This is a genomic window from Aquitalea sp. FG25 (assembly GCF_057809375.1).
This window is the reverse complement of record NZ_JBMDJV010000009.1, coordinates 1-57222: the sequence shown is the minus strand read 5'-3', so window position 1 is coordinate 57222 and position 57222 is coordinate 1. Positions and strand designations below refer to the sequence as shown.

The 57222-nt window shown below is 60.1% G+C and carries 55 protein-coding genes and 1 other RNA gene (1 of these 56 only partly in view); 16 read left to right on the top strand and 40 right to left on the bottom strand.

Annotation, left to right across the window (positions count from 1 at the left end; all coding sequences use genetic code 11):
• Positions 1-368, top strand: partial view of a bifunctional diguanylate cyclase/phosphodiesterase gene (locus ACODR9_RS09875; RefSeq protein ID WP_488809091.1) — the final stretch only. The gene continues 2803 nt to the left of window position 1, outside the view; the window shows 368 of its 3171 coding nt (coding positions 2804-3171); the start codon falls outside the window, past its left edge; the stop codon is at positions 366-368.
• A gap of 47 nt (positions 369-415) precedes the next feature.
• Here the strand turns inward: ACODR9_RS09875 and uriT are convergent, their stop codons facing one another.
• The 13 genes from uriT to ACODR9_RS09810 form a co-directional block, all read right to left on the bottom strand.
• Positions 416-1756: a uridine transporter UriT gene (gene uriT, locus ACODR9_RS09870; RefSeq protein ID WP_488809090.1), complete on the bottom strand. Its 1341-nt coding sequence runs from the start codon at positions 1754-1756 to the stop codon at positions 416-418.
• The gene (uriH, locus tag ACODR9_RS09865) at positions 1753-2697 is read right to left on the bottom strand and encodes a uridine-preferring nucleoside hydrolase UriH (protein ID WP_488809089.1); all 945 of its coding nucleotides are present in this window, start codon (positions 2695-2697) and stop codon (positions 1753-1755) included. The genes uriT and uriH overlap by 4 nt, the downstream gene beginning before the upstream one ends.
• A gap of 65 nt (positions 2698-2762) precedes the next feature.
• Entirely contained in the window at positions 2763-3965 is a 1203-nt protein-coding gene (locus ACODR9_RS09860) for a M20 aminoacylase family protein (protein ID WP_488809088.1), read from the bottom strand.
• A gap of 152 nt (positions 3966-4117) precedes the next feature.
• On the bottom strand, positions 4118-7933 hold the full coding sequence (locus ACODR9_RS09855; RefSeq protein ID WP_488809087.1) for a translocation/assembly module TamB domain-containing protein: 3816 nt from the start codon (positions 7931-7933) through the stop codon (positions 4118-4120).
• Entirely contained in the window at positions 7933-9681 is a 1749-nt protein-coding gene (locus tag ACODR9_RS09850) for an autotransporter assembly complex protein TamA (RefSeq protein ID WP_488809086.1), read from the bottom strand. The genes ACODR9_RS09855 and ACODR9_RS09850 overlap by 1 nt, the downstream gene beginning before the upstream one ends.
• A gap of 202 nt (positions 9682-9883) precedes the next feature.
• Positions 9884-11683: a dihydrolipoyl dehydrogenase gene (gene lpdA, locus ACODR9_RS09845; RefSeq protein ID WP_488809085.1), complete on the bottom strand. Its 1800-nt coding sequence runs from the start codon at positions 11681-11683 to the stop codon at positions 9884-9886.
• Positions 11684-11775: 92 nt separating this feature from the next.
• Positions 11776-13419: a dihydrolipoyllysine-residue acetyltransferase gene (gene aceF, locus ACODR9_RS09840; RefSeq protein WP_488809084.1), complete on the bottom strand. Its 1644-nt coding sequence runs from the start codon at positions 13417-13419 to the stop codon at positions 11776-11778.
• Positions 13420-13542: 123 nt separating this feature from the next.
• A complete protein-coding gene (aceE, locus tag ACODR9_RS09835) occupies positions 13543-16206 on the bottom strand; it encodes a pyruvate dehydrogenase (acetyl-transferring), homodimeric type (protein WP_488809083.1) in 2664 nt (887 codons plus the stop codon).
• Between the two features lie 303 nt (positions 16207-16509).
• Positions 16510-17949: a M48 family metalloprotease gene (locus ACODR9_RS09830; protein WP_488809082.1), complete on the bottom strand. Its 1440-nt coding sequence runs from the start codon at positions 17947-17949 to the stop codon at positions 16510-16512.
• Positions 17950-18098: 149 nt separating this feature from the next.
• Entirely contained in the window at positions 18099-19805 is a 1707-nt protein-coding gene (locus tag ACODR9_RS09825) for a SulP family inorganic anion transporter (protein WP_488809081.1), read from the bottom strand.
• Positions 19793-20212 (bottom strand): DUF6691 family protein, encoded by a 420-nt coding sequence (locus ACODR9_RS09820; RefSeq protein ID WP_488809080.1) that lies wholly within the window; start codon positions 20210-20212, stop codon positions 19793-19795. Before ACODR9_RS09820 ends, ACODR9_RS09825 begins: the two co-directional genes overlap by 13 nt.
• Before the next feature lie 3 nt (positions 20213-20215).
• Entirely contained in the window at positions 20216-20653 is a 438-nt protein-coding gene (locus ACODR9_RS09815; protein ID WP_488809079.1) for a YeeE/YedE family protein, read from the bottom strand.
• A gap of 10 nt (positions 20654-20663) precedes the next feature.
• Complete coding sequence (locus ACODR9_RS09810) at positions 20664-20981, bottom strand: ArsR/SmtB family transcription factor (RefSeq protein WP_488809078.1); 318 nt, start codon at positions 20979-20981, stop codon at positions 20664-20666.
• 153 nt (positions 20982-21134) lie between these two features.
• On the opposite strand from ACODR9_RS09810, the gene ACODR9_RS09805 reads away from it, so the two are divergent.
• The 7 genes from ACODR9_RS09805 to rlmH all read left to right on the top strand — a co-directional run bounded on the left by ACODR9_RS09805 (position 21135) and on the right by rlmH (position 26042).
• The gene (locus ACODR9_RS09805) at positions 21135-21998 is read left to right on the top strand and encodes an MBL fold metallo-hydrolase (protein ID WP_488809077.1); all 864 of its coding nucleotides are present in this window, start codon (positions 21135-21137) and stop codon (positions 21996-21998) included.
• A 35-nt stretch (positions 21999-22033) separates the two neighbouring features.
• The gene (locus tag ACODR9_RS09800) at positions 22034-23032 is read left to right on the top strand and encodes a DUF2804 domain-containing protein (RefSeq protein WP_488809076.1); all 999 of its coding nucleotides are present in this window, start codon (positions 22034-22036) and stop codon (positions 23030-23032) included.
• Positions 23029-23475 (top strand): GNAT family N-acetyltransferase, encoded by a 447-nt coding sequence (locus tag ACODR9_RS09795; protein ID WP_488809075.1) that lies wholly within the window; start codon positions 23029-23031, stop codon positions 23473-23475. Before ACODR9_RS09800 ends, ACODR9_RS09795 begins: the two co-directional genes overlap by 4 nt.
• A gap of 193 nt (positions 23476-23668) precedes the next feature.
• Complete coding sequence (locus tag ACODR9_RS09790; protein WP_488809074.1) at positions 23669-24250, top strand: beta-class carbonic anhydrase; 582 nt, start codon at positions 23669-23671, stop codon at positions 24248-24250.
• Positions 24247-24891, top strand: a complete 645-nt coding sequence (gene nadD, locus ACODR9_RS09785; RefSeq protein WP_488809073.1) for a nicotinate-nucleotide adenylyltransferase — start codon at positions 24247-24249, stop codon at positions 24889-24891. Before ACODR9_RS09790 ends, nadD begins: the two co-directional genes overlap by 4 nt.
• 206 nt (positions 24892-25097) lie before the next feature.
• A complete protein-coding gene (gene rsfS / locus ACODR9_RS09780) occupies positions 25098-25469 on the top strand; it encodes a ribosome silencing factor (protein ID WP_488809072.1) in 372 nt (123 codons plus the stop codon).
• A gap of 102 nt (positions 25470-25571) precedes the next feature.
• Entirely contained in the window at positions 25572-26042 is a 471-nt protein-coding gene (gene rlmH, locus ACODR9_RS09775) for a 23S rRNA (pseudouridine(1915)-N(3))-methyltransferase RlmH (RefSeq protein WP_488809071.1), read from the top strand.
• A 97-nt stretch (positions 26043-26139) separates the two neighbouring features.
• On the opposite strand, the gene ACODR9_RS09770 is transcribed toward rlmH, so the two are convergent.
• Positions 26140-26589 (bottom strand): YiiD C-terminal domain-containing protein, encoded by a 450-nt coding sequence (locus tag ACODR9_RS09770; protein WP_488809070.1) that lies wholly within the window; start codon positions 26587-26589, stop codon positions 26140-26142.
• A gap of 145 nt (positions 26590-26734) precedes the next feature.
• Here ACODR9_RS09770 and ACODR9_RS09765 point away from each other — a divergent pair, with 145 nt between their 5' ends.
• Positions 26735-27244: a YcnI family copper-binding membrane protein gene (locus ACODR9_RS09765; RefSeq protein WP_488809069.1), complete on the top strand. Its 510-nt coding sequence runs from the start codon at positions 26735-26737 to the stop codon at positions 27242-27244.
• An 87-nt stretch (positions 27245-27331) separates the two neighbouring features.
• Here ACODR9_RS09765 and ahpF read toward each other — a convergent pair whose 3' ends face one another.
• From ahpF to ACODR9_RS09750, 3 genes are all read right to left on the bottom strand, one after another.
• Positions 27332-28882: an alkyl hydroperoxide reductase subunit F gene (gene ahpF, locus ACODR9_RS09760; RefSeq protein ID WP_488809068.1), complete on the bottom strand. Its 1551-nt coding sequence runs from the start codon at positions 28880-28882 to the stop codon at positions 27332-27334.
• A 146-nt stretch (positions 28883-29028) separates the two neighbouring features.
• Entirely contained in the window at positions 29029-29598 is a 570-nt protein-coding gene (gene ahpC / locus ACODR9_RS09755; RefSeq protein ID WP_045845828.1) for an alkyl hydroperoxide reductase subunit C, read from the bottom strand.
• Between the two features lie 278 nt (positions 29599-29876).
• On the bottom strand, positions 29877-30269 hold the full coding sequence (locus ACODR9_RS09750; protein WP_488809067.1) for a YidB family protein: 393 nt from the start codon (positions 30267-30269) through the stop codon (positions 29877-29879).
• A gap of 123 nt (positions 30270-30392) precedes the next feature.
• Here ACODR9_RS09750 and ACODR9_RS09745 point away from each other — a divergent pair, with 123 nt between their 5' ends.
• Positions 30393-31169: a lytic transglycosylase domain-containing protein gene (locus ACODR9_RS09745; protein WP_488809066.1), complete on the top strand. Its 777-nt coding sequence runs from the start codon at positions 30393-30395 to the stop codon at positions 31167-31169.
• Between the two features lie 66 nt (positions 31170-31235).
• On the opposite strand, the gene ACODR9_RS09740 is transcribed toward ACODR9_RS09745, so the two are convergent.
• The 6 genes from ACODR9_RS09740 to ACODR9_RS09715 all read right to left on the bottom strand — a co-directional run bounded on the left by ACODR9_RS09740 (position 31236) and on the right by ACODR9_RS09715 (position 37730).
• Positions 31236-31535 carry a hypothetical protein gene (locus ACODR9_RS09740; protein WP_488809065.1) on the bottom strand — a complete coding sequence of 100 codons (300 nt, stop codon included), beginning with the start codon at positions 31533-31535 and terminating at the stop codon, positions 31236-31238.
• 179 nt (positions 31536-31714) lie between these two features.
• Positions 31715-32719, bottom strand: coding sequence for a DNA polymerase III subunit delta (gene holA / locus ACODR9_RS09735; RefSeq protein ID WP_488809064.1), 1005 nt, complete (start codon positions 32717-32719; stop codon positions 31715-31717).
• Positions 32700-33260, bottom strand: a complete 561-nt coding sequence (locus ACODR9_RS09730; protein ID WP_488809063.1) for an LPS-assembly lipoprotein LptE — start codon at positions 33258-33260, stop codon at positions 32700-32702. Before ACODR9_RS09730 ends, holA begins: the two co-directional genes overlap by 20 nt.
• A gap of 107 nt (positions 33261-33367) precedes the next feature.
• The gene (gene leuS / locus ACODR9_RS09725) at positions 33368-35986 is read right to left on the bottom strand and encodes a leucine--tRNA ligase (protein WP_488809062.1); all 2619 of its coding nucleotides are present in this window, start codon (positions 35984-35986) and stop codon (positions 33368-33370) included.
• Positions 35987-36278: 292 nt separating this feature from the next.
• A complete protein-coding gene (pip, locus tag ACODR9_RS09720) occupies positions 36279-37220 on the bottom strand; it encodes a prolyl aminopeptidase (RefSeq protein ID WP_488809061.1) in 942 nt (313 codons plus the stop codon).
• A gap of 51 nt (positions 37221-37271) precedes the next feature.
• Entirely contained in the window at positions 37272-37730 is a 459-nt protein-coding gene (locus tag ACODR9_RS09715; protein ID WP_488809060.1) for an EVE domain-containing protein, read from the bottom strand.
• Between the two features lie 129 nt (positions 37731-37859).
• On the opposite strand from ACODR9_RS09715, the gene ACODR9_RS09710 reads away from it, so the two are divergent.
• On the top strand, positions 37860-38009 hold the full coding sequence (locus tag ACODR9_RS09710; RefSeq protein WP_159874574.1) for a hypothetical protein: 150 nt from the start codon (positions 37860-37862) through the stop codon (positions 38007-38009).
• Here ACODR9_RS09710 and ACODR9_RS09705 read toward each other — a convergent pair.
• The 5 genes from ACODR9_RS09705 to cobU all read right to left on the bottom strand — a co-directional run bounded on the left by ACODR9_RS09705 (position 38006) and on the right by cobU (position 40081).
• Entirely contained in the window at positions 38006-38623 is a 618-nt protein-coding gene (locus tag ACODR9_RS09705) for a 5-formyltetrahydrofolate cyclo-ligase (RefSeq protein ID WP_488809059.1), read from the bottom strand. The two genes, ACODR9_RS09710 and ACODR9_RS09705, sit on opposite strands and share 4 nt — an antisense overlap.
• Positions 38624-38690: 67 nt before the next feature.
• Positions 38691-38873: non-coding RNA, 6S RNA (gene ssrS / locus ACODR9_RS09700), on the bottom strand.
• A 43-nt stretch (positions 38874-38916) separates the two neighbouring features.
• On the bottom strand, positions 38917-39228 hold the full coding sequence (locus tag ACODR9_RS09695; RefSeq protein ID WP_488809058.1) for a cell division protein ZapA: 312 nt from the start codon (positions 39226-39228) through the stop codon (positions 38917-38919).
• Positions 39225-39488 (bottom strand): hypothetical protein, encoded by a 264-nt coding sequence (locus ACODR9_RS09690; protein WP_488809057.1) that lies wholly within the window; start codon positions 39486-39488, stop codon positions 39225-39227. The genes ACODR9_RS09695 and ACODR9_RS09690 overlap by 4 nt, the downstream gene beginning before the upstream one ends.
• A gap of 68 nt (positions 39489-39556) precedes the next feature.
• On the bottom strand, positions 39557-40081 hold the full coding sequence (cobU, locus tag ACODR9_RS09685; RefSeq protein WP_488809056.1) for a bifunctional adenosylcobinamide kinase/adenosylcobinamide-phosphate guanylyltransferase: 525 nt from the start codon (positions 40079-40081) through the stop codon (positions 39557-39559).
• 251 nt (positions 40082-40332) lie between these two features.
• Here cobU and cobT point away from each other — a divergent pair, with 251 nt between their 5' ends.
• From cobT to ACODR9_RS09665, 4 genes are all read left to right on the top strand, one after another.
• Entirely contained in the window at positions 40333-41367 is a 1035-nt protein-coding gene (gene cobT / locus ACODR9_RS09680; protein WP_488809055.1) for a nicotinate-nucleotide--dimethylbenzimidazole phosphoribosyltransferase, read from the top strand.
• Between the two features lie 6 nt (positions 41368-41373).
• Positions 41374-41976 (top strand): histidine phosphatase family protein, encoded by a 603-nt coding sequence (locus tag ACODR9_RS09675; RefSeq protein WP_488809054.1) that lies wholly within the window; start codon positions 41374-41376, stop codon positions 41974-41976.
• On the top strand, positions 41973-42734 hold the full coding sequence (gene cobS, locus ACODR9_RS09670; RefSeq protein WP_488809053.1) for an adenosylcobinamide-GDP ribazoletransferase: 762 nt from the start codon (positions 41973-41975) through the stop codon (positions 42732-42734). The genes ACODR9_RS09675 and cobS overlap by 4 nt, the downstream gene beginning before the upstream one ends.
• Positions 42735-42823: 89 nt before the next feature.
• Positions 42824-43303 carry a GNAT family N-acetyltransferase gene (locus ACODR9_RS09665; protein ID WP_488809052.1) on the top strand — a complete coding sequence of 160 codons (480 nt, stop codon included), beginning with the start codon at positions 42824-42826 and terminating at the stop codon, positions 43301-43303.
• Here ACODR9_RS09665 and ACODR9_RS09660 read toward each other — a convergent pair whose 3' ends face one another.
• Positions 43304-44437, bottom strand: a complete 1134-nt coding sequence (locus tag ACODR9_RS09660) for a hypothetical protein (RefSeq protein ID WP_488809051.1) — start codon at positions 44435-44437, stop codon at positions 43304-43306. It abuts the gene before it with no gap.
• A gap of 296 nt (positions 44438-44733) precedes the next feature.
• Here ACODR9_RS09660 and ACODR9_RS09655 point away from each other — a divergent pair, with 296 nt between their 5' ends.
• Complete coding sequence (locus ACODR9_RS09655; protein ID WP_488809050.1) at positions 44734-45735, top strand: M48 family metallopeptidase; 1002 nt, start codon at positions 44734-44736, stop codon at positions 45733-45735.
• On the opposite strand, the gene ACODR9_RS09650 is transcribed toward ACODR9_RS09655, so the two are convergent.
• The 11 genes from ACODR9_RS09650 to ACODR9_RS09600 all read right to left on the bottom strand — a co-directional run bounded on the left by ACODR9_RS09650 (position 45732) and on the right by ACODR9_RS09600 (position 57006).
• Positions 45732-46514 carry a YoaK family protein gene (locus tag ACODR9_RS09650; protein WP_488809049.1) on the bottom strand — a complete coding sequence of 261 codons (783 nt, stop codon included), beginning with the start codon at positions 46512-46514 and terminating at the stop codon, positions 45732-45734. The two genes, ACODR9_RS09655 and ACODR9_RS09650, sit on opposite strands and share 4 nt — an antisense overlap.
• A 115-nt stretch (positions 46515-46629) precedes the next feature.
• On the bottom strand, positions 46630-47493 hold the full coding sequence (locus tag ACODR9_RS09645; protein ID WP_488809048.1) for an SPOR domain-containing protein: 864 nt from the start codon (positions 47491-47493) through the stop codon (positions 46630-46632).
• On the bottom strand, positions 47490-48206 hold the full coding sequence (locus ACODR9_RS09640; RefSeq protein WP_488809047.1) for a type III pantothenate kinase: 717 nt from the start codon (positions 48204-48206) through the stop codon (positions 47490-47492). The genes ACODR9_RS09645 and ACODR9_RS09640 overlap by 4 nt, the downstream gene beginning before the upstream one ends.
• Positions 48203-49168, bottom strand: coding sequence for a biotin--[acetyl-CoA-carboxylase] ligase (locus ACODR9_RS09635; protein ID WP_488809046.1), 966 nt, complete (start codon positions 49166-49168; stop codon positions 48203-48205). Before ACODR9_RS09635 ends, ACODR9_RS09640 begins: the two co-directional genes overlap by 4 nt.
• Complete coding sequence (gene rfaE2, locus ACODR9_RS09630; RefSeq protein ID WP_488809045.1) at positions 49165-49665, bottom strand: D-glycero-beta-D-manno-heptose 1-phosphate adenylyltransferase; 501 nt, start codon at positions 49663-49665, stop codon at positions 49165-49167. The genes ACODR9_RS09635 and rfaE2 overlap by 4 nt, the downstream gene beginning before the upstream one ends.
• Before the next feature lie 103 nt (positions 49666-49768).
• The gene (locus ACODR9_RS09625; protein WP_488809044.1) at positions 49769-50179 is read right to left on the bottom strand and encodes a type IV pilin protein; all 411 of its coding nucleotides are present in this window, start codon (positions 50177-50179) and stop codon (positions 49769-49771) included.
• 8 nt (positions 50180-50187) lie between these two features.
• Positions 50188-54318 carry a pilus assembly protein gene (locus ACODR9_RS09620; RefSeq protein WP_488809043.1) on the bottom strand — a complete coding sequence of 1377 codons (4131 nt, stop codon included), beginning with the start codon at positions 54316-54318 and terminating at the stop codon, positions 50188-50190.
• A 12-nt stretch (positions 54319-54330) separates the two neighbouring features.
• Positions 54331-54882, bottom strand: coding sequence for a pilus assembly PilX family protein (locus ACODR9_RS09615; RefSeq protein WP_488809042.1), 552 nt, complete (start codon positions 54880-54882; stop codon positions 54331-54333).
• Positions 54882-55910 carry a PilW family protein gene (locus ACODR9_RS09610; protein WP_488809041.1) on the bottom strand — a complete coding sequence of 343 codons (1029 nt, stop codon included), beginning with the start codon at positions 55908-55910 and terminating at the stop codon, positions 54882-54884. The genes ACODR9_RS09615 and ACODR9_RS09610 overlap by 1 nt, the downstream gene beginning before the upstream one ends.
• A 32-nt stretch (positions 55911-55942) precedes the next feature.
• A complete protein-coding gene (pilV, locus tag ACODR9_RS09605; protein WP_488809040.1) occupies positions 55943-56434 on the bottom strand; it encodes a type IV pilus modification protein PilV in 492 nt (163 codons plus the stop codon).
• Positions 56431-57006 carry a GspH/FimT family pseudopilin gene (locus ACODR9_RS09600; RefSeq protein ID WP_488809039.1) on the bottom strand — a complete coding sequence of 192 codons (576 nt, stop codon included), beginning with the start codon at positions 57004-57006 and terminating at the stop codon, positions 56431-56433. Before ACODR9_RS09600 ends, pilV begins: the two co-directional genes overlap by 4 nt.
• Positions 57007-57222: the final 216 nt, after the last annotated feature.

Here is a 57222-nt window from a genome sequence, read left to right as displayed (position 1 = left end):
AAGATGCCGACCTGGCAGCCCGCCAGTTGGCCATCATCAAGGCGATGGGGGTGAGGTTGTCAGTAGACGACTTTGGTACCGGCTATTCCAGCCTGGCCTATCTCAAGCGTTTTGCCCCGGACACCATCAAGATCGACCGCTCCTTTGTCTGCGAGCTGCCCGGTGACAGCGAGGATGCCGCCATTGTTTCCGCCATCATTCATCTGGCCCGTGCGCTGGGAATGAGCACCCTGGCCGAAGGCGTGGAAACCGAGGCGCAGCATCACTATTTGCGCGAACTCGGTTGCGGTGGCATTCAAGGTTATCTGCTGGGCAGACCACAGACTGCGGACAGCCTGGCTTCCCAGCTAGACGAAGCCATCCTGTGACACCTCGCGGGCCGACGCCACGCGTTCGGCCTGCCCTGGACGTGGAATCAACAAGGAACAAGCGCCAGCCAGCACCACGATGCCAAGGCCAAGCAACATGCCATCAGACGGGCTGCCTCGCAGCGACTGCACCGCTGGCAACAAGGCAAAATGAGGCCGGCACCCAGATTGAAAGCGCCTGCATTAAGGCCCGGCAACAGCCCAGGGCTGCCTGCTGGTGACAGCACAACACCCAGTCCATTAAGCATGATGTTGGCAGTACCGGCATAAGCCACACCGGCCAGCACCGTGGCGGCCATCATCCACCCCAGGCTGGACAAGCCCTGTGTCAGCATCAGCACAATCGCCAGCAGGCTGCCTGCCAACCCCAGCCGCAACACCCGGCCATATCCCCAGCGTGGGGCCAGTTGACCAGCCAGCGGCCCCACCAGCCATCCCACCAGGGCATAAGGCGTAAGCAATAACCAGGCTGCCTGCTCTGCTGACAGGCCAAAGCCGCCAACAGCCTGCTGGGCATGCGTCATCACCAGCCCGTTGATGATGGCGAACACCCCCGTCATCGTCAGTACCGTAGTCAGCAGCAAGGGCCAGATGCAGCGCTGCCGCAGCAGGGACAAGGCAAGCAACGGCTGACTGCTACGCTGTTCGGTATACAGAAACAGGCCCAGCCCCGGCATCCCCGCCAGGGCCATGCCTGCGCTGAGCAACCCGTCGTTATCACGGCCAGCGGCCAGCAGATGTAGTGCCCACAACAGGCTGCCCAATGACAACACCAGCCAGCCAACACCGGGCCAATCCATACGCGCCTGCGCAGACGGCCTGGACTCCGGGGCGAGCCAGGCAACCAGCGCACAAGCCAGTGCAGCAAACAGTGCAATGCACCAGAACACCGCCCGGAAGCCAAAGGCAGTTGCCAGCCAGCCACCGGCAATTGCGTCGATACCCGCAATGCCGCCGTTGACGGCGGTGATAACCCCCATCAGCAGGCCATAACGCTGTGGATCGTCCACCTCGTGGTACAGCATCAGCAGACAAACCGGCACCACCGGCCCGGACACCCCCTGTATCAAGCGGGCCAGTTGCAGCACGGCAACCGATGGTGCCAGCGCAGCCAGCACACTGCCCGCCAGCATAACCAGCAACATGCCCAGCAACACCCGCTTGCGCCCCACCATATCGCCCAGACGAGGCAGAAACAGTGAAAACAGGGCCGCTGCGGTAAAGAATGCTGTTTGCGACATCCCCACCGCCGCATCGCTGGCCTGCAGCTCCCCAGCCATCGTCACCAGTACCGGACTGAGCATGCTGGCATTGAGCTGAAAGGCAATGCAGGCGGCCAGCAGTGCCGTCATCAGGCTGGCAAGACCGGGCTGACTGGCACGACTCATGTCCGTCCCTCCCCGATCACGCGCAAAGCGTCTTCAATCATCTGCCAGAAATAGTGCTGATCCAGTTGCACCGCCACCTGGGTATGGCAATCCTCGGCGGGTGGCTGACGGAAATCGGCCACCGTCATGCCCAGCGTCAGGGTGCCGTGCAGCTCCACATCCAGCGGTACTTTGCGTACCGTCATCACCTGCGGATCGATCACATAAGCCACCGCACAGGGGTCGTGTACCGGTGGGCTGGCAAAGCCCTGTTCACGGCGGTAGGTGTCGCCAAAGAACCGCAGCAGTTCCTGCACGAAGCGGGCCGGGCGGGTTGCCAGGGCGGCAATGCGCGCCTGTACTTCAGGGGTGGCCAGCGCCTGATGGGTGAGATCCAGTCCCACCATGGTGAGTGGCCAGGGGGTATTGAATACGATATGGGCAGCTTCCGGGTCGATCTTGATATTGAACTCGGCGACCGCACTCCAGTTGCCGGTGTGATAGCCCCCACCCATCAGCACCACTTCGCGCACCCGGCTGGCAATGCGCGGCTCCTTGCGCACGGCCAGGGCAATATTGGTGAGGGCACCGGTTGGCACCAGGGTGATCTCGCCCGGCGGATGGGCCATGATCAGTTCGATGATCAGGTCCACCGCATGCCGGGGGTCGGCCTGGCGAGTGGGAGGCGGTAGCACCGGCCCATCCATGCCGCTGTCGCCATGAATGGAAGGTGCCACTTCGATTTCCCGCACCAGCGGGCGCGCGCAGCCAGCGGCAATCGGCACATCCATGCCGGCAAGTTCGGCCACGGCCAGCGCATTGCGGGTCACCTTTTCCAGGGTCTGATTGCCGGCAACCGTCGTCACCGCCAACAGTTCGATTACCGGGCTGCCATGCGCCAGCAGCATGGCGATGGCATCATCGTGACCCGGATCGCAATCGAGAATTATTTTTCTGCGCATGGTACATCCCCTGCATTCTGGGAGGGAAACAGCCGGGAGCGACGCCCCCGTGCCATTAAAGGACTTCAGCCATTGATATCGGCAGATGCACTGTCCGTTGCCAGCCAGTACTCCACCAGCCGGACCCAAAAACTGGCGGCCAGTGGCAGAGCCTCGTCGTTGAAGTCGTAGCCAGGGTTATGCACCATGCAGCTGCCTTCACCATCGCCATTACCAACAATGAAGTAACAGCCCGGCACCTGCTCCAGCCAATAGGCAAAATCCTCGCTGCCGGTGAGCGGGGGAAGGTCTTCCAGCACATTGCTCGCGCCCAGGCACTCGCGCGCCAACAGGCTGGCTTGATGGGTGATGATGTCGTCGTTGATCAGCACCGGATAGCCATGTTCGAAAATGATTTCTGCGTGCGCACCATAGGCAGCTGCATGCTGCTCGGCCAGTTGGCGAATGCGCAGATGCAGCAGTTCGCGGATATCGGCTTTCAATGCGCGTACCGTCAGGCGCAATTCGGCACTGGCGGGAATCACATTGGCTGCATCACCGGCTAGCAAGGCACCGACTGTCACCACTGCGGTATCCAGTGGTGACACATTGCGCGACACGATGGTTTGCAGTGCCATCACGAGTGCTGCCGCCACCACAACCGGGTCGATGGCACTCTGCGGCATGGCACCATGGCCGCCGGTGCCATGCAAGTGAATGGTGATGGTATCGGTGGATGCCATGAAAGCCCCGGCACGAAAACCCAGTTTGCCCAAGGGGATGCCCGGCATATTGTGCAGGGCAAAAATGGCATCGCAGGGAAAGCGCTGGAACAAGCCTTCATCCAGCATGCGTTTGGCACCGGAGCCACCATGTCCTTCTTCGGCAGGCTGGAAAAACAGGTGCAAGGTACCGGCAAAGCGCCGGCTGCGCGCCAGTTCACAGGCAGCCGCCAGCAAGATGGCGGTGTGGCCATCATGACCACAGGCATGCATCTTGCCGTCGATCTGGCTGATCCAGGGGCGAGTACCGCTTTCCTGGATGGGCAGGGCATCCATGTCGGCGCGCAAACCGATGCTTGGCCCCTTGCCACACTGCAGGGTGGCCACCACCCCGGTACCACCGATGCCGGTGCAAACCTGATAGCCCCAGGCTTGCAGTTTTTCCTGGATCAGCCGACTGGTATTGAACTCCTCGAAACCGAGTTCGGGATGTGCATGCAACTGGCGACGCAAGGCGATCATTTCGTCGGCGATGTTCTGGATGCCTGGCAGGATGGCGCTGAACATGATGGGGGTCTCCGCAAGTGCTGGTGCAAAAGTGCAGAGACTGAAAGAAAACCGGGCTAGTGCGATACCGGAACAAAGAGCAGTTTCACCAGCAAGCCAGCAGGGGCAGCGCTGGGCTGCCGTGAATTCTGCGGCAATACGGGCGCAAGGAATCAATCAAAACGCAGGGTGTAGCGAGACTCCACCGATGTATTGGTACCCGCGCGCAACACCATGGACCATCCCTTGCTCAACTGGTACGCCAGCTTGACGGCCTGATCGGCACTGGTCACACCGTATTCGTAACCAAGATACAGTTCACGGGTGAGCTGCCGCCCTACCGTGACCACCTGCTCAGCCGGGCTCACGGTACCATTTGCCAGGGTTCTTTCCTTGCGGCTGGCCATGCCCAGTTCATCGAACAGGCCGACGTGGTCGTTAATCGAGCCGGCCAACATCATGCCGGCAGATGCGGCAAGCGCGGAGTCATCCCGGTCACCACTGGCCGCATGGCCGAGCACCAGCCAGGCCAGTTTGTCCTTTTCCGACATCGATTCATCCGCCACCAGGCGGATGCGCGGTGCAGATACACTGCCAGACACCTCCACCCCGGCCCCGACAGGCGACAGGTGGCGCTTGGCCACGACATTGAGTGCCGGATTATCTAGCGGCCCTACAAAACTGATGATGCCCTGCTCAATATCCAGATCCTGGCCATAAGCCTTGTAGCGGCCTTTCACTACCCTGACCTGACCACGTGCACCCGGCGGTAGGCCGGGATTGGCCGTTACCTTGACCACCCCGGTCAACTCCACATCCAGACCCTGGCCGACAAAGCGGAAGCGGTCTCCCAGATCCAGATCCAGCGCCACGGTCAACGGTAGGCTGGCAAAAGCTGACGGCTCGGCCGCGCTACGGCCCTTGACCACCACATCGTCGCTCAGCGTGGGCGCTCCGCCCTTGGGCAGGTCTATTCGCCCCTGATCCGCCCGAATACGGCCAGTCAGGGCAATCTTGTGCTCCACCATGCTCAGTTCGGCGTTGCCGGAAACCACCAGCTTGCGGCTGGGCTTGTCAAAGACGCTGAACTTGTTGAGCACCACCCTGACCACCGCATCCGGCCCGGCGTCCTTCAAATCCAGACTGCCGCTGGCCACCACATCTCCCTGTCCACTGGCAAAGCGCAAGCGGTCCAGCACCAGGCTGCGGCCATTCAGGTGTGCCTGCAGCACGCCATCTCCCAGGCGGATGCCGGTTCGGTGATCGGACAATAGCAACTGGCTGCCCTGGATATTGCCTTGTCCTTGCAATTGACCTAACGGGCCAGTCAACGCCAGATTGGCAGACAATTGGCCACCCAGCTCCAGTGCCGGGGAAGACAGCTGCGCCAGTGCTGCCAGTGATGGCAAGGACACCGTAGCGGTGGCGGCAAGCGGCGTCCGGGCGTCGATATGGCCACCATTCCACGGCAGGCTGCCTTTGCCGGTCAGCTGGGCATACTGGCTGTCGATGGTGGTATCGAACCGCAGGCTGCCGCCATCAAACCGCATATTGACTTGCGCCGATCTCAAGCCTAGCGGCGCAGGCCGCCCTGCCTCAGCAGGCAGACGGATATCACCGGCCACCCGCTTTAGCCAAAGCTGCCCTTGTGGCTGCTTGCCATTGAGATTCAAAGCCCAGGCACTATCCAGCACCAGATTCTGTTCCACCTGCAATGGCAACAGCGGGGCCAGGTCGGCCAGGTGCAGCCCTTCGGCATGTCCACGGGTAGACAGAACCCCGTTGCTGCTATCCAGCTCGGCCAGCGACACGCTCCCGCCCAGCACATTCAGACGTGCAGCACCCAGGCGTATTCGGGCGGCACCCGCCTCCAGCGCCAGCGGCGATTGCAGGCTGAGTCCAGGCTTGCCAGATAGCTCCAGCCGCTCCAGCACACCCTGCCATTGCCCGCTGTTAACGGGTAAACCACCACTGGCAGCCAGTTGCAGTTGATAGGCCTGTCCGGCCAGACGCAAGCGGCCATCCAGCTGAACATGGTGGCGCGTACGCGTGCCATTGCCTTGAGCTCGCAACTGCTCAGCACTGAAGCTGCCGGCCTGCAGCTTGTCTGCAACCAGTTGCAATCGGAAGGGGCTGCCAGGGTCAGCCTTGATGTCACCATCCAGACTCAGACTCTGTACAGACAAGTCACCAGGCAGATGCAGCCGCTCAGCGCGCAGACTTGTGCTGAGCAATGGCGCTTTGGGCGTGCCTGCCAGTTCGGCCTGCCCCTTGACGGTGCCGGAAAAACCACGCCCCAGCAGGGAGAGATTGGGGGCATCAATCAGCAGTTTGAGCTTGTCTCCAACCGCACCATACGCACCACTGGCTTGCAGGCGGTTGTTGGCCAGCGTGAGATCGGCCAGTAACTGGCGCAAGCGCTGGCCCTGCCAATCCGCCGTCAGTTGGCCGCCCAGCGGAGCACCGGACAAGCGGCTGGGGGCAAACTGCACAGCCACCTTGCCGGCTAATGGCTGGGTCAACTGACCGCTGGCCTTGATGGCCGCATTCAACTCACCCGCAGGCAGGCCGGTTTGCAGCCGGGATGGATCAGCCTTCAGCAGCTTGCCTTCCAGCTGGTATAGCTGTTTTCCTTCCAGCCCCAGTTTGCCGGACACGTTCATTTTGCCTGCACCGGCGGTCAGATCCAGCTGGCGCAACAGCAATGTCCGGCCCGCAGCATCCTGTTCGAAACCCAGCGCGGTTTCCAGCTGCAGGGCCTTGCCGTACAGGCTGGCCCGGATATCTGGCCCCACCAAAGGGCCGGCGATGCGTGCAGTTCCCCTGATGATGTCGTCAGGGGCTGCCGCATGCAGCGATTTAAGGCTGATATTGTGAATGAGCGCCACGATGTCGAGTGAGCGCGGCTCCACCTTGCCCGTCAGATTGAGCTGACCAGCACCCAGCTGGGCCATCAGCTTGTCCAGATACAACACCTTGTCATCTGCACGGAACTCCCCCACGAGCAGCGACAAGGGAAGCTGGCTGGCAGATACCGGACCCGGCTGGCTGTTGAGCAGGGACAAGCCACCCTTGATGCGCACACCGCCATCCGGCTCCGCATGCACGGCAAAGCCCAGCCGCGCCTTGGGCCAGGCCGGGAAAACAGACTGGGGATTGATGCCGCCCACCCTGACATCCAGTCGCCCGAACCGGTTGTAAGGGTTAAAGGCAAAGGGCCGTAAGGTACCGTGGGCTTCGGCCAGCATGCCCTTGCCGCTACCTGTCGCATCCAGCTGCAACGCCAGCAGGTTACCTGCCAGCTTCAGATCGGCCTGTACGGGAATCTGCTCCAGCTCTCCCTGGGCCTTAAGCTGGCCATGCGTGGCAAACGGTGTGGTATCGGCAATGTTCAGCCCGGCGCTGGCACTGCCCCACGGGGTTTGCAGGCGTTTTAGCTGTAACTGATGCTGTTGATGCTGATAGGCATAGCTGGCCTGCAAACCATAAAACCGGACATCGGCAGGCAGCAGGGTCAGGCTGGCCAGTTGCAACTGCTCCACCCGGATGTCCAGCGGCAGGGAGAGTGAGGCCGGCGCACCTGCCGGTGGCGTGGCCGGGGCGGGACGACTGCTCAGCCGTACATGGCCGATATCAAGCAGCTGCACCTGCAGACGGCCCTGCCACAGGTCTGCGGGCTGCCATTGCAATTGCAAGCGGTCGATATCGACATCTTGGTAGCGTGAACGCCAGCGGATGTCATGCAAGGTAAAACCGGACCACAAGCTTCCCTCACTGCGGGCAATGCTCAACTGTTGATTGCTCAATGCCGGTAACTGCTGACACAGCCAGGCAAAACCCTGGGCATTGCCAGTCAGCCATGTGAGCGCGGCCAGCAGCATGCTCAGCAGTAGCAAGCACAGGCCAAGCTTCCAACGGCGACGGGGCCGTCGGGGCGGCTGCGGCGCTTCCGGCGGCAGCGCCGGATCTGGCAATGCTTGCCCCGGCATCAGAACGCCAGCCCCAGGCTCATGTTCCAGCGCAGCTTGCCGTCTTTTTCCGCCTTGGCAATATCCATGGACAGCGGTGCCACCGGGCTCATCCAGCGCACACCGATACCATTGGAGTGCTCCAGCTTGAAGCTTTGCCAGCTTTGCGCGGCATTACCGGCATCGTGGAACAGGGCAATGGCCCAATCCTTGGCAACGGGAATCTGGTATTCCAGGGTGGCGGTTGCCACCACCCGTCCGCCCACCACGGCACCGTCGGCACCGGGCAAACCCAGGCTCTGGTAGGCGTAACCGCGCACACTATTGGAGCCACCGGCACGAAACAGCTGAGAAGACGGTACTTCATCACTGTCCTTGGCCCACACCTGGCCGATTTCCAAGCGGGTCAGCAAGGTGCCGTATTTGGGCCAGGGGCTCCAGTAGCTCACGCCACGCGCATAGCCGCGCACAAAGCTGGTGGTGGACAGTACGCCGCCTAGCGTGCTGGAAAGCGAAGCATCCAGCAGGGTGCCGGAACGGGGCCGCAGGCTGTCGTCCACATCACGCCGTGTCCAGCCAAACACCCCGAGCAGGGCGCGGGTGTTATTGCTGGGGGTATTACCGATGGTTTCCTTTTCCTGGATGAATTCCACTCCGAAACGGGCATTGATTTTTTCATGCGAGCGGATACGCCAGGCCCCGGCATCAATGGTGGTGGTTTTCACCCCCTGGATATCGGTCTCTTTGAATGAAGACGTGATGGAGTGCGAGTAATTGTCTGCCTGACGCGGAAAGCCCAGACCAAAACTGAGGTTGCGGTCGCTGTTTTTCCAGTCCAGCAAGGCTGAACCGGTCCAACCCTTGCCAAACAGATTGTAGTAGTCATAGCCAATACGGGTACCCGGGCCGTCTTCCGAGTCATAGGTCAGGCCCAGCTCCAGCTTCTGCTTGGGAAACTCGGTCAGGCTTACCTCTACCGGAACCTGGTTATTGTCGATGCGTGCCATGTCGGCATTGACTACCACGCCGGAATACTGGGCTGCCTGTTCCAGCGCTGCCTGGTAGTCCAGCAGCTTCTTTTGCTGGTAGGGATCACCCTGCTGGAAGTCGGCAAGGCCAGTTGCCACGCTGACTGGGTAGCGCTTGTTACCGCTGATATGGGTAGGACCAAAACGGATCAGCGGACCGCTGTCCAGCTGTACCAGCAGTTGGCTGCGATGCGTTTGTGGGTCGATATCCGCCTGGCTCTTGACGATGCGGGCCAGCGGGAAACGATCAACAGAGAGCAAGCGCAGGATGGCCCGCTTGCTACTGCTCCAGTCTTCCTGCCGGTAAGGTGCACCAATGGGAAGCGACCAGGCCTCCAGCACTGCCGCCAGCCGTTGCTGGTAATCGGCTTGCTGACGGATGTCGCCGCCAAGTTGCAGGGTAACGTCGTCGATGATGACCGGCTCGCCGGGTTCGACCCTGATGACATACTGATGCTCGCCCTGCTCTTCCACGCGGATGGTTGACGTGAAATAGCCTTCGGTCTCCAGCAATGCCTGCGCTGCGCCCGGTGTTTCCTTGATGATGGCCTGTAGCTGGAATTCATCCAGATCCGGGTCGCTGCGCGCAGCAACCAGCTCAAGATGATCACTCAGCAGGCTGGCCAGTGTCGACGGCGCATCCACACTGACGGTGTAATCCACCTTGGCCCACACTGGTGTAGCACACAGTGTCAGGGCAAGAGCGGATGACAAAGTAAGGGGAGAGGTTCGTGGCAGCATGTCGGCATTCATCTGGAATCCGACTGATGGTAGCGAAACTGGTTCAGTCTGGCGAGGGCTGTCGACATGTACGACAAAACGTCCTGCCATAAAAAATGGCGGAATCATCCGCCATAAGACTTGAGAGAGATAATATGCGACTCGCCAGTGGCGGGCCGGGACTGCAGGCAGTTCTGCCCGGCCTTCCGACCGGGCTGGCTGCTTACTTCTTGCGCTGCGGCGGCAAATCCGTGCAGCTACCCTCGAATACTTCGGCGGCCATGCCAATGGATTCGCCCATGGTGGGGTGCGGGTGAATGGTCTTGGCGATGTCTTCAGCATCGCAGCCCATTTCAATCGCCAGGCAGATTTCACCAATCATGTCGCCAGCGTGCGGGCCGACAATGCCACCACCAATCACCTGATGGGTAGCCGGATCGAAAATCAGCTTGGTGAAGCCTTCATCACGACCGTTGGCGATGGCGCGACCGGACGCAGCCCACGGGAAGACGGATTTCTCCACCTTGATGCCCTGCTTCTTGGCTTCGTCTTCGGTCATGCCCACCCAGGCCACTTCCGGATCGGTATACGCCACGCCCGGAATCACGCGGGCGTCGAAGAAGGCTTTGTGCTCAGCGCAGTTTTCTGCTGCCACATGGCCTTCATGCACGCCCTTGTGTGCCAGCATCGGCTGGCCGACGATGTCACCAATGGCGTAGATGTGCGGCACATTGGTACGCTGCTGCTTGTCCACCGGGATGAAACCACGGTCGGTCACCGCCACGCCGGCGTTTTCCGCACCCAGCAGCTTGCCGTTAGGCGCGCGGCCGGTGGCGTACAGCACCAGGTCGTAACGTTGCGGTTCTTTCGGCGCCTGTTCGCCCTCGAAGGTGACATACACGCCGTCTTCCTTCGGCTCGACAGCCACGGTCTTGGTATTGAGCATGATGTTGTCGAAGCGGTGGGCATTCCACTTCTGCCATACCTTGACCAGGTCACGGTCGGCACCTTGCATCAGGCCGTCCAGCATTTCCACCACGTCCAGGCGCGCGCCCAGCGTGGAGTAAACGGTACCCATTTCCAGACCGATGATGCCGCCACCGATGATCAGCATCTTTTCCGGTACGGCTTTCAGTTCCAGCGCGCCGGTGGAGTCCACCACTCGCGGATCATCCGGAATGAACGGCAGTTTCACCACGCGCGAACCGGCGGCGATGATGGCGTTCTTGAACTTGACGATGGTCTTCTCGCCGCTCTCATCACGACCGTTGCCGGTGGTGACCGACACTTCGATGTGATGCGGGTCGATGAAGCGGCCATTGCCACGCACGATTTGCACCTTGCGCGCCTTGGCCATGCCGGCCAGGCCACCGGTCAGCTTGCCGATGACCTTTTCCTTGTAGCCGCGCAACAGGTCGATATCCACTTCCGGCTTGCCGAACTTGATACCGTTGGCGGCCAGATGGCTCACTTCGTCAATCACGGCAGCATTGTGCAGCAGCGCCTTGGACGGAATGCAGCCCACGTTCAGGCACACGCCACCCAGGGTGGAGTAGCGCTCGACAATGACCACTTTCTGGCCCAGGTCGGCAGCACGGAAGGCGGCGGAGTAACCACCAGGGCCACCACCCAGCACCATCACATCGCATTCGATATCAGCACTGCCACCGTGGCTGGCGGCTACCGGTGCCGCCGGCGGGGCAAAACCGGCATCAGTATGCGCCGAGGCAACACCGGTGGTTTCCAGCGGCTTGGCTTCAGCCGGGGCGGCACCAGCGGCCACTGCGGCTTCGACGATGACGATCACATCACCTTCGCTCACCTTGCCACCTACGGCTACTTTAACTTCCTTCACCACGCCGGCGGTTTCCGCCGGTACTTCCATGGTGGCCTTGTCGGTTTCCAGCGTGATGAGGCTGTCGTCCTTGCTCACCACATCGCCCGGTTTCACGAAGACTTCGATCACGTCCACATTGTTGTGGCCGCCGATATCCGGGACTTTCAGTTCAATCAGATTGCTCATGGCTTTTCATCCGTTGGGCGCGGGCCCGCATGCGGGCCGCACCAGTGTTCGGCAGACGTGGACGGGCCACATGGACCCGTCCGACCCGATCATCAGAGGATCAGGCGACGCACGTCGGACAGCAGCTTGCCCAGATGCACGGTGAAGCGTGCGGCTGCAGCACCGTCGATCACGCGGTGATCGAAGGACAGCGACAGCGGGCACATCAGGCGCGGTGCAAATTCCTTACCGTTCCATACCGGCTTGATCTGGCTCTTGCACACACCCAGGATGGCCACTTCCGGCGCATTCACGATCGGGGTGAAGCTGTTGCCGCCAATACCGCCCAGACTGGAAATGGTGAAGGTGGCACCTTGCATGTCGGTCGGCTTGAGCTTGCCTTCGCGGGCTTGCAGCGACAGATCGGTCAATTCCTTGGCGATCTGCTTGATGCCCTTCTGATCCACGTTCTTGATCACCGGTACCACCAGGCCATTCGGCGTGTCGGCGGCAAAGCCGATGTGGTAGTACTGCTTGAGCACCAGGTTGTCACCGTCCAGCGAGCTGTTGAAGTTGGGGAAAGCCTTGAGGGCTTCGGCAGCGGCCTTGATGATGAAGGCCAGCGGCGAAATCTTCAGACCGGACTTTTCCCACTCCTTGCCGATGGTCTTGCGGAAGTCTTCCAGCTCGGTGATGTCGCACTCGTCATTGAATGTGACGTGCGGGATCATCACCCAGTTACGGCTGAGGTTGGCACCGGAAATCTTCTGGATGCGCGACAGCGGCTTGGTTTCGATCGGGCCGAACTTGGCAAAATCCACCTTCGGCCACGGCAACAGATCCAGACCCACGCCGGAGCCACCCGCAGCGGCCGGGGCAGCAGCCACCGGGTTCTGCATCACGCCCTTCACGAAGGCCTTCACGTCGGCGTCGATGATGCGACCCTTGCGCCCAGTACCCTTGACGCGACCCAGGTCCACACCCAGATCACGTGCCAGACGGCGTACCGACGGACCGGCATGCGCCTTGGAGAAGCTGGCTTCGTTGATGGCTGGCAGACTGGTGCTGGCCGCAACCGGTGCAGCGGCGGCAGGTGCAGCGGCAACAGCAGCCGGAGCTGCAGCAGCTGCGGCCACCGGTGCAGCGGCGGCGGCAACAGCGCCTTCCACCACGACAATCAGGTCGCCCTGGCTTACCTTGCTGCCAACGGCAACCTTGACTTCAAGCACCTTGCCAGCGGCCGTGGCCGGCACTTCCATGGTGGCCTTGTCGGTTTCCAGCGTGATCAGGGAATCGTCCACGCTGATCACGTCGCCCACTTTGACGGACACTTCGATCACGTCCACACCGTTATGGCCGCCGATATCCGGTACCACGATGTCGATGCGACCGCTGGCAGCCGGTGCGGCAGGCGCTGCAACCGGAGCTGCTGCCGGAGCGGCGGCAACCGCTGCAACCGGGGCCGGAGCAACAGCAGCAGGCGCGGCTGCGGCCGGAGCCGGAGCCGCTGCGCTGGCGCCAACTTCGATAATGGCGATGACATCACCTTCGGAAATCTTGCCGCCCAGCACGGCCTTGACTTCCTTGACCACACCGGCGGCTTCGGCCGGAACTTCCATGGTGGCCTTGTCGGTTTCCAGGGTGATCAGCGAATCGTCCACTGCCACGGTCTGACCCACGGTGATGAACACTTCGATAATGTCTACATTGCTGTGCCCACCGATGTCGGGCACTTTCAGTTCGATCAGATTGCTCATGAGCTTTCCATCCGTAGAGCGGCGGCACCTGTGCAGTGCCGCCACCGATATTCGGCTACGTTGCGGAGCCTGCCCCGGCGGGGCGGGCTCCCTACCTCAAGCTTGGCCGTATCCGGCCCGGCCTTATGCCTTCCAGGAAGGCAGCTTGTCAGCCTTGATGCCGTACTTGGCGATCGCTTCGGCCACCTTGGCCGCTTCGATCTTGCCTTCGCGGGCCAGGGCGGACAGGGCAGCCACGGCGACGTAGTGACGATCCACTTCGAAGAACTCGCGCAGCTTGGCGCGGCTGTCGGAGCGGCCAAAACCGTCGGTGCCCAGTACCACGTAGCGACCCGGTACGTATTCGCGAATCTGGTCGGCGTAGTTGCGGATGTAGTCGGTAGCGGCAATCACCGGACCGCTGCGGCCTTCCAGCTGCTGCTCGACAAAGGACTTGCGGGCAGCTTCGGTCGGGTGCAGCAGGTTGAAGCGGGCAGCTTCCATGCCGTCGCGACGCAGTTCGTTGAAGGAAGTCACGCTCCAGATGTCCGAAGCGATACCGAAGTCATTGCGCAGCAGATCAGCCGCAGCCATTACTTCGCGCAGGATGGTGCCGGAGCCCATCAGCTGTACCTTCACCTTGGCGTCGCCGCCGTCCTTCAGCAGGTACATGCCCTTGATGATGCCCTGCTCGGCGCCTTGCGGCATGGCCGGGTGGGTGTAGTTCTCGTTCATCAGGGTGATGTAGTAGAACACGTCTTCCTGCTCGCCATACATGCGGCGCAGACCGTCTTGCAGGATGACTGCCAGCTCGTAAGCGAAGGTCGGGTCATAGGACACGCAGTTCGGGATCAGGCCAGCCTGGATGTGGCTGTGGCCGTCTTCATGCTGCAGGCCTTCACCGTTCAGGGTGGTACGACCGGCAGTGCCGCCCAGCATGAAGCCACGGGCGCGCATGTCGCCAGCGGCCCAGGCCAGGTCGCCGATACGCTGGAAACCGAACATCGAGTAGTAGATGTAGAACGGAATCATCGGAATGCCGTGGTTGGCGTAGCTGGTGGCTGCGGCAATCCACGAGGACATCGCGCCCGGCTCGTTGATGCCTTCTTGCAGCATCTGGCCGTCTTTGGATTCCTTGTAGAACATCAGCTGGTCGGCATCCTGCGGTACGTAGTTCTGACCCTGGGTGGACCAGATGCCGTACTGGCGGAACATGCCTTCCATACCGAAGGTGCGGGATTCGTCCGGCACGATCGGAACGATCTGCTTGGTGATGTTTTTGTCTTTGAGCAGGGTACCCAGCATGCGCACAAAGGCCATGGTGGTGGAGAACTCGCGCTCGCCCGAATCACCCAGCAGGCTATCGAATACATGCAGGCCCGGGATGGCCAGCGGCGCCTTCACCGGCTTGCGGGCCGGTAGATAGCCACCCAGCGCGGCGCGGCGTTCGCGCATGTACTTCATTTCCGGGCTGTCGTCGGCCGGCTTGTAGTACGGCACGTTCGGCAGATCTGCATCGGAAACCGGGATGCCGAAGCGGTCGCGGAATTTGCGCAGGCTTTCGATATCCATCTTCTTGGCCTGGTGGGCAATGTTCTGCGCTTCACCGGACGAACCCATGCCGTAACCCTTGATGGTCTTGGCCAGGATCACGGTCGGACGACCGTTGGCATTATTGGTGGCTTCGTAGTAAGCCGCGTAAACCTTGTGCGGGTCGTGGCCGCCACGGTTCAGTGCCCAGATTTCGTCGTCGGACATATTGGCCACCATTTCGCGCAGCTCCGGATACTTGCCGAAGAAGTGTTCGCGAACATAGGCACCGTTCTTGGACTTGAAGGTCTGGTAGTCACCGTCCACGCATTCATCCATGCGCTTCTTCAGCAGGCCCTTGGTGTCCATGGCCAGCAGCGGATCCCAGCGGCTGCCCCAGATGACTTTCAATACGTTCCAGCCGGAACCACGGAAGTCGCCTTCCAGTTCCTGGATGATCTTGCCGTTGCCACGTACCGGGCCGTCCAGACGCTGCAGGTTGCAGTTGATGACGAAGATCAGGTTGTCCAGGCCTTCACGAGCGGCCAGGGCGATGGCACCCAGGGATTCCGGTTCGTCCATCTCGCCGTCACCGCAGAAGCACCATACCTTGCGACCCGGAGTACGGGCGAGGCCACGGCTTTCCAGGTATTTCAGGAAACGGGCCTGATAAATGGCCATCAGCGGGCCAAGGCCCATGGATACAGTGGGGAACTGCCAGAAGTCGTCCATCAGCCACGGGTGCGGATAGGAAGACAGGCCGTTGCCGTCCACTTCCTGACGGAAGCTGTCCAGCTGCGCTTCGGACAGGCGGCCTTCCAGGAAGGCACGGGAGTATACGCCCGGGGCAATGTGGCCCTGGAAGTAGATCAGATCACCGTCTTGCTCGTCGTTCGGAGCACGCCAGAAGTGATTGAAACCAACGTCGTACAGGGTAGCGGAGGACTGGAAGGATGCAATGTGGCCGCCCAGTTCCAGGTTTTTCTTGCCGGCGCGCAGTACCAGCGCAGCGGCGTTCCAGCGGTTGATGGAGCGAATGCGATGCTCCATCTCGTGATTGCCGGGGGATTTCTGTTCTTTACCCACCGGGATGGTGTTCTGGTACGCGGTAGTCGCGTCGAAAGGCAGGTAGGCGCCACGGCGGCGGGTGCGCTCAACCATGGTTTCCAGCAGGAAGTGTGCGCGCTCGGAACCTTCGGTATCCAGAACCGACTCCAGCGCTTCAGTCCACTCCTGGGTTTCCAGGGGATCGATATCGTCAGGGAAGGTTGCAGCCATATCTCATCCTCACATCGGGGTGACGGGGGCCGGGATCAGGTCCAGACCCACTTTATTGTGTTACCGGATCGAAAACGAAAAAACGAACCGGACTCGTTAGGGACAGATTATAAACGATCATTTTCGCAATAAAAATGTTCATTTATGAAAAGGCCCTCTGGTGTTGCGGAGTGTATAGTTTCAGGAGGCAACAGCGGAATAGGCAATTAGGGTTATCACTGAATATTTGCTCCATTTATCAGGATATTGCGCTGCATCATGTTGTTTTTTTGCGATACCGCCTCCTGCAACCTCAACTCCAGTTTATTTCCCCGAATCCTTCTTTTCTTCTTTCAGCAATTTTTCAACTTCGCGCATGCGTGCCTCGATCGAAGAACGCAGATAGAAGTCGTCTCCTTTGGCTTGGGAGGCAAACTGATACTGTTCCAACGCCGCCTCGTAACGCCGCTCGAAGTAAAAAGCATTACCCAGTGCCGCATGGTAGTGCTGTGGGTCTTTGTCCGCATACAACCGGGCTTCACTGCGGTACAGCGTGGCATCGCGCGGATAACGACTTTGCAGTTGCCGCAGCAAAGCCAGCGCAGCAGGACGATTGCCGCTGTCTATGAGGACATCCAGCTCGGCCATTTGCAAGGGCTGGCTGTCCTTGAAGGACTGCTGCCCACGCCGCAGGCTGGCCAATGCCGCGCCCCAATCACCGGCCTCACGTGCAATCGCCGCCTGCTGCCCAAACAGCATGGGGTCTGCTGGCAAGCGGCTTTCCGCCTTGCTCAGTGCACTGCGGGCGGCTGACAACTGGTGGCTGGCCAGTTGCGCGCGCGACATCCCATACCACGCAGCACCTTCATTGAGATACTGACCTTTATCTAGCATGGTCTGGTAATAGCGTACGGCGTCGTCTGGGGCCAGTGTCATGACACGCAGTTTTTCCCGCACCAGCAGATAAGCAGTACTGTCCGCCCTCATTTTGACCGGATATTCCAGTGCGCGATTCTGCGCTTCGCTGATGCGCTGCGAGGTGACCGGGTGGGTGCGCAGGAAGGCATAGGCATTGTTGTCGCTATAGCGGTTGGCCGCTTCCAGTCGCTGGAAAAATGCCGGCATGGTGCGCACATCGAAACCGGCCTGTGCCAGATATTGCATGCCGACACGGTCGGCTTCGCGTTCGAAATCGCGTGAGAACGATAACTGATTGGAAATTTGCAAGCCCAGGCCGGCCGATAGCGTACCAATCGAGGCCTGACTTCCCCCGGCGCGCGATGCCAACACGGCAGCCAGCACGGTGCCCAAGAGCAATAGCGGGCTGGTGGCCGAGCTTTCCGCTTGCATGCGCGCAATATGGCGCTGGGTGACATGGGCGGTTTCATGCCCGACCACCGAGGCCAGCTCACCCTCACTCTGCGTGGCCACCACCAGGCCACTATTTACCCCCACATAGCCACCCGGCATGGCAAATGCGTTGATCTGCTTGTCGTTGACCACAAAATAGGTGAGGTGCAGGCCGGGAATGCGCACACTGGCCGACAAACGATGGCCCAGCGTATTGATGTAGTCATTGACTTCGGCGTCATCCAGCACGTCGCCAGCATCACGCATGGCGCGCATGAAATCCCGCCCTAACCTGGCTTCGTCAGCCATGGAAAGCGCAGTGTCGGACACATCGCCCAGATCAGGCAGAGAAGGCAGGTCGGCGTAGGCCCGCAACGGCTGGACCAGTGCCAAGGCCAACAGAGTGGCAAGCAAGGTTTTTTTCATCTTGGATGTGAACAGGCAACAGCGATTTGGTTGCAAGCTGATCCGGCAAACCGGTCAGCGCCCGGAATTGCCACAGCATAGCCCTGCCTTGGCATGCTGCCCAGCGCCAGGCAGTGCTTTCATGCCATGAGAATGGTTCAGATTTGATAATCAGCCGGTCCGGCCAGGCTTTGCCACGCTGCCTGCGTGGACAGATGCACTCTGCCGGCAAAACGCGCCGCCAAGCCGGCCCGCTGCAGGATATCCGCCACCGGCCCCTTGATTTCGGCCAGATGCAGAACCACCCCCGCTTGCTGCAAGGCCAGATCCAGCCCTTCCAGCATGGTTAATGCCGTGGTGTCTACCCGGTTGACCGCGCTCATTACCAGCACCACCTGTCGCACCCCATCCGACGGCCCCACCCTGGACAGCAAAGCCTGACGCACCTGCCGGGCATTGCCGAAGTACAGGCTTTCATCCACGCGCAGCAACAGCACGCCGGGCAGACATTCCACCGTGTGGCGCAGGCGGTTGCGAAAATGATGGGTACCCGGCACCCGTCCCAGCACGGCAATGTGCGGCCGGCTGCTGCGCCACAACAAGGTAGCGAGCGAAACCAGCACGCCCGCCATGATGCCACTGTCCACCCCCAGCAGCAGTACCAGGCCGAAGGTGAGCAGCCAGGCCACGGCATCGGCCCGCTCGGCCAGCCAGGCCCGGCGCAGGCTGGCCACATTCAGCATGGACAGGAGAGAGGCGATGATGGTGGCGGCCAGCACCGGCAGCGGCAGCCGTGCCAATACGCCGGTCGCCAGAAACATCAGCAACAGCATGCCTGCGGCGGTCACCAGTGATGCCAGCTGGGAGTTGGCACCGGCATCGGCATTAACCACCGAGCGGCTCAAGCCACCTGTCACGGGAAAGCCACCGGCCAGGCCGGCGGCAATATTGCACAGGCCGAGCGCCAGCAGCTCCCGGTCCGGATCAACGCTCTCCTGCCGCCGCGCCGCCAGCAGCTGTGCCACGGACAGGCTCTGCACATAGTTGATGAGCGCGATGAAGAAGGCTGGCATGGCCAGATCTGCCAGCCGGGAAAGTGGAATGAGCGGCAATGCCGCCACGGGCAGCCCTGCCGGAACCGGCCCAACCACCGACACCTGCCAGCTTGGGGGCAGCAGCATGCCCGCCAGCATGACCAGTACCGGGGCGGTGCGCAGCAGCACGCTGGCCACGGCGGCGGGCATGCCCAGCCGTTGCAATGCAGCCGATCCCCAGCGCCGCAGCCCCAGCAGCAAGGCCAGTGCGCTCGCCCCTACCCATAAAGAAGATGCCTGCCATGCTTCAGCCTGCTGCCACGCGGCCAGCAACCACTGCGGCAGCGAGTTGCCCGGCAAATGCAGGCCCGTCAGCGGCCCCAGCTGGGACAATACGATGAGCAGCGCACTGGCAGTAGTAAAGGCTGCCAGCACCGGCTCGGAAAGCAGATCGGCAATAAAACCCAGTCTGGCCATGCCCATGGCCAGCAGCATCAAACCCGACAAAGTGGCCAACCACAAAGCCAGCGCCAGATAGTCGCTACTGCCGGCGGCAGCAAAACGCGACAGGGTGGCTGCGGTCAGCAAGGACGTCAGCGCCATCGGCCCCACCGACTGGGCATAGCCACGCCCACTGATGGCATACACCAGCAAGGGGGCAACGCTGGCATACAAGCCCGCCTGTACCGGCAAGCCGGCCAGCAGGGCATACGCCAGGCTTTGTGGTATCAGCAGCAGGGTAACCACAACACCAGCGGTCAGATCGCCAGCCAGCCACTGGCGGCGATATGCGCCCACCCAGCCGGGAAACAGGCTGCTCAGGGCAGCCATCGCGACAGCTGGCGCGCCAACCACATGCCGGTCAGCATGGCGAGGACAAACCATGCACCTGCCGGCAGGGCCATGCCAGTCAGCACCAGGGCCGGGCCCGGGCAGATGCCGGCCAACCCCCAACCGATGCCAAACAGCACACTTCCCAGCACCAGCCGCACGGTCAGTCGGCTTTTGTCCGGCAACTGCATCGGCTCGCCCAGCAGGCTGTGACTTTGCCGTTCAGCACGGCGGAAGGCAAAAAAGGCAATACAGATGGCACCAGCCATAACCAGTGCAAGGCTGGGGTCCCAACGGCCAGTCACATCCAGAAAACCCAGCACTTTGGCTGGATTGCTCATGCCGGACAGCAACAGACCCAGGCCGAACAACAGACCGGCAATCAGCGCGGATAAAATTTTGCTCATGGCTCAGGCCCATCCCAGGCAATGACGCACGACATACACCGTCACGCCAGCACTCAACATAAAACTGAGGGTAGCCAGCAAGGAGCGCGGCGACAGCCGGGACAAACCACACACCCCATGACCGCTGGTACAGCCAGATGCCAGCCGTGTCCCCACCCCTACCAGCACGCCGGCCAGCAACAGGCGTGGCAGCGAGCTATCCAATTGCATGGCAGGCAGTCCGCCGATAAAAACCAGCCAAACAGCAGGGGCCAGCAGCAGCCCCAGAACAAAGGCCATCCGCAGCGGCCAGTCGCCAGCCCGGTCCAGCAAACCACCCAGCATGCCGCTGATACCGGCAATACGGCCATTCATCAACACCAGCCAGCTTGCCGCCAGACCAATCAGCATGCCACCGGCCAGCGAAGCCGCCGGGGTAAAGCTTGCCCAGTCAATCTGCATGTCCATTCCTTTATTCTTGAGACGGCGCGGTATCATCGGCACAAAACACGCCGTGCAGGGCCGCCAGCATGGTCATGGCTTCGGCGCTGGCGATAGTGTAGTAAATCCACTTGCCTTCACGCCGGGTACTGACCAGGCCTTCATTACGTAATACGCCCAGCTGTTGCGACAGCGTGGGCTGGCGGATACCGGTAAGCCCTTCCAGCTCAGACACGGTTTTCTCTCCATCAACCAACTGACAAAGCAGCAACAGGCGATCCTCATTAGCCAGGCTTTTCAACAAACTTGCCGCCCGGCTGGCATTGGCACGCAGTAACATCAAATCCATTGTTTCCATCCCAGAGGCCATTAACCGCAGTACCTGCTTACGGCAAATACCGGATTCTGCTCAAATTATAATATACATTATAGTATAATGATAACAGACAGGTGATGCCTGCAACACAAAACATCACGCCCTGCCTTTGATGTGGAGCCCGTCATGCAACAGCCCAAGCTTGCCACTTTTTTCGACCCGGTTACCGCCACAGCCACCCATGTGGTGTACGACCAGCCGGGCGGCCACGCCGCCATCATCGACCCGGTACTGGATTACGATGCCAAATCAGGTCGCACATCCCGCCGCAACGCCAGCCAGTTGCTGGACTTTCTGCACGCACAGCAACTGACGCTGCAGTGGATTCTGGAAACCCATGCCCACGCCGACCATCTCTCTGCGGCCGCCTGGCTGCAACAGCAGGCCGGCGGAAAAATCGGCATCGGCAGCGGCATTGCCCAGGTACAGAAAATTTTCCAGTCCGTCTTCAATCTGGGCGAGGATTTTGCCACCGATGGCAGCCAGTTCGACCATCTGTTTGCCGATGACGAGGTGTTTTACATCGGCAAGCTGCAGGCCAAGGCGCTGTTTGTGCCGGGCCATACCCCAGCCGACATGGCTTATCAGATCGGCGATGCGGTATTCGTCGGCGACACCCTGTTCATGCCCGACGTAGGCAGCGCACGCTGTGACTTTCCCGGTGGCAATGCCGCCACCCTTTACCAATCGGTACAGCGGCTGCTGTCACTGCCAGATAGCACACGCTTGTTCATGTGCCACGATTATCCCGCCGGGGAACGGCCGCTTGCATGGGAAAGCACGGTGGCGGAACAAAAGCAGCACAATATCCATTTGCATGCAGGCATCCAGGAAGCCGATTTTGTCGCCCTGCGCCAGGCGCGGGATGCCACGCTGGAGATGCCTCTGCTGATTTTGCCGGCCATTCAGATAAACATCCGCGCCGGTCACTTCCCCAAGGCAGAAAGCAACGGCGTGCCTTACCTGAAAATACCGCTGGATATGTTGTAGACTCAAACGTGTGTTTCAAACCGGGCCTTACAGCCATGCCATCCTCCGCCCTTCCTCTCGCGCCTGACTGTCTGCTTGATGGCCACGGCCAGCCCAGGTTCGGGCGCTATCAAGGCCGGATTGCCCAGCTGGACTGGCATGCGCTGCCACTTTCACCCTGGCAACGCTTGCTGCGCCCCCTGCGCCACAAACGCTGGCAATACCTGGCACTGACTCATCCTGACTATGTCATCGGCCTGGCCGTGGTAGACGTAGGCTGGACCGGCGCCGCCTTCGCCTATTTGTTTGATCGCCGCACCGGCCGCCTGCTGGCTGATGTGGGTGCTGATAGTTTTCCACGCCATCGCGCCCACGTGGCCGACCAGGCTTTTGCCGATGCAGGCTTTGCCAGCCGCTCCCTGTCCATCCGCTTTAGCCGCCAGGGTGCTTATCTGGCTGTAGACGTAAAATCCCCCACGCTGCAGCTGGCCGCACATATCGCCATCGACCACATGCCACCGGTACTGGCTGCCATTGCACCCGGCGACTGGCTGGCACATTCCACCCACAAGTCCGGCGCACTGGATGCCAGCGGCTTTGCCGACTGCCAGGGCCAGCGTTTTTCGCTGGATGGTGCCATTGCCAGCCTGGATTACTCCAATGGACTGCTGGCGCGGGAAACCGGCTGGCGCTGGGCCAGCGCTCACCGTGCCGGGCTAGGCTTTAATCTGCAGCAGGGCTATATGGGTAAAGCCGAGAACGCCATCTGGATAAACGATCAACTACTCCCGCTGGAAGGAGTAGGATTTGACTACGATCCGCAACACCCCCTGCGGCCATGGCAGTTGCGCAGCGATGACGGACTGCTCGCATTGCAATTCACCCCGGAAGGTCTGCGGTCGAAAAATCAGAATCTTCTGATCGCCAGTAGCCGTTATATTCAAGTGATCGGCCGCTTCGATGGCCATATCAGCCACCCGTCCAGCCAGGCCGTACATATAGTGCAAAACCTGGCGTGTAACCGAAGACCATTTCGCACGTTGGTAATGCCATGACCATCATTATCCGCCCCGCCAATTATCAGGATGTGCCGGCCCTGACCGCACTGACCGAGGAAATGGGCTACCCCTCGGATATCCAGGCACTGGGAGACCGGCTGACCATGCTGCTGGGCAGCCCCGACCTGCATCAGCTGTGGGTGGCCGAAATCCAGGGCGAAGTAGCAGGCTGGCTGCATGCATTCTGGCGACCGCTGCTGGAATCACCGGCAGCGGTTGAAATAGGTGGCCTGGCCGTAGGCCTGCGCTGGCGACGGCACGGTGCCGGTCGTGCGCTGATACACGTGGCCGAACGCTGGGCCCGTACCAAAGGTGCCACCACCGTCACCCTGCGCGCGGCCATCCACCGCGAGGAAGCACCGGACTTCTACCAGCGCCAGGGCTACAGCCTGAGCCAGAGCCAGAAAACCTTCCGCAAACAACTGGTTGATACGCCCTAAGCCCGCCGCCTCGGCACAATATCTTGCCCGCCCCCGCGCAACAAAGTTGGCCCGCCTGCCAAAAACTGGTCTACCATAGCCGCGCTGCCGAGCCGGCTGCCATGGCGAAATACCCCTGTTCGCGACTGACTACGTGTTAGCATGGCGCCCCGATTAGAGCATTCAATCTAACCTCAGCCAGGAGATCACGCGCATGGGTGTGCTGAATACCATTCTTGAGCACAATCGGAGCTTCGTCGAAAACCGCGAGTACGAGCAATTCAAAACCGACAAGTTTCCCGATAAGGGCCTGGCCGTCCTCGCCTGCATGGATGCCCGTCTGGTCGAGCTGCTGCCCAAGGCCATGGGTCTGAAAAACGGCGATGCCAAGCTGATCAAGAACGCTGGCGCACTGATCACCCACCCCTGGGGCTCGGTGATGCGCTCGCTGATTGTGGCAGTGTATGAACTGCGTACCGAAGAAATCTGCGTGGTGGCACATCGCGATTGCGGCATGCGCGCCATCGACCCCAACAAGATTCTGGCCCATGCCACCGAACGCGGCATCAGCGAAGAAACCATCGATACCTTGCGCAACGCCGGTATTGATCTGGACAACTGGCTGAAGGGTTTTGACAACGTGTCGGACAGCGTGCGCCATAGCGTGCAGACCATCCGCAACCATCCGCTGATGCCCAAGGACATTCCGGTGCACGGCATGGTGATCCACCCCTCCACCGGTCGGCTGGAACTGATTATCGACGGCTACACCGGTAAGCCTCCCGTTCACGAATGACACCCGCGCCAGCGCTGGGCCTGTTTGGCGGCACCTTTGACCCCATCCATGCCGCGCATCTGCGCATGGCGCAGGCCTTTCGTACCGAACTGCAGCTGGATGAAGTAAGGCTGATTCCCGCTGGCCAGCCCTACCATCGCCAGCATGGTCCGCATGCCAGCCCCGCACAGCGGCTGGACATGGTACAGCTGGCCATTGCCGGCCAGCCCGGCCTGCGTGTGGATGCCCGTGAAGTACAACGGAACAAACCGGCCTACACCATCGACACCCTGGAAGAAATCCGCGCCGAAATCGGCCCCGATCAAGTGCTATGGTGGCTGATCGGTGGCGACTCGCTGGCCAGCCTGCATACCTGGCGGCGCTGGACCGAGCTGTTCGCACTGGCCAATATCGCCGTTGCCCTGCGGCCGGGCTTTAACGAAAGCCGTCTGCCAGCTGCCGTGCGTACCCAGTGGCAGACACGCCAAGTCACTGATTTTTCAAATGGCGCGCCTTCCGGTACAATGCGCCCCCTGGCCCTGCCTCCACTGGATGTCTCGGCCACCGGGATACGCCAGCGCCTGCACAGCGGCGCTGACGTCGGGCAACTGCTCAGCGCACCGGTACTGGGCTATATCCGCCAGCATCAGCTATATCTCTAAAGTTGCAAGCCAGGCACTGCCGTTGATACCACCATCGTGGATGACTGCTGTCTGCATGCAGCAAACCGTACTGCCGGAAGGATTTGCCTGCCATTGCAAGCAAGCCCTTGCCCGTTTTTGCCACAGGTTGTGGCAAGCGCTCTTTACCGGATACCTCTGGCCGCCCGGATGCCGCCATGTATCACTACTGACATCAAAAGGACATCATGGAAGTTCAAGACATTGTCAAACTGGCAGTCACCGCCCTGGAAGACATCAAGGGCAAAGACATTATCGAAATGGATACCTCCGCACTGACTTCGCTGTTCCAGCGCATGATCGTGGCAACCGGCGACTCCAATCGTCAGGTAAAAGCACTGGCCAACAACGTGGCCGTGACCCTGAAAGAAGCCGGTGTTGATCTGGTCGGCACCGAAGGCCACGAAAGCGGCGAATGGGTGCTGGTGGATGCAGGCGACGTGGTGATTCACGTCATGCTGCCTGCGGTGCGCGACTACTACGATCTGGAACAACTGTGGGGCGGCCAGAAGCCCAGCTTTACCCCGGTTGGCGGTCGCCCGTGGCAAGCCAACTCCTGATCAGCCAAGCCTGATCTGTGCGTGACAGCATGCCGGCCAGGCAAGCTGTCACGGCCTTTCCTGCGACTGCAGCCCCCTGCCCCGCCCTGCCAGACCCCTGCCATGAAAATCACCATTCTCGCCGTTGGTACCAAGATGCCACGCTGGGTTGACGACGCCTATCACGACTACGCCAAGCGCTTTGGCCGCGACATCAGTCTGGAACTCAAAGAGATCAAGCCGGAAAAACGCGGCGGTGGCGTCACCACGGAAAAAGGCATTGCCGCCGAGCACGAACGGCTGATGGCAGCCATCCCCGCCCGCTGCAAACTGGTGGTAATGGATGAGCGCGGCCAGAACTGGACCTCGGTCCGCCTGGCTGCCGGGCTGAAGGAATGGATGGCCGGTGGCGATGATGTCTGTTTCATCATCGGCGGTGCCGATGGCCTGTCTGCCGAGCTCAAGCAACGTGCCGACGTGCTGCTGCAACTATCCGCCATGACCCTGCCGCACGGCATGGTGCGGGTGATGCTGGGCGAGCAGATTTACCGCGCCTACTCCATCCTCAACAATCACCCCTATCATCGCGAATAAGACCCGATAACAACACCCCCGCACCAGCATTGCGCCGCCTTGGCACGGCTTCTCTACGAGGTTTTGTTAGCGGTTCCGGATGCCTTATGTACTGCACTCAGTTGGGCGGCAGCACCACGAATTCGCCATCCAGCCGACCGACGATCACTCCGCCACACTCCAGCTCCACCGCCAGTTGTAGCCGTGCCATACGGCCCTTGGCCAATGTAGCCGCCATACGCTGCCAGACCGTGTCTGCCACCCGCAAGGTGCTGGCAGTGAACGCGCCGTGCATGGCTTTCTGGTAATCCATCTGACTGCGTCGCACCATCACCTGCCCACGTACCCCCAGCGCCTGCAACTTGCGATACACCAGCAGCCAGCCCGCCAGCGTGGCCACCGCGGCGGCACTGCCACCAAAGATGGTGGCGCAATGGTTGATGTTCGGCTCCAGCGGCGCCCACAGCGTAACGGCATCCTCTGCCGCATGACGTACTTTCACCCCCATGGCCTGTGCCAGCGGGATGGCCTGATACAGATAATCCTCGATGTCCTGGTAATGCTGCACGACAACTCCTTTGCTGCAATGAGGCTCCAGCATGCCACAGCCAGCCCGGAGCGGCAGCAGTCGCTGCGACAACATGTCGCAGGGTGATGTTGAAAACTTCACATACAATCCACTGCTGATAACCGTTCTCATTCAGGAAAACAATATGCAAAAGCTCGCCCTTCTCACCCTGCTGCTGGCTGCCACTGCACAAGCACACGTCACGCTGGAAACTCCGACCACCGCCAGCGGCAGCTATTACAAGGCCGTGCTGAAAGTGGGCCATGGCTGCGATGGCAGCCCCACCACCGGCATCAGTGTGGAACTGCCGGCAGGCGCACAGCTGGCCCACCCCATGCCCAAGGCTGGCTGGCAGGTGCGCGTGGGAAAGAGCGCGGTCACGCCCTTCGACTACTACGGCACCGTGATGAAGGAAGATGTCAGCCGCATCAGTTGGAGTGGTGGCAATCTGCCGGCTGATTTTTACGACGAATTCACTTTCCAGGTACGTATTGCCGCCCAACCGGGCAAGCTGTTCTTCAAGGTAAAGCAGCAATGCGCGCAGGGCAGCACCAACTGGGTGGAGATTCCGGCTGCCGGTCAGGATGCCCACAGCCTGAAGTCCCCCGCCGCCGTGTTGCAGGTGACGGCACCGGGTGAAGCCCACCAGCATTGAGGCCGTGTGCGTCTGCGCCATGCTGATGACAAAACCCCCTTGCACCATGGCTGATGCAAGGGGGTTGTTGTCTGGACAAGGCCGGGCTTAACTGCGGATCAGGTAATCAAAAGCAGCCAGGCTGGCCTTGGCGCCTTCGCCCATGGCGATGATGATCTGCTTGTAGGGTGCCGTGGTGGCATCGCCAGCAGCAAACACGCCCTCGCCAGAGGTTTGCCCCTTGGCATCCACTGCGATTTCGCCACGCGAGGACAGCGCGATACTGTCTTTCAGCCAGTCGGTATTGGGCAGCAGGCCAATCTGTACAAAGATGCCTTCCAGCGCCACATGGTGGGTTTCCCCGGTAATGCGCTCCTGATAGCTCAGGCCATTCACCTTCTGGCCATCACCAGTCACTTCGGTGGTCTGGGCATTGGTGATGACGCGCACATTGGGCAGGCTGTGCAGCTTCTTCTGCAGTACCGCATCGGCGCGCAGGCTGTCACCGAACTCCAGCAGGGTGACATGGGTGACAATGCCGGCCAGATCGATAGCAGCTTCCACACCGGAGTTACCACCACCAATCACCGCCACGCGCTTGCCCTTGAACAACGGGCCATCGCAATGCGGGCAATAGGCCACACCCTTGGCGCGGTATTCGGCTTCGCCCGGCACATTCATTTCGCGCCAGCGCGCACCGGTGGCGATGATCACCGCCTTGCTCTTGAGCACGGCACCGCTTTCCAGCGTTACCTCAGCCAACTGGCCGTTTTGCGCCGGTTTGAGAGCGGCAGCGCGTTGCAGGTTCATCACGTCCACATCGTAGGATTTGACGTGCTGTTCCAGCGCCATGGCCAGCTTCGGCCCTTCGGTTTCCTGCACCGAGATGAAGTTTTCAATCGCCAGCGTATCCAGCACCTGGCCACCAAAACGCTCGGCCACCACACCGGTACGGATGCCCTTGCGCGCTGCATAGATGGCGGCAGCGGCACCAGCCGGACCACCACCGACGATCAGCACATCAAACGGCTCTTTGGCGGCAATCTTCTCGGCTTCCCGCGCCACGGCGCCGGTATCCAGCTTGGCGATGATTTCTTCCAGGCCCATGCGGCCACTGCCAAACTGTTCGCCATTCAGATAAATGGCCGGTACACCCATGATCTGGCGGTCGGTGACTTCCTGCTGGAACACGCCACCATCAATCATCACGCTACGCACATTGGGGTTGAGCACCGCCATCAGGTTGACGGCTTGTACTACGTCCGGGCAGTTGTGGCAGCTGAGCGAGACAAACACTTCAAACTGGTAGCTGCCTTGCAGGCTGCGAATCTGGGCGATGGTGTCCTCGTCCACCTTGGGCGGATGGCCACCGGTTTGCAGCAGGGCCAGCACCAGCGAGGTGAATTCGTGGCCCATCGGGATACCGGCAAACTCGATACGGCCAGCTTCACCCGGACGGGCGATGGCAAAGGACGGGCGACGCGCGGCCTGGCCATTGCTGTTTAGCGCCACCTTGGGCGACAGGCTGGCGATGTCTTGCAGCAGGCTGAACATTTCCTGCGCTTTGGCGCTGTCATCCAGGCTGGCAATCAGTTCGATTGGCTGTTGCAGTTTTTCCAGGTAAGCGGTCAGTTGGGTCTTGATGGTGGTGTCGAGCATGGGAATGTCCTCAGGCAATTGCACTGGCAAGCTGATGGCTGCCAACAGCTTGCCGCTGCAATCGGGTGGTAGGGAAAGGGGCGATCAGGAGACGACCGCCCCGTCGGGCTGCAGCGCAGGCCTGCGCTGCAGCACCAGGGTGTGGTTTAGATCTTGCCAACCAGGTCCAGTGACGGAGCCAGCGTCGCTTCGCCTTCTTTCCACTTGGCCGGGCAGACTTCACCCGGGTGGCTGGCCACGTACTGGGCCGCCTTCACCTTGCGCAGCAGTTCGCTGGCGTCACGGCCAATACCACCGGCGTTGATTTCGATGATCTGGATCTTGCCTTGCGGATCGATCACGAAGGTGCCGCGTTCAGCCAGACCAGCTTCTTCAATCATCACGCCGAAGTTGCGGCTGATGATGCCGGTCGGGTCGCCAATCATCGGGTAGTTGATCTTGCCGATGGTTTCCGAGCTGTCGTGCCAGGCTTTGTGGGTGAAGTGGGTGTCGGTGGAAACAGAGTAGATTTCCACGCCCAGCTTGGAGAATTCAGCGTAGTTGTCAGCCAGGTCACCCAGTTCGGTCGGGCAGACGAAGGTGAAGTCAGCCGGGTAGAAGAACACCACCGACCACTTGCCTTTCAGGTCGGCATCGCTGACGTCGATGAATTTGCCATTGTGAAAAGCGGTTGCCTTGAACGGTTTTACTTCGGTATTGATCAGCGATACGGACATGTGTTGCTCCTTACAGGTGAGTGTGAATTTGCTGCAGCTAGCTGCGTTAGCGATCTGATGGAGGCTATCTTATGCGGGGCGAATCAATTGATCCACTTGATTGTTTAAATGCGAAAAATAGAATTTCCCTATCACCAGGATTCAGGAGAAATCTTTTTGGCTAAAAGAATCCTGTGTTTTGGCTGCTGAATTATCTTAATTGTTGCCGCGATACCACCGCCCACACAGCAAAAAGCCGCCCACACAGGCGGCTTTTGGGTGATGGCACCATGATTTATTCAGCTTTTGTTGAAAAAGCCCTGCAACATGCCCAGCCCCTGCGACAGCAGATCACCACCTTGCGGCAACTGGCCATCCGGGGTCAGCTTGTCTACGGCTTGCGGCAGGTAATCTGCCAGGCCCTGGCTCAGTTGCTGCGGATCCAGACCAAACTTCTCTGCCAGCGCACCAAGCTGCTCTCCGCCCAGCAATTGCTGGATCTGCTCGGCCGATACCGGCAAATTGCTGCCGCTTCCCACCCAGGAGGACACCAGCTCGCTCATCCCTGCGCTGTTAAACTTTTCCAGCAGACCGGATACCCCGCCATGTTGCTCCAACAACGCGCCAACCGCACCGCTCACCCCAGCGCTTTCACCGCCCAGCAAACCACCCAGCTGATCAAACAAGCTCATGTTTCGTCCTTTCACATCAAATCGGTTTAAAATGTCGTCAAGGAAGCTTTCTTGCAAAATAGCATAGAAAAATCAGTACAATAGCGCGCTCTTTACCAAACCTTACCGGTACACCCCCGCCACATGCGATTATTTCTTGCCGCCATGGCCTTGCTGGCCAGCCTGGTTGCCAATAGCGTACACGCTGATCTTTATGGTTTTGTGGATGAACAAGGCCAGGTTCATCTGGCTAACCGTCAGGTGGACGAACGCTATCAGCTCTATCAAAAGAGCATGCGGTCGGGCACGGGCAATCATGCAGCGCTGGACGATGCCATCCCCCCCGGACTGGATGCAACCTTGAGCAGCGACCGCCGCCAGACTGCACAGCGGGTGGACAAACTGAAGCCAGCGAGTGTTCCCGTGGTCAACAGCCGTCTTGCTGCCCAGTACAAGCCGCTGGTGGACCAGACCGCGCGCGAATTCAAGCTGGATGCTGATCTGTTGCATTCCATCGTCGCGGTAGAGTCCGGCTACAATCCGCAGGCCATTTCCCCCAAAGGTGCCATCGGTTTGATGCAGGTGATTCCGGCTACGGGTGAGCGCTTTGGCGTGACATCGCTGGCCGATCCCAGGCAAAACCTGCGCGCCGGGGCGCGCTATCTGCGTTTTCTGCTAGGCCAATTCAACAACGATTTGCCACTGGTGATTGCCGCCTACAATGCTGGCGAAGGGGCGGTACAGAAGTATCGCAATACCATCCCGCCCTACGACGAAACCCGTGACTACGTGGCCAAGGTGCTGGCCTCCTACGAAAAGCGTACCGGACAGGTCTATATCGGCAATCCACGTGGCACACGCCGTCTCAAGGCCATGATTCTCCCTGACAGCCTCAGCACATCCCCAGCAGCGGTGCTGTAACCACGCCGCCCAGCCCATGACAAAGGCCTTCTGCTGAAGGCCTTTTGCTGTTGCACGCATCAGGATTTACAGTTGCACGCCCAGAATGTCACCCAAGGGCTCGGCCAGATCCCGGTAGCGGGCACGGTGATCAAACACGCCCAAAAATCCCGGATAAGCGTCTGGTGCATGCAGAATCTGGTTGGCCTTGCGGGATGTAAGCTTGTGAATGCGCAGGATGCGGCCATCCCAGTGCACCAGCCGCGCCTCTTCTGCGGTCAGCAGCACATCCAGCGTTTGATGAATGATTTCAACCAGGACAACCTTGCTGCGTGTTCGGTGCTCTACACCCTCTGCGACTGCGCTGATACCCTCGTTTTGCACCATATACTGTTTTTTCTTTATTGTTTAAAATGTATTAACTCGTGCTTATCATAGGGTAGCACTCTGTCAATCTCAATACTTTATTAAAAGAAATTTAAACAAAAACAGAAAACCCCAGCATATATTTAAAAAAAAACGGCCAGCTCAAGCTGACCGTTTGAAATACCTGTATTTTTTCTACATCACGCGGCTAACAACATCGCCAAACCACGCAAAGCATGCCAGGGGTCTCCCAGAGCCACCCCCTTGATCTGCTGATCAATCCGCGCGCATTCGGACAGCGCCGTCATCAGTTTACGCGGCCCGATCCGGCGCAGTGCCGGTTCAGCCAGCCGCTGTTTGTCACCCCATAGCCGCAGCTCACGCGCCAGATCCCGCAGTTGCCGCCCGTCTTTCAATCCTTGTCGCAAGCGCAGCAACATGCGGACATCTTCGGTAAACGACCACAGCACCAGTACCGGCGATTCACCTTCGGCCAGCAGTCCATCCAGCATGCGCTGCACCCGTGCGCTATCACCTGACAGCCAGGATTCGGACAGATGGAATACATCGAAACGGGCGACATTGGCCACGGCCTCGCGCAGTTGCTCCAGCGTCAACTCACCTGCCGGATACAGCAAGGCCAGCTTGTCCACCTCCTGCCGGGCAGCCAGCAAATTGCCTTCCACCCGATCGGCAAAAAAGCTCAGCGCCTCCGGCGACAACTGCTGCTGTTGCTGCTTCATGCGCCGGGCAATCCAGCCGGCCAGTTCGTGACGGCCAACCGGCTTGGCTTCCACCACCACGGCGACCTTTTCCAGTGCAACAAACCACTTGGACTGCAGCTGGGTCTTTTCCAGCCGAGGCAAAGTAATCAGAGTGATGGTGTCGTCCGGCGGTGCAGCTGCCAGCTGTTGCAGTGCTTCTGCGCCCTCTGTACCGGGCTTGCCGCCTGGAATGCGGATCTCCAGCAGCTTGAGGCTGGCAAACAGCGACACGCTGCTCATGGCATCACGCAGCTGGGACCAGTCAAATCCTGACTCGACCGTCAGGACTTCCCGCTCCTGATAGCCCTGTGCAGCCGCCTGCTTGCGCAGCTTGTCAGCGGCTTCCAGCGCCAGCAGGGTTTCCTCGCCATGAATCAGGTAAAGCGGTGCCAGGCCCTTGGCCAGCACCGCATCCAGCGCATCAGGGTTTAGGCTGGGCATTGGCAGGCTTCAGGCTTTGCGGGCCGGATTTGCCAGATTGCACCGGACGCTGCAGATAGGCCAACCGGCGTACAACCTGCTCGGCGGCATCCTGGCGGATATCTTTCCACAGCAAGGCTTCTTCCTGCTCCTTGCCCAGCACGTCGCTATCGGAATAATTCATGTAGCGACGTACCGTTACGACCATATCCGGCTCCATCGGCATACCACCCAGCACGGTGCGTATTGTTGCGTTGTAGGTCAGCAGGTACTCGTTGACCTTGCCACCGCTGTTGATGGTGGAAACTTCCTTGGACTGGCTTTCACCCAGCACGCTGACGACGGCCTCTGCCTGTTTCGGCGAGGTCAGCACCACCAGCTTTTCATTGCGTGTCAGTGTTTCATTCAAGATGGGACCCAGCGGATTGCTGCCGCCTTCCACGTATACGCTGCTGAAAGGCAGTGGCCGACTGTTGCCACCCATCCCCTTCAGATGAAAACCGCAAGCGCTGAGCAGGAACACTACGCTGACAAGTGCCAGCCCGTGCAGGATTCGGTTCATGCCTGTTCTCCGTAACAGGAGCCGGTCAGACCCTGCCCCACGGCAAGGGGGAGGAAAAGCTGACCGGCAGGATTGCTAGCCCGCCCCATCGCAGGGCGGGCAGGGGTTTACACGACGATGTTCACCAGACGACCCGGCACCACGATGATCTTCTTGGCCGGTTTGCCTTCCATGAACTTCTGCACGTTTTCATGGGCCAGCGCGGCGGCTTCAATCACATCCTTGGCGGCATCAGCAGCCACGGTGATGCTGCCACGCAGCTTGCCGGCCACCTGCACCATCATTTCGATTTCGCTCTTCACCAGCGCAGCCTCGTCCACCTTCGGCCAGGCCTGGGCCAGCAGTTCGCTGCCCGGCTGCAATACCGCCCAGATGGCGTCGGTAATGTGCGGCACGATGGGCGACAGCAGCAGGGTGACGCTTTCCAGCACTTCCTGTGCCACGGCACGGCCAGCGGCATCGCTGCGGTCGGTCTTGTCGTAGGTGTTCAGCAGTTCCATCACTGCGGCGATGGCAGTGTTGAACTGCTGGCGACGGCCATAGTCATCGGCCACTTTCTGGATGGTGCTGTGCAGCTTGAAGCGCAGTTCCTTCTGGCTGGCATTCAGTTCGCCACCGGCATAGGCGGCCACCACACCAGCGTCGGCATGTTCCTTGGCCAGTTTCCACAGGCGCTTGAGGAAGCGGAAGGCACCTTCCACACCAGCGTCAGACCATTCCAGGCTTTGCTCCGGCGGGGCGGCAAACATCATGAACAGGCGCGCGGTATCGGCACCGTATTTCTCGATGAATTCCTGCGGGTCCACGCCGTTGTTCTTGGACTTGGACATTTTTTCCACGCCGCCCACCACCACCGGCAGGCCATCCACGCGATGGGTTGCACCGGTAATCTTGCCCTTGCCATCACGTTCCAGCACCACGTCTTGCGGGGCGATCCAGTCTTTGCTGCCATTGGGCAGGTCGCGGTAGAAGGTTTCGCAAATCACCATGCCCTGGGTCAGCAGGCTCTTGAACGGCTCGTCGCTGGACACCAGGCCTTCGTCGCGCATCAGCTTGTGGAAGAAGCGCGCGTACAACAGGTGCAGGATGGCGTGTTCGATGCCACCCACGTATTGGTCCACTTGCAGCCAGTAGTCGGCTGCCGCCTTATCCAGCATGGCGGTATCACACTTGGGGCTGGCGTAACGGGCGTAGTACCAGCTGGATTCCACAAAGGTGTCCATGGTGTCGGTTTCGCGCTTGGCGGCACCGCCACACTTGGGGCAGCTGGTTGCGTAGAATTCCGGCATCTTGGCCAGCGGCGAGCCAGCGCCATCCGGAATCACGTTTTCCGGCAGTACCACTGGCAGGTCTTTTTCCGGCACCGGCACGTCACCGCAAGTCGGGCAATGGATGATGGGGATCGGGCAGCCCCAGTAACGCTGGCGGGAGATACCCCAGTCGCGCAGGCGGTACTGGGTTTTCTTCTGACCGGCGGCTTTGGCTTCCAGATCGCCGACGATGGCGTCAAACGCCTCGCTGAAGGATTTACCGTCGTACTTGCCGCTATTGACGGTGCGTACGCTGTCGTCCTTGGCGGCATACCAGTCTTGCCAGTTGCTGGCATCGAAATCATTGTCGCCAGCCACCTTGGCATACACTTGCAGCAGCGGCAGGCTGTATTTGTTGGCAAATTCAAAGTCGCGCTCGTCATGCGCCGGTACAGCCATCACCGCGCCTTCGCCGTAACCCCACAGCACATAGTTGGCTACCCATACCGGTAGCTTGGCACCGGTGAGCGGATGGATGACGAACAGGCCGGTGTCCATGCCCTTCTTTTCCATCTTGGCCACGTCGGCCTCGGCCACGGAGCCTGCCTTGCATTCGGCAATGAAAGCCTGCAGCGCCGGATTATTGGCTGCCGCCTGGGTAGCCAGCGGATGTTCCGCTGCCACGGCAACGTAAGTTGCGCCCATCAGGGTGTCCGGACGGGTGGTGTACACCTTCAGTTGGCCGTCGTGACCGATGCTGTCCTGGTCGTAGGCAAATACCACGTCGGAACCGTGGCTCTTGCCGATCCAGTTTCTCTGCATGGTCTTGACCTGTTCCGGCCAGCCATCCAGCGAATCCAGGCTGGTGAGCAGTTCGTCGGCGTACTTGGTGATGGCGAAGTAGTACATCGGGATTTCGCGCTTTTCCACCACGGCACCGGAGCGCCAGCCTCGGCCATCCACCACTTGTTCGTTGGCCAGCACGGTCTGGTCCACCGGGTCCCAGTTCACCACGCCATTTTTCTTGTAGATCACGCCTTTTTCAAACAGGCGGGTAAACAGCCACTGCTCCCAGCGGTAGTAGTCGGGCTTGCAGGTGGCCAGCTCGCGCTCCCAGTCCAGGGCAAAGCCCAGGCTGTCCAGCTGGGTCTTCATGTACTCGATGTTGGCGTAGGTCCAGGCAGCCGGTGCGCCGCCGTTTTTCATCGCGGCGTTTTCTGCCGGCAGGCCAAAGGCGTCCCAGCCCATCGGTTGCAATACGTTAAAGCCCTGCAGGCGCTTGAAGCGGGCCAGCACGTCGGTGATGGTGTAGTTGCGCACATGGCCCATGTGCAGCTTGCCGGACGGATAGGGGAACATCGACAAGGCGTAGTACTTGGGGCGGCTGGCGTCTTCCACGGCCTTGAAGGCGGCGGTGCGGTGCCATTTCTGTTGCGCGGCGGCTTCGACTTCGCGCGGGCTATAAATTTCTTGCATGGTGATCTTTGTCTGGAATGGCTTGAAAACAAAAGGGCGGACTGCCCAAGTCCCCGCCTGGCAGGGCAGCTTGGGCAGTCCGTCGCAAATTCAATCGGCCCATTATAGCGGCCAGAGGGCCCTGCCGATAAGAGCCGCGCAAAAACAAAAGCTTGCCGTCAGCAGGCTGAAACACCCTGGCGCGTCATGGAAGGTAACTGCCCCGGCAGCTAGATGGTAGCGGCAGCGCCGGTTTCGAACACAGCGGCAGACAATGTTTTCATCAATTTACTGTGGCCGTGCCGATATGCACTCAAGTCAGGCGGTACTTGAAGAACTCCAGCTGCTGCATCAGCAACTGCAAGATGCCACCTTCCCACAGGGAGTGGCCGGCCATTTCCACCAGCTGGAAATCTGCCTCTGGCCAGTGCCGGGCCAGTTCGCAAGCAGTGACCGGTGGGCAGACCAGATCGTACCGCCCTTGCACAATGACAGCCGGCAGGTGGCGAATTCGGTCTAGCTGCTGCAATAACTGCCCCTCGGGCAGGAAAATACGGTGCACGAAATAATGTGCTTCCAGCCGTGCCAGCGACAGGGAAACATACTCACTGCTAGCTCTGGTAATAGCCTCGGGATTCTGCCGGATGGCCACGCATGCCGCCTCGTAGCGGCCCCAGCTACGACACACCGGCAGATGCACTGCCGGGTCCGGGTCACACAGCCGCCGGTAATACGCCTGCAGTAGATCCTGCCGCTCCGCCGGTGGAATGGGAGAGACAAAGCGCTGCCATTCTTCAGGATAAAACTGTCCCATCCCATGCATGAACCAGTCGATTTCGCTCTGCCGCCCCAGAAATATGCCGCGCAGAATCAGCCCCTGCACGCGGTGCGGATGGGCCTGGGCATAGGCCAGCGCCAGCGTACTGCCCCAAGAACCACCAAACACCAGCCAGCGTTCTATGCCCAGATGCAGACGCAGGCGTTCGATATCGTCGATCAGATGCAAGGTGGTGTTGTCGCGCAGCTCACCACGCGGTACCGAACGGCCACTGCCGCGCTGGTCAAACAACACGGCCCGGTAGAAGCCGGGATCAAACAGCTGCCGACTGGCCGGGGCGCAACCATCGCCGGGGCCGCCATGCAGATACAGTACCGGCTGGCCATCTGGCGCACCGCATTGCTCCCAGTACATCTGATGCAGGCCGTCCAGCGGCAACATGCCACTGGCAAACGGCATTAACGGGGGATAGAGCATCCTGTTCCTTGCGCGGCTGACGGATAGTAACAAGCTGAAGAACGCCGCCGTTCAACACAGCTGGCTGGTGATGTAGTCCCATTCAGTCTGAGTGACCGGGGTAATGGACAGGCGGTTCCCACGCCTAAGCACCAACATCTGCTCCAGCACGGGATGCTGGCGCAGCAATGCCGGTGTCAGTAAAGGCGTCTTGCGGACAAAACGGACGTCTACACATTGCCAGCGCGGCGCATCTGCCGTGGCTTTTGCATCAAAATAAGGGCTTTGTGGGTCAAACTGGCTGGAGTCGGCATGGGCCATCCCAGCCACCACCGCCAGCCCGGCAATGCCTGCCTCGGCACAACCGGAGTGCCAGAACAGCACACCATCACCTGGCTGCATATCATCGCGCATGAAATTGCGGGCCTGGTAATTGCGCACGCCAGTCCATTCGAATGCACGTGCAGGAGCTGCCATCAGGTCATCAATCGAGGTTTCATCCGGCTCGGACTTCATCAGCCAATAGCGCATAGGAAATGTCTGTTAATGAATAGAAGGTTGGCTTAACAATTTACGGCATCTTACAACGACCAGGCTGGATTATCCTGAAGGCAAGATAAACATCCGGGCCAGACAGCCCTTGCAGTTGGGAGAACAAACATGAAAAGCCTGTTGATTGGAGTACTACTGGCCAGCGCCCTGAGCGCCTGTGTCATCGTTCCGCCACGTGGCGGCTACCGAGGGCCGGAAGTTTTCGTGCCCATGGTGGTGGTTCCCGGCGAAGGCCACGGCCACCACTGGGATCATTAACACTGTCTGTCTGCCAGTGGACCGAAGCGGTGTAAACCCGTTTCGGTCAGCAAATAATCCAGCCGTACATCCCAAGGCTCACGCGGCACAGCTGCCACGCGCTGACAATCATAGGCCACCCCCACCAGCAACGGTTTGCCATAGCGGCGCTGACGCTGACGAAAACCCAGGCTGCTATCGTAAAATCCGCCGCCTTGGCCCATGCGGTAGCCCTCGGCATCCACCGCCAGCAATGGCACTAGCAGCACATCCAGTTTTTCTGCCCGCAAGCAGGGGCCATCAAACTCCACGATGCCGTAGCGTGCATGCCGGTACCAGTGTCCGCTGCCCGTCAAGCGGGAGAACCACATGCGCCGCCCTCGCGCCGGGATCTGCGGCAGCCACACGCTGGCACCACGCTGCAAGGCCGTGCTGAGCAGAATTTCCACATCCAGCTCCGAACCGGCTGCCAGATAGCCACCGATACGCCGCCCCCGCCGCAGCAGCCGGCTGGCGTGGCGGGCAACGGCACGCATGGCCTGCGACCGATACGCTGGCGTCAAAGCCATGCGTTGACGGCGGATGGCTTTGCGCAGGGCGATCTTGTCGGTGATGGCAGTGTCTGGAGTTGGCATGGCGCGCGCCTGACAATTAACGACAAATGAAAACGACCCGGAGCAGAATGCGCCGGGTCGTGGAAGGGAGACCCCCGCGAGTGTCGTTTGGGCATAATTCGCTTGTACCCTGTTTCCAGGGAGGGCCACCTGCCAGCCACTTCGGGCGCATCCACAAGGGACGCGACACACCCGTGACTCACGCTGGCGACCAAAAGCGAACGCATTGGTACAAAGGAATTGTTTGCCTTCACGAACACCGCAGGGGATAAGCTGATCTGGGTGTTAGCCAGTTCCTGTTTGGTAATCAGAAATCAGAACAGGGCTTGCTGGCTTTCGCGTAGCGCCGTATCGGCGGCTTCGCTCATGTTGCGTATTTTACGCTGGAACGAGGCCATTTCCAAGCCCTCTCCCACTTTGGTGCGTAATAAATCATGGGCAATGTTCAGCGCGGCCATGATGGCGATCTTGTCGGCATCCATCACCTTGCCATGCTGCTGGATCATATCGACCTTGCCTTGCAGCAGCCGGACAGCCTCAAGCAGTGTTTCACGCTCGTCCGTGGGTGTGCCGATGGTGAAATGGCGGCCGAGAAGTTCAATGTCGACCTGCACGATATCGCTCATTCCGCTTCTCCTTCAGCCTGCTCCGTCTCATCTGCCTTGGGCAGACGTTCCACCAGCGCCGCCACGCGGCTGCGTGTTTCGTTCACGCGGAAATTCAGCTCGGCGTTTTCCTTCAGCGCTTCAGCCAGCGCTTGGGCAAAACGGCCGTTCTGGGTTTCCAGCTCCTTGATGCGGGCGATCAGGGCCTGCACGCGGGATTCGAGGTATTCCAGTTCCTTGTCCATGGCGGCGAGGATAACGGCCAGCCAGTCCAGCGTCAAACCAGACTATGTCTTGCTGTGTCCGACATGGCACACCATCCCGGCCGACAGCAGGAAAACCATCGGCATCATGTGCTCTTGAGTACCAGTGGCAAGCCGCAGGCGATCAGCGTCACATGCTGGCAATGGGCGGCAATATCCTGGTTCAACCGGCCCAGCAGGTCACCATACTGCCGCGCCACACGGCTCATCGGCATCACGCCCCAGCCGATTTCATTGCTCACCAGCAATAACTGGCCCTGTACTGCATCGATAGCCTCCAGCAGCCATTGCCGTTCCTGCACGAAATCCATTTCATCGAACTGGTCGTCACTGCGGAAAAAACGCATCAGCCACATGCCCAGGCAGTCCACCAGCAGCAAGCCGTCTTCCTGATCCCGTCCCAGAATCAGCTCGGCCAGGCCGCGCTCGGCCTCTAGCACCTGCCAGTGCGATGGCCGCTGCAGGCGGTGCTGGCGTACTCGCTCGGCAAATTCAGCATCCCGGATTTCAGCGGTAGCAACATAGCAAACCGGGCCATCATGTTTGATGGCCAACTGCTCGGCATAACGGCTTTTGCCAGAGCGGGCCGCGCCGGTAATCAGGTGGGTCATGAAGGGTGCGCTCCTGAACGCCGGAACATGGCCGGTCCCGGCAAAACATGATGTAGATGCGGGCTTGTTACTTCAGTAACAAGCCAAGGCGGCGATTATACGGCACACGGCAGTGAAAACACGGGTATTTGCCGAGAACGGTCTTGATATGCAACAAGCAATGCCGACAGCAACCAGGCATTCAGCTTGCCGCGCAGCCCCCCATGTCTTAGAGTCCCGCTCTAGTCCACGCCAACCAGAGAAATTGCATCATGACCAAGGCCATCGCCCTTCCTGACTACGCTTTCCATGAAGCCGCCCTGCAACGCCAGAATTCGCTGACCAAACCGGCCGGCAGCCTGGGCGTGCTGGAAACGGTGGCCTGCCGCTTTGCCGCCTGGCAAGGCAAGCACATTCCCTCCCCACTGCAAGCGGCCATCACCGTATTTGCCGGCGACCACGGCGTGACGGCAGAAGGCGTCTCTGCCTATCCATCCATCGTCACCGGTGAGATGGTAAAAAACTTTGCCACTGGCGGTGCTGCCATCTGTGTGCTGGCACGTGCCATTGCCGCCCGGCTGGAAGTGGTGGATGCGGGCGTGCTCAGCCCGCTACCGGATCTGCCTATAGTGCAGGCCAAGGTTGCCGCTGGCACCGCCAATCTGGCAGTAGAAGCCGCCATGACACGGCAGCAGTGTGAAGCAGCCCTGGAAGTGGGCCGCGCGGCGGCACGCCGTGCAGTAGAACACGGTGCCAATCTGCTGATTGCCGGCGACATGGGCATTGGCAACACCACCCCGTCTGCAGCACTGATTTGCCGCCTGGCAGGCTACAGCGTGGACAATATTGTCGGTCGCGGCACTGGCATTGATGATGCCGGACTCATCAACAAGCGCCGTGCCGTGCAACAGGGGCTGGACCGTCTGCAGGACAAGCAACTGGATGGCACCGCCGTACTGGCCGAGCTGGGCGGACTGGAAATTGCCGCCATGGCTGGCTTTTATCTGGAAGGTGCCGCACTGGGTGTACCATCGCTAGTAGATGGCTTTATTGCCAGTGCCGCCGCGCTGGCCGCCCGCGCTATCGACCCGGCGGTGGCAGCCTGGCTGCTGGCCAGCCACTGCTCGGAAGAAACCGGACACAAGCTGGCCCTGGAAGCGCTGCAACTGAGCCCGCTGGTAGCGCTGGGCATGCGCCTGGGTGAAGGCTCTGGCGCCGCCACCTGCGTACCGCTGCTGCAGCTGGCCATCAAGCTGCACGCCGAAATGGCCACCTTTGCCCAGGCCGGCGTCACCGAAAAGGACTGAGTACGCATGCACCCCTATACGCTCACCCTGCTGCGCCACGGCGAGATCGACCATGATGGCAGGCTGATCGGCCACACCGACCTGCCGCTGAATGATCTGGGCTGTGAGCAGATGAGCCGCAGCTGGCACAAGCTGAACCAGTTGGCACCGGTTACCAGCATGGCCACCTCGCCGCTGCAACGCTGCCGCGAGTTTGCCGTGCATCAGGCCCTGCATGGTTCCTTACCGCTGAAGGTAGATGAGCGTTTTGCTGAGTTCAATTTTGGCGACTGGGACGGCATGTCGCGCGAGGTGCTGTCCGGTCAGCATCCGGACTGGGGCCGCCGTGTAGCCGCTGGCGAACTGATACCGCCAGGCGGTGAAAGCTATGCCGTGTTCCGCACCCGCGTGCTGACGGGCTTCTGCGAGTGGATTCAGACCGCACGCGGCAGCCACCGGGTACTGGTGTGCCATGGCGGCGTGATTACTGCCTTGCTGGCCGAACTGCTGGGTACCGAATTTGCCGTGGCCAAGCTGATGACGGTGCAGCGCGGCGGCTTTGCCCAGCTGTCCATTCTGGAAGGCCACCCGGCCTACCTGATGCATCTGGAAAGCCCCGGCGAAACATGAAACCGGCCAGCGCCATCCCCCCGGCTCGCTGGTGGCAAAGTCTGATTCTGGCTATCCAGTTTCTTACCCGCTTGCCCACGCCGCAGCTGCGCACCTTCCATCCGGAGTGGCTGGCGGCCAGCGCGCGCTGGTTTGCCCCGGTTGGCCTGTTGCTGGGCAGCCTGCTCTGGCTGGTGGTGTGGCTGGGCAGCCAGCACGACCCCTGGCTGGGCGCACTGGGCGGCCTGCTGCTGTGGATTGCCGTCACCGGCGGCCTGCATCTGGACGGCCTGGCCGACCTGAGTGATGCCATGGGTGCCGCGCACCACTCGCGCGAGCGCTTTTTCGCGGTACTGAAAGACCCACACGTTGGCAGCTTTGGCGTGATTGCGCTGGTCTGCGCCATCTGCAGCAAGCTGGTTTTGCTGATGCTGCTGGCCAAGCAGCCGGCACAGCTGGCTGGCCTGCTGCTGCTACCAGCCTGGGCGCGGCTGTTTGCGCTGTTCTGGTCGGCCACCCTGCCCGCACTGGCACCCGGCAGCGGCGCACGCTTTGCCGGACAAGCACAATGGCAGGTACAGGCCATCAGCCTGCTGGTTTTGCTTGGCCTGTCCTGGTGGCTGGCCCCAGCGCTATTGCTGGCCCCGCTGACCGGCCTGCTGTGGCGCACCTGGCTCAAGCGCAAGCTGGGCGGCATGACTGGCGATTGCCTGGGCGCGGGTATCGAAATCTGCGAAATCTTGCTGCTGGGCCTGCTTTTGCTCCCCATTCACCGCTGAGCGCGCGGTAAAAGACCTGTCATTCTGCCGTCATGGTCTGGTGATGTCGCTGCCGGATACTGCTGGCATCGGCACAGGGAGATGCGCGCATGCAGCTGGATATCTCGCACGACCCGGCGCGGCTAGACCACGCCATGATTCTGGACTTCCTCACCACCCGGGCGCATTGGGCCAACGGCATGGATGCCGCCCTGCTGGAACGAGCAATCCGGCATTCGCTGATTATCGCCGCCTATCATCAGGGCAGACAGATCGGTTTTGCCCGCGTGATTACCGACTACGCCAGCTTTGCCTATCTGTCTGATGTATTCGTACTACCCGACTGGCGTGGCCACGGGGTGGGCCAGGCGATGATACGGGCAGCCCTGGCCCATCCTCACTTGCAGCAGTTACGCCGTTTTTTGCTGGTTTCACGCGATGCCCGTGGTTTTTACCGCCAACTGGGCTTCACGCCCTTGCAGCATGGCGAGCGCTATATGGAGCTGCAGCGCGATGCAGCCACTGCTGCGGGGTGGCGTTGGCCATTTAGTCGTCGCAACCGCCCCGCCACCACACAGATTGCGGCCTGATCAGGGCAGCAGGTCGGCCCGCGCGCCGGGATGCTGCTTGACCACACTCCAGGGCAGCACACTCCATTCCGGATATTCGCAAGCACGTGCCACCCGGGCAAAGGATGGGCCCAGATACAGGCCCTGTGGCGTGGCATACCAGCTGACAAACTGCCATACCTGCGGATCGCGGTAGTCACACTCTTCGTCCTGTGTCGGCTTGGTATCCGCAGGATGCAGCCGTGTCATGGTGCGGCTCAGCCACGGTGCCAGTACTTGCTCCTCGTACTGGTAGTCTGCTCGCTCGCCACCAGCCTTGCGCGCCAGCTGCGGCTTGCCCTTGCCCACCCACAGCAAGTCTTCCAGTTGCAGTTGCTTGCCGCTGGCCACGTCCAGCGTCAGCGGATTGTCGGCAAAATCCGGATGAGCCCCACCGCAGTAATAGCTGGTGAAAATGCTTACGCTAAACAACTTATTGCCCAGCAGATGGGGCGTGACCGTCTGCTCGAAGTCGGCTCCAGCCGTGCGCGTGCCACCCAGCTGACAGTCAAAATAACTGGCCACTTCCTGCCACTGACGCTCGGCCAGCACCTGATTAAGCCGCTGCAGGCTGGGGGCCGGATAGCCATCTTGCACCCGGAACAGACGGATCTTGCTAACCGGCTCTTCCCACCATTGCAAGGTGTGGCCTTGCACCCGCTCACGCTTGCCAGCCTTGAGCGGCAGATCCACCAGCCGCACATAATCGTATGCAGAACGCTGGCGTACCGGATTCAGCGCCGCATCGCTGCTGACCGGCCACTGCGCCTGGGGATAGGGCGTCAGGCTGATGGCAACGGTCTTGCTCGCCTTGGGGCCATGCCATTCGCCAGCCCAGCCACTGCCTTGCGGTCGCAGGGTAATGTCATTGCGCTGCTCGTCGTACTGCAGGTTTTCGCCCAGTTGCAGGCTGCCATCGGCCTGCTGCTTGCCGGAAAGGGCAAGGTCGCGGTGATGCTTGCGATAGAAATAGCGCCCTTCCACCTGGCCATCCTGCGCAATGTCCAGCTCCATCACCACCGCTGCCGCACCCACCCTCCCCTGCAATAGCTGTGGCGCAGCCAGCACACCCTGCGCAAGGGCCAGCAATAGCCAGCCACTGAAGCGATGCATCATATTCTCTCCTTCTTGCAAAACAGCGCCGTACCACAATGGCATGGCGCTGCAAGTAGAGCACAAAAAACGGCAGATTGCTTGCTGCCTGCCAGCCACCACCTTGGGCATGGAAAACGCCCTGCGCCCCCCCTGATGAGGCTGCAGAACATCCACCATCACCACCGGCGGGCAGCAGCTGCAACGCTACCGGCGGGACAACAGCGTTGCCAAACCAGCGGGCTTACGCTACAGATTAAAGCAAGCAACACTGCTACCACGCCCCCCGAAGCGGGAATGGCACACAAGGGAATCAGGACATGAGTCTGCCGGGCAATTATCTGGATGGCCGCAGCCATGCCGGCAAGGCCGTGATGCTGCAGCGCGATGCCCATCATCTGGTGTTTACCGATGGCGTACATACCCACCGCTACCTGGCACACGCAGTTACCTTTCAGGCTGGCGCATCCGGCCTGCCAGACCAGCTGCAGCTACCGGATGGCGGGGTGATCGAAGTGGCCAGTGCCTATGGCTGCCAGCAACTCACCCAGCGCCTGCCGCTGGCTGCCAGACTACTGGAGTGGCTGCAACAAGGCTGGCCCTGGCTGCGGCTGCTCTTGATTGTGCTGGTCGCAAGCGCGCTGTGGACTGGCTATCGTAATGGCCTGCCCTGGCTTGCCGGCGAAGCCGCTCGCCGCACACCAGCGGCTGTCGAGCAAACCATGGCCACGGCAACCCTGAACCTGCTGGAGAAAACCAGCACCTTGCGCCCATCACAGCTATCCCCGGCCCGCCAGGCAGCCTTACAGCAACTGTTGCTGCAGGCCGCACCCGGCAGCAGCCGCTACCATTACCAGCTGCGGCTGCTGGATGCGCGCGAGCTCGGCCCGGATCTGATCCCGCTACCAGCCGGCCTGGTGATCATGACCGACCAGTTGGTGCGACAGGCCAAAAGCGATGATGAACTGTTTGCCATGCTGGCGCATGCCGTAGGCCATGTCGAAGCAAGACACGGTCTGCGCGGGTTGATCCGCACTGGCGGGCTGTCACTGGCCGTCAGCCTGTTTACCGGCGATACCAGCACCTTGCAGGCCGTGGCACCCATCATGCTGGCCGACATGAAATACAGTGCCGACTTCGAACACGAAGCGGATAGTTACATGCGCCGGACACTCACTGCACGCGGCTTGTCACCTTGCCTGTCTGCAAGCTTGCTGACCAGACTGAATGGCCCGGAGCACGCAGCGGCCAGCCTGCTTTCTGCCCATCCTGGCGATCCTGCCGATGCGGCCAGCGCATGTCCGCAGGCTGCTGCCGGTTAGTGCAGCTCTTGCCGGTGCTGCCACCAGCGCCAGCGCAGGCGCATGTCGTACCACACCGGCCGCAGGCCCAGACCAAACAACAACAAGGCCAGGGGCAGGGTGAAGCCATAGCCCAGATGCTTGAATCCCAATGCCCCCACCACGCCTCCCAGGAAGAAGGCAGACAGGATCATGCAGTACACCCACAGCCGGCTGCGATTGGATTTGATGTCCTTGATCTTGGAGCTGTGCAGATGGTTGTAGTAACTCATCTTGGTCAGCTCAATGCCAATATCGGTGGCAATCCCGGTCATGTGAGTGGAACGCAGCAGGCCGCCGGACAGTTTGGTGACGATGGTGTTATGCATGCCCATGATGAAGCACAGCAGCATCACGGTGGGCGGGGTGAACAAGCCCTTGTGGCTGGCCAGCCCGGCACCCAGCAAACCGAACAGCAGCAACAGCACGGCCTCCTCCATCATGGATACGCCATAGCCTCCGCGCAGACGCTGTCGCCTGGCCCACAGAATCAGCCAGGTGGAGTGCATCGCCCCGCCGATGAAACACAGCAACATCACCAGCATGGACAATGACAAGCGGATTTCTCCCAGCGCCAGATCATCAGCCATACCGGATACGATGCCGGATACATGCGAGGTATAACGCTGTACTGCCAAAAAACCGCCGGCATTCAGTGCGCCGGCAATAAAGGCCATGGAGCCGCCCAGCTGGCGCAGCACGCGGTCATTGAAAGAGCCGCGATCCAGCAGGCGGGTGATATTGCTTGAGCGTCGGGACATAGCAAACCATGAAAAAACGGCAAGGCGGGACACCCCGCCATTGCCGTTCATCATCCATCCTGCACTGGCTTGCTGACAAGCCTGATTTCCACTCGCTTTGCGACAACGCAAGGCCTCAATGGCAAGTCTGCAGTGCAATCCCCGGTGTCAGACGCTTTTGCAATGCCTGCAAACGCTCGGCCTGCTGGGCATCCAGCGCCTTGAAACTCAGTACCGTGGCCGCCGACTTCAGCCCCTTCTGCTCGATGGCCACCTTGTCGAAGCCCGCCGCTTTCACCCGTGCCTGCATGGCTTTGGCTGTCGCCTCCTGGCCGAACAAACCGAGCGACACGCTGCCCTTGAATTCCGCACTATGGACGATGTAGTTGTCAAAACCCTTGTCTTTCAGCTCGGCAGACAAGGTCTGGGTTTCAGACTGGGTGGCCAACGGCGGGTGATATACCCAGAACTTGCCATTGCCCTTGAGCTCGCCCTTGCTGCTTTCCACCACCTGCTCCGCCTTCAGCTTCAGGCTGGGCAAGCCACCCTTTACCCGAGCCAGCAGCTTGGCATCCAGTGTTCCCCAGTCATAGCAGGCCAACGTCTTGGCCGGTTCAGCTTTGGCAGCTTCAGGCTTGGACTTGGGCTTGTCGGCGGCTTTTTCCACCGATTTGGCTTCCACCAGCTTTTTGAGCTCGGGCTTGGCCACCGGCAGCGAAGCCTCTACCTTGGCAGGTTTGGCTGCCGTCGGCTGTGATGCCGTCTTGCCCAGGTCTTCCGGCTTCAACGCCTCGGTTTGTGGCATGGAGGCCACCACCTTCAGCGGTGCGCTGGCCTCCCCCGGCAGGGCCGAAGCGGGCTGCCAATCCGGCGGCAGCAACTTGACCTGCTCAGGGCTGATCTCCTGGGCGTGCACATCGGCAGGCGGGCGTTGCTTGAACGCGCCATAACCAGCCACCGCCAGATTAAGCACCACAATCAGTACCAGAAACCACTTCATGATTCGCACGCCACTCTCAAGAGTCCCATCAGCACGAGATTATCCACGATCGTCGCCGGTACGGCGAGTTGCACGGCAATAGAGGCCGCATCGCCGCCGGTCAGCAGCACGTGGGGCTGGGCGCGACCGGTCTGGTCGGCCAACTGCCGGCACATGCGCTCGATGGCCCCGCACTGCGCGGCCAGCACACCGCTGGCCAGTGCATCCTCAGTCCCCTGCGGAAAGGTTTGTACGCTGCCAGCCAACCGGTCCAGCTGGGCGGTGCCTTGCGCCAGGCTACGCAGCATCAGCGCCTGTCCGGGCAGAATCAGCCCGCCCAGATAATCGCCTTCGGCGGTCAGTGCTTCCACGGTAAGTGCGGTGCCGGCACACGCCACCACCACGTCATCAGCGCACAGCTGGCGCGCTGCGAGCACGGCCAGCCAGCGGTCGGCACCTTGCTCGGCAGGATGGCGGTAGTGGTTGCGCACATCGGCAAAACCGGCTGCAGAGCGTACCCACTGCACCGGGCAGGGTGCGGCCTGGGTGATGGCCTCGGCCACTGCCGGTCGTGCAACCGAGGCCGCATGAACACTGCCAATAGGCCAGGCGGCCCATTGCGCGGCCAGCGTGGCAATCTGCTCATGCGTTACCGCCCCCTGGGCTAGCCAGCCCTGCCCATCATGCACGCCCCATTTGAGCCGGCTGTTGCCGGCATCCAGCAGCAGTTTCATGACCGGCTCCGCAGGCTGACTTCACCAGCATGAAAAATACGCAGCCCCTCTGCCGTTTCCACCTGCAAGGCTCCGTTTTCCGCCACGCCGCGCGCAATGCCGTCAACTGGCTCCGCATGGGAAAAGCTTAGCCGTACCGGTGCGTTTTCATGGCTGGAACAACGCATCCAGTCATCGCGGAATGCGGCAAAGCCTTCACGGTTGAAGGTATCCAGCACCACCGCCAGTTCGCTGAGCAAGGCGGCCAGCAACTGGTTGCGCCCCAGCCGGATACCCGCTTCTGCCAGCGATGCCACCGGCTGATCCACTTCGCCCGGACTGTCCAGATTCAAGCCAATACCGATGACCACGGCAGCGGGGCCGAGTGCATCACCGGATAGCTCGATCAGGATGCCGGCCAGCTTGCGGCCATTGAGCAGCACATCATTCGGCCACTTGAGTTGTACCGGCACCGCCAGCTGGTGCAAGGCGCGCGCCAGCGCCAGCCCCACCGCCAGCGACAGGCCGGCCAGTTCGGCCAGGCCGCGATCAAAACGCCACAACAGGGAGAAAGTAAGCCCGGCCCCCAGACGGGTTTGCCAGCGCCGACCCAACCGGCCACGACCAGCGCTCTGCATTTCCGCCGCCAGCACCAGCCCATGCAATCCGCCACTGGCCGCTCTGGCCATCAACTGACTGTTGGTGGAGTCAGTGCGCTCGGTCACCGCCAGGGTAAAGGTCTCGGCGGCGGGTGATGACAGCGCATCACGCACGCTGGCCACATCCAGCCATTCGAAGGGCTCGGCCAGTTTGTAACCCTGGCCGCGCACGCTGAACACGGTCAGGCCAAACTCCTGCTCGATGGCATGTACCGCCTGCCAGATCAGAGTGCGCGAACAGCCCAGTTGGCGCGCGATGTCGGCACCGGAATGAAAGCGGCCATCACTCAACTGCCGCAGCACGGCAAATGCGTGCTCGCTCACGCCTTGTCCTCGGCAGCACGGATCTTGTTGATGGTTTGCGTCGTGGAGGTGGCAAACAAGAAGGGAATGGAATGTACTTCGCCGCCACGGGCCAGGGTTTCGGCGCTGCCGACAATCTTGTCCACCGTCCAGTCGCCGCCCTTGACCAGCACATCCGGCTGCACCAGTTCAATCAGCGCTGCCGGGGTATCGCTGTCAAACCAGGTCACCAGGCTGACGCTCTCCAGTGCGGCCAGCACGGCAGCACGGTTCAGCTCGTTATTGATGGGGCGATCATCGCCCTTGCCCAGGCGCTTGACTGAGGCATCGGTATTCAGGCCCAGTACCAGGCTGGCCCCCAGCGCGCGCGCCTGGGCCAGGTAGGTGACATGACCACGGTGGAGAATGTCGAAACAACCGTTGGTAAACACAATGGGGCGCGGCAAGGCAGCCAGCTTGGCGGCCAGCGCCTCTGGCGGGCAGATCTTGTCTTCGAATGCGGGTGCGGGGTAGGACATGGCAGAACCTGTTAAGGAGCGTGACTGGCCGTCATTATACGGTAGTCACGCTCTCAGGCTGCATGCCGGCGCAGAAACAATGCACCCGGGGGCGGCTGCGGATTTACTTCCAGCAATCGGCGGTGGAGTAGGTGCCGCTAGATCCTTTATTACCCAGCGCATCCAGCGTCAGTGTGCCGCACTGGGTATCTGGCGACTGGCTGTTGGCCGGTACCGCATTCACCTGGAAACCGGCCGGAGCCGTACCGCTGGCCACGGTGATGTTGTACAGGATGGAGGTGCCGGTTGCCCCCAGCGGGCTAACCTGGGTGGCACCGATGTTGTACTGATTGTTCATGGTGTAGTAACGCTCTTGCTCCTGCGCCACTTGCAACATCACGGTGGCAGCTTCGCTACGGTGCCCGCGCAGGATGTAATTGCGATACGACGGCAGCGCAATCGCCGCCAGAATGCCGACGATGGCAACCGTGATCATCAGTTCAATCAAGGTAAAACCGGTTTCTTTTCTATGCATGATCTTTATCACCAGGATTGAATGATTTCCCGCCACGACAGGCGGCCATACATGGTGCTGTAATTGGCATTTCCCTGTGTACCGATTTTCCCGTCAGAACCGGTACTGTTCAGGATATAGCTCTTGCCAGCCACCATCACCATCATCGGGCTCCCCGACGCAATGCCGTTACTCGTCATGGCATTGGCAGCCTGGTCGGTACTGTTCATCGCACCGTTACCGGAGGTGTCATAAATCGCCGAGGTTGTCCCCCCACCCGTTGCATAGTTCAGACCAAACAAGGTGGTTGTCCCGCCACTGCCACACACACTGGTGGAAGAAGGCGTGATGGCCGTGAAATATGCCAGTGTGTTCTGGTACAGGGCCGGGGTTGTCACCACCCGGCTATTGGTAAAACCACTGGCAGTCAACGGCAAGTACCAGCCATTGCAGCCGTTGGGCAGATAGCCGTTGACCCCGGAACACGACGAGATAGTAGATGTCGTGTTGTTGCTGATGGTGTAGTAGGTCAGCGTATTGCCGGTGCTGATATCGATACTGGTCGTCACCTGCGAGCCAATGCTTTGCGCCAGCAGGTTGGCCGAGATGGAGGTCTTGCCGGACAGGGTGCCGTCATCCCGGATGCCATACAGAGTCTGGGTATTGCTTTGGCTCAGATCATTGCCAGACAGATATTGGCCGGTGCCAAACAACACCAGATAACCACGCAGCGGGTCGCGCGTTACCATCACCCCCGAGGTAATCGGCTGCACGGTGCTGGCGGTACACTGCGTACCACTGGTCTGACCAGTAGCGGCCCCTGTGCAGGCGGTGAACAACGGGGTAGTCGGTGCCGTCCAGTTGCCCGGCGTGGTGGATGTCAGGTCGAACTTCCACAAATTGCCGTTCAGATCGCCGGCATACACGGTTTTGACTGCGCCATTGCTGATGACGATGCCCGGCGCAGACAAGCCATTTGGCGACGTATTCAATAAGGACGGCGTGGGCAGGTCAATGCGGAAATAGTTGCTGCCCCGTGTCCAGCTCGTCCCAGGCTGCTTATCCAGATACAGCACAAACAGCGAGGCTGTGGTGCCGCTGCTCTGGTTGTAGCCGTTGCCGAAAATCACCGCCGGACGGCCATTGCTCAGCTTGGTGATGACCGGGTTACCAATGGTGTAGCCCAGCTTGGCATCATCCTTGGCCGAGAACTCCCACAGCACATTGCTGCTACCCAGGCTGTCCACATGAGTGACATCCAGCGCATACACGCTGCTGCCCCCCGCCCCGGTCGTCCCCACCACTACCGAACGGGCTTCCGGGCTGGCCAACGCCGTGCCACTACTGCCATACAGGAAGCACACATCCTTGTAGAGCGGCGAGCCGTCATTGAAAAACTGGTGCGCATAGGTCGTGGAGCTCAGATTGGGCAAACTGGGGTAGATACTGGCAGGCAGATAGGCCGCCAGTTCATTGCCCACACTGCTGCTGCCATAGGTAGCATTAAAAATGTGCAGCATGCCATCGTTGGCCGCCACGGCCACTGCGGCCGGACGGGAAAAAATGGTCGCCCGATCCGTTGCCGGACTGGACAGATTGGCATCGTAGGAACAACCACCCGGATCTGCCGTCGGCGTGGGAATGAACACCGGCGTGGAGTGCACCACATCACCCATGCGGTAGTTGCGGGTACGGAACTGCGGCGAGGCGGAACTGCCCTCCTGGGTTTTATCCCCGCGCAAGTAGTTGACCCGGTAACTGCCATAGCCACCGGTATTCAGGCCGGTGTACTGAAAGCTGGTGGTACCGGTCGGGACATCGGTCTTGGTACTGAGAGCGGAATACCAGGTGGTGTTGAATGCCGCACCGGCCATGGTGGTGTAGTCGTAAGTCAGCACATTACGCGAGGCCACGCTGTTGTTCAGCTGGGTTTCCAGTTTCAGCTTCGCCTGCCATGCCGGGGTGTAGCTCACGGTAATGGCGCCAGTGGAACTGGTGCTCAGCGAATAGGTATTGGCAATCAGGTCACCACTCCAGTCGGTAGAGTTGAACGCCGGTTGGAATATATAGGTACTGGAGCTGAACACCTTGCTGCCAGTGAAGGAGCCCGCCAGGCCGGCTTGCGATGCATTGGCCGAACCAGACACCGTACTGAGCGCATTGGTCAGCGCGGACACCATGGCGGCCGGATTATTGGCAGGCGCATAGTTGGTGGGAGTGCCGGTATAGCCGGCGGCCGGGCTGGGGAATACCGAAATGGAGCTGGTGCCGGTCGTGGCGGTGCTGCTGCTGGCAGCCGACGCCCACTCCTTGGCCAGATCTGGCCAGCTATTGGCATTGGAGTCGGTGAATCCGCCATATTTTGCCGCCATGAAGAAGGCATTGCAGACATTGGAACTCCAATAGGAGGAGCAGGGTGAATCACCCACCCCCTTGTAGTTACCGCCTTCCACCACATCAATCATGAAGGAGCTGACACTGGCCGTTTTGGTGTCTCCGGACTTGGTGCGGATATTGTTGGTATTCGCCCACCACGCCATGCCGGCAATATACGGTGGCGAATTGGTGGAACCGGTATTCACCGTCTGGTATTGGGTACCAGTCATCCCCTCATCCGTACCCAGGTTCTGCGTCCAGGTCGCCACGTTGAAGGCAGTATCATCGGTAGGCACAGAGGCACCAGACCAGCTGGAGCCGGGGACATCAATATCATTGTGCGTATTGGTGTCGCCAATATAGATGATGAAGTTTTTCTGGCAGGAATTCAGGATGGGGTCATCCCAATCGGTAATCGCCGGGAAACCACCTTGCCAGCTGGTATTGGAGCTAAGCGAACTGGTAAAGGTGGAGTAATTGCCGTAATTGCGGAAATAGCGCAGCGCGGCATAGTACAGGTGGGCAGCCGGGTCGTATTGCTTGTAACCGATATTGCTGGTGATGGTGTCACCAAACTTGTTCAGGTAATTGGCTACCCCACTATTGGACACTGCCAGTGTGCTGCCATAGGTTGTTGAGGTATCGGTGGAAGAAATGGTATGCGAAATGGCGTCGTTGGCATCCGGATTCACCACGAAAGTACCATCGCTATTCCACTCAGCACCCAGGGTATAACTGCTGCCCGATCCACCTGTCACTGCCTGAGAAATCCCCGGGTATTTCAGACGTGCGCGCAAGGCACCGCCATCCTGGGTGTACTGGGTATTCACCAGATAACTGGCAGCACCAAAACGCATCTTGCTGCCATTGGACTGAATCAGCCCTTCCGGCTTGTAATTGCTGCCATATTGCTTGCAGGTATAGGGCGTGGTGCTGCCGGTTTCCACCATGCCACTGACACAGACTTTGACAATGGCGTTATCAATTTCATAGGGTGAGCTGGGCTGGCTATTATTGCTGGCCCGATAAATGGACACACTCCACGGATGAGAGCCGCTACCGTAATTGGGGCCATTGCTGAACCACACATTGTTATAGGTAGTGGAGTATGGCGTGACCTTGGACAGGTAATTGGTCCCGCTCACGGTCAAACCGGATACTGCTTTACCAGTCAGGTTATAACCCTGGTTCTGACCTGGCACCACGGCAGCACGACGCAAGTAGGTGGTGGAGGTGGAGTCACCCGCAGAGTAATCGCTCACCAGCGTAGATGCGGTGGTATTCCCCGATGAGGTAGACCACCCGCCACTGCCCAGTGCGCGGTTGCCACCAGTCAAAGTGGCACGAAAAATATCAATTGCCGACATGGTGGCCCAGTTCAGCAAATTGCCGCTCCAGGCCGTGCCATCACAGGTATAAATCTTGTAAACAGTTGAGTTATACGTCACCGATGTCAATGTGGCGCTGGCATAGGGCGAAAAATAACCTGTCGATCCCGACCCGCTGTATTTGTAGCACTTGGCATAATCAAAATATCCCAGAAACGGAGTATTCCCCACGCCGGAGACATCCAGGTCAGCCACACTGCTGATAGAGGTCTTGGTATTGAATGCCGAGCCCGCAGTCGGAAACTCCACCGACAAGGCAAACATCACGTTCGGGCCATAAGAAGAGCCAATCCCCGCCAGCGGCAAAGCACCAATGGAGACTGCCGAAGCCGCTTGTACCACCGACAGGCAGCAGCCCCACAGCAACAATCCCAACATGCACAATCTGGTTTTCATTGCCGACTCCATTTACTTCGATGGGCGGTAAACCGACTCGGTCACCGTCACGATATTGCTGTTGAAACCAAAGCCCCAGGCGGTAATCCGGTACAAATAACTTTCCGTACTCAAATCACTGCCAGGTGCCTGATCCGGAATAGCCTCAATGGCATAGCGTGGGGCTTGCAAGCTGAAGCTGCCCAGGCTGCCACCATTCCAGGCGGTACTGGGCACCGTTGCCACCGTGGTGGGTGAGGTGGCAATCGCCGCAGAGGCCAGCAAGACACTCATCGGCCCGCTGGCATAGTTGGAACAAAGCCCGGTTGATGCCGTATTAGGGCAGCTGTTGAAACCGAGATTGCTGGTAATCACGCCGCTGGCAATCTGCCCTTCGGCATACCGTAACGCAGCCTCTGCCGCCTCCTTGGCCAACAAGCCGTCCCGTCCGGCGCGCGCCAGACGCTCCTCTTGCTTGGACGAATAAAACGCAGTGAGGCCGATCAGCATCATGGCCACCAGCAGCACCAGCACGACCAGCAGGGCGACCCCGCGTTGCGCAGAATTGAATGGAAGCGGTTGCATCACGACATCCTGTTGCGCAAGACAAAGGTGGAGTCATACAAGCGGCGTGCCCAACACGGATTACTGGTACTGCACGCCACCGTAGCCGAAGCCAGCGGTACCACCCAGGAGTTATCACTAGACGACACCGTGGCACCATAATTGGCACCGAACATATTAAAGGTGGCCCCACTAAACGCCTCTGCCCGTACCTGGTTGTAAACCGGGTCCTGTCTGGCCAGCAGCACCACCCGCACTGCATACACCTTGCTCATACTGATGGAGGAACTGGGGGGCGTGTAATAGTCAGGCTGACCATCGCTGGCGCTATCCACCCCCAGCAGCACACCGATACGCTCGATGTTCTCCGCGACAATTCCCGATGAAACCAGACTGCCGGTCAGCGCGCTGGACAAGGCATTGCCATTGATATCAGTCCAACTAACATCACACATCAGCTGCGGGCGTACCACCTGCGGGCTGCTACCGGTCCCCACGCCCTGCACCTTGATGTAAAACCGATTGGTCACAATCACATTGCTGGCCGCCGGTGACGGATTACCCAGACAATCCGGCATGCCGGTATTGGAAGAGGCCTGCGGGCCGGTGATGTAGCTGATGGTCAGGGTATCGCTTTTCTGCCCCATCGCACTCAGACTGCTGGTATTGCCGTTGCTCAAGGTAAAACTACTGGTTCCACTGGCAATGGTCGTGGCAGCTGACGCGATCAGACTGACCTGACTAAACGCATCCGACCCAACACTACCCGATGCCGCAGAAGAATTGATGTGGTTACACGGCACCACCCAGTTGCCACTGGCATTGGTAGTGCTATACGACGTTTCATCACAATAGCCGGACTGCTTCAACAGCCGGCCTATCACTGCCAGTCCAATGCGGCCGTTATCCGTCATTAGCGCATTACCCGACTGCGCACCCAGCGTCTGCTGGTTGGCAATAAAGATATTGGCCACCGCCAACAGGATGAAAAAGGAAATGGTTACCGAGACCATCAACTCCAGCATGGTAAAACCTGCCTGAAGTTGCATGGCACACCGCGTAACAATTGAAGGATGCTTGCTCATGGTTTCACCAATACCGACATCGAAGCCGTTGCCGTCTGCGAAGCCACACTAGTCGCCCGTTCCTGCCAGCTCACCGTCACCTGATAACCAAACACCACACTACCGCTGGAAACCTTGTTGACCGATAGCGCCGGGCTGGTCAGACCACTACTGGCGGCAATGGCCTTCATCTCGGCCAGGTCGAATGCCGCACGATTAGCCGGCGTTGTAGACGGGCAATTGGTGGTAGCCGAATAACAATTGCCGCTATAACTACCCGATGCGGTGGAATAATCAGCCCCGGCATTGGCCCGGATACGGTCTGCCAGTTGCTCCGCCACCAGCGCCGCCTGCTGACGCCCACTACTCATGCTGGAATAACGCAGATTATTCAGTTGCAAGGCGGCAACGCCCAACAAGCCAATAGCCACGATCACCAGCACCACCAGCACCTCGATCATGGTCACCCCGGCCTCACGCCGGATCTTGCCTGGCATGGGGCGGTTCATGGACAGGTCCCCAAATTCAAGCGCTGCGGACGGCCATTGGCCAGGATATTGACCTGCTGCGCCATGGTCGAACTTTTGCCCGTCACATCACAGATGGCAATATTAGTCGTGGTCGTGGCTGCCGAGCCGCCAGTACCGCTGGCCTGCAATTGCAATTGGCCACCCGGTAGATACTGGAAAGCCGTGGTCGCACTCGGAGTTATGGTGACGTATAGCGAAGACGGAATCGAACCATGCATCACCAACACCCCCGAAGCTGTCGGGCTGCCAGTATGCTGATAGTCAATGAAGGACACCCAGCCCGAACTCCAGCTGGAAGCATCGCAGCTTGGCACATTATTGCTGGTGGCTCCGGTGGATGCGCACACCACCACAGGCACGCCCATGCGCATGGCGTTGCTGCGAGCATTCAGCAAGGTCATGTCGAAATCGGTGGCAGCTTGCTTGATCCGGTTCTCAGTCACAAACTGCGACATCGAAGGCAGGGCAATGGTCAACAGAATGGCAAATACCGCCATCACCACCACCATCTCGATCAAGGTGAAGCCACGCAGGCAGCGCGTCCTGTCCATGGTAGCTCTCAGGGAATTTTTACCCCTTAAGCGTAACTAACCACAAAATAAATAAAGAATTTTCTGATAAGCGATTAGTTTTTTCTGACCAACGGAACATAAAACGGCAGAGGACAAGAAGGCGTTACGTGTAATGAGCAGACAGAAGGCTGGAATGCAAGAAGCCCAGCTCGATTGAGCTGGGCTTCTAATGGGGAGTCTGGCGGTGTCCTACTT

Bases quoted from the DNA above. Each gene is read 5' to 3' on its own strand.
- uriT (WP_488809090.1), bottom strand. From the start codon at position 1,756: ATGAGTCGTGCCAGTCAGCCCGGTCTTGCCAGCCTGATGACGGCACTG.
- uriH (WP_488809089.1), bottom strand. From the start codon at position 2,697: ATGCGCAGAAAAATAATTCTCGATTGCGATCCGGGTCACGATGATGCC.
- ACODR9_RS09860 (WP_488809088.1), bottom strand. From the start codon at position 3,965: ATGTTCAGCGCCATCCTGCCAGGCATCCAGAACATCGCCGACGAAATG.
- ACODR9_RS09855 (WP_488809087.1), bottom strand. From the start codon at position 7,933: ATGCCGGGGCAAGCATTGCCAGATCCGGCGCTGCCGCCGGAAGCGCCG.
- ACODR9_RS09850 (WP_488809086.1), bottom strand. From the start codon at position 9,681: ATGCTGCCACGAACCTCTCCCCTTACTTTGTCATCCGCTCTTGCCCTG.
- lpdA (WP_488809085.1), bottom strand. From the start codon at position 11,683: ATGAGCAATCTGATTGAACTGAAAGTCCCGGATATCGGCGGCCACAAC.
- aceF (WP_488809084.1), bottom strand. From the start codon at position 13,419: ATGAGCAATCTGATCGAACTGAAAGTGCCCGACATCGGTGGGCACAGC.
- aceE (WP_488809083.1), bottom strand. From the start codon at position 16,206: ATGGCTGCAACCTTCCCTGACGATATCGATCCCCTGGAAACCCAGGAG.
- ACODR9_RS09825 (WP_488809081.1), bottom strand. From the start codon at position 19,805: ATGGCTGCCCTGAGCAGCCTGTTTCCCGGCTGGGTGGGCGCATATCGC.
- ACODR9_RS09820 (WP_488809080.1), bottom strand. From the start codon at position 20,212: ATGAGCAAAATTTTATCCGCGCTGATTGCCGGTCTGTTGTTCGGCCTG.
- ACODR9_RS09815 (WP_488809079.1), bottom strand. From the start codon at position 20,653: ATGCAGATTGACTGGGCAAGCTTTACCCCGGCGGCTTCGCTGGCCGGT.
- ACODR9_RS09810 (WP_488809078.1), bottom strand. From the start codon at position 20,981: ATGGATTTGATGTTACTGCGTGCCAATGCCAGCCGGGCGGCAAGTTTG.
- ACODR9_RS09805 (WP_488809077.1), top strand. From the start codon at position 21,135: ATGCAACAGCCCAAGCTTGCCACTTTTTTCGACCCGGTTACCGCCACA.
- ACODR9_RS09800 (WP_488809076.1), top strand. From the start codon at position 22,034: ATGCCATCCTCCGCCCTTCCTCTCGCGCCTGACTGTCTGCTTGATGGC.
- ACODR9_RS09795 (WP_488809075.1), top strand. From the start codon at position 23,029: ATGACCATCATTATCCGCCCCGCCAATTATCAGGATGTGCCGGCCCTG.
- ACODR9_RS09790 (WP_488809074.1), top strand. From the start codon at position 23,669: ATGGGTGTGCTGAATACCATTCTTGAGCACAATCGGAGCTTCGTCGAA.
- nadD (WP_488809073.1), top strand. From the start codon at position 24,247: ATGACACCCGCGCCAGCGCTGGGCCTGTTTGGCGGCACCTTTGACCCC.
- rsfS (WP_488809072.1), top strand. From the start codon at position 25,098: ATGGAAGTTCAAGACATTGTCAAACTGGCAGTCACCGCCCTGGAAGAC.
- rlmH (WP_488809071.1), top strand. From the start codon at position 25,572: ATGAAAATCACCATTCTCGCCGTTGGTACCAAGATGCCACGCTGGGTT.
- ACODR9_RS09765 (WP_488809069.1), top strand. From the start codon at position 26,735: ATGCAAAAGCTCGCCCTTCTCACCCTGCTGCTGGCTGCCACTGCACAA.
- ahpF (WP_488809068.1), bottom strand. From the start codon at position 28,882: ATGCTCGACACCACCATCAAGACCCAACTGACCGCTTACCTGGAAAAA.
- ahpC (WP_045845828.1), bottom strand. From the start codon at position 29,598: ATGTCCGTATCGCTGATCAATACCGAAGTAAAACCGTTCAAGGCAACC.
- ACODR9_RS09750 (WP_488809067.1), bottom strand. From the start codon at position 30,269: ATGAGCTTGTTTGATCAGCTGGGTGGTTTGCTGGGCGGTGAAAGCGCT.
- ACODR9_RS09745 (WP_488809066.1), top strand. From the start codon at position 30,393: ATGCGATTATTTCTTGCCGCCATGGCCTTGCTGGCCAGCCTGGTTGCC.
- ACODR9_RS09740 (WP_488809065.1), bottom strand. From the start codon at position 31,535: ATGGTGCAAAACGAGGGTATCAGCGCAGTCGCAGAGGGTGTAGAGCAC.
- holA (WP_488809064.1), bottom strand. From the start codon at position 32,719: ATGCCCAGCCTAAACCCTGATGCGCTGGATGCGGTGCTGGCCAAGGGC.
- ACODR9_RS09730 (WP_488809063.1), bottom strand. From the start codon at position 33,260: ATGAACCGAATCCTGCACGGGCTGGCACTTGTCAGCGTAGTGTTCCTG.
- leuS (WP_488809062.1), bottom strand. From the start codon at position 35,986: ATGCAAGAAATTTATAGCCCGCGCGAAGTCGAAGCCGCCGCGCAACAG.
- pip (WP_488809061.1), bottom strand. From the start codon at position 37,220: ATGCTCTATCCCCCGTTAATGCCGTTTGCCAGTGGCATGTTGCCGCTG.
- ACODR9_RS09715 (WP_488809060.1), bottom strand. From the start codon at position 37,730: ATGCGCTATTGGCTGATGAAGTCCGAGCCGGATGAAACCTCGATTGAT.
- ACODR9_RS09710 (WP_159874574.1), top strand. From the start codon at position 37,860: ATGAAAAGCCTGTTGATTGGAGTACTACTGGCCAGCGCCCTGAGCGCC.
- ACODR9_RS09705 (WP_488809059.1), bottom strand. From the start codon at position 38,623: ATGCCAACTCCAGACACTGCCATCACCGACAAGATCGCCCTGCGCAAA.
- ACODR9_RS09695 (WP_488809058.1), bottom strand. From the start codon at position 39,228: ATGAGCGATATCGTGCAGGTCGACATTGAACTTCTCGGCCGCCATTTC.
- cobU (WP_488809056.1), bottom strand. From the start codon at position 40,081: ATGACCCACCTGATTACCGGCGCGGCCCGCTCTGGCAAAAGCCGTTAT.
- cobT (WP_488809055.1), top strand. From the start codon at position 40,333: ATGACCAAGGCCATCGCCCTTCCTGACTACGCTTTCCATGAAGCCGCC.
- ACODR9_RS09675 (WP_488809054.1), top strand. From the start codon at position 41,374: ATGCACCCCTATACGCTCACCCTGCTGCGCCACGGCGAGATCGACCAT.
- cobS (WP_488809053.1), top strand. From the start codon at position 41,973: ATGAAACCGGCCAGCGCCATCCCCCCGGCTCGCTGGTGGCAAAGTCTG.
- ACODR9_RS09665 (WP_488809052.1), top strand. From the start codon at position 42,824: ATGCAGCTGGATATCTCGCACGACCCGGCGCGGCTAGACCACGCCATG.
- ACODR9_RS09660 (WP_488809051.1), bottom strand. From the start codon at position 44,437: ATGATGCATCGCTTCAGTGGCTGGCTATTGCTGGCCCTTGCGCAGGGT.
- ACODR9_RS09655 (WP_488809050.1), top strand. From the start codon at position 44,734: ATGAGTCTGCCGGGCAATTATCTGGATGGCCGCAGCCATGCCGGCAAG.
- ACODR9_RS09650 (WP_488809049.1), bottom strand. From the start codon at position 46,514: ATGTCCCGACGCTCAAGCAATATCACCCGCCTGCTGGATCGCGGCTCT.
- ACODR9_RS09645 (WP_488809048.1), bottom strand. From the start codon at position 47,493: ATGAAGTGGTTTCTGGTACTGATTGTGGTGCTTAATCTGGCGGTGGCT.
- ACODR9_RS09640 (WP_488809047.1), bottom strand. From the start codon at position 48,206: ATGAAACTGCTGCTGGATGCCGGCAACAGCCGGCTCAAATGGGGCGTG.
- rfaE2 (WP_488809045.1), bottom strand. From the start codon at position 49,665: ATGTCCTACCCCGCACCCGCATTCGAAGACAAGATCTGCCCGCCAGAG.
- ACODR9_RS09625 (WP_488809044.1), bottom strand. From the start codon at position 50,179: ATGCATAGAAAAGAAACCGGTTTTACCTTGATTGAACTGATGATCACG.
- ACODR9_RS09620 (WP_488809043.1), bottom strand. From the start codon at position 54,318: ATGAAAACCAGATTGTGCATGTTGGGATTGTTGCTGTGGGGCTGCTGC.
- ACODR9_RS09615 (WP_488809042.1), bottom strand. From the start codon at position 54,882: ATGCAACCGCTTCCATTCAATTCTGCGCAACGCGGGGTCGCCCTGCTG.
- ACODR9_RS09610 (WP_488809041.1), bottom strand. From the start codon at position 55,910: ATGCAACTTCAGGCAGGTTTTACCATGCTGGAGTTGATGGTCTCGGTA.
- pilV (WP_488809040.1), bottom strand. From the start codon at position 56,434: ATGAACCGCCCCATGCCAGGCAAGATCCGGCGTGAGGCCGGGGTGACC.
- ACODR9_RS09600 (WP_488809039.1), bottom strand. From the start codon at position 57,006: ATGGACAGGACGCGCTGCCTGCGTGGCTTCACCTTGATCGAGATGGTG.